General features: G+C 67.6%; 49 protein-coding genes and 1 tRNA gene (2 of these 50 cut by a window edge). 21 read left to right on the top strand and 29 right to left on the bottom strand.

The window, feature by feature from the left end; genetic code table 11:
• The 10 genes from AC1DEL_RS19395 to AC1DEL_RS19350 all read right to left on the bottom strand — a co-directional run.
• Positions 1-321: the 5' portion of a TadE family protein gene (locus AC1DEL_RS19395; RefSeq protein WP_092298258.1), read on the bottom strand. It extends 147 nt beyond the left edge of the window; only the first 321 of its 468 coding nucleotides appear in the window; it begins with the start codon at positions 319-321; its stop codon lies beyond the left edge, outside the window.
• Positions 322-338: 17 nt separating this feature from the next.
• Entirely contained in the window at positions 339-1283 is a 945-nt protein-coding gene (locus AC1DEL_RS19390; RefSeq protein WP_477126136.1) for a type II secretion system F family protein, read from the bottom strand.
• 52 nt (positions 1284-1335) lie between these two features.
• Positions 1336-2313 carry a type II secretion system F family protein gene (locus AC1DEL_RS19385; protein WP_477126135.1) on the bottom strand — a complete coding sequence of 326 codons (978 nt, stop codon included), beginning with the start codon at positions 2311-2313 and terminating at the stop codon, positions 1336-1338.
• A 9-nt stretch (positions 2314-2322) separates the two neighbouring features.
• Positions 2323-3738, bottom strand: a complete 1416-nt coding sequence (locus tag AC1DEL_RS19380; protein ID WP_477126134.1) for a CpaF family protein — start codon at positions 3736-3738, stop codon at positions 2323-2325.
• Positions 3739-3771: 33 nt separating this feature from the next.
• Positions 3772-4965, bottom strand: coding sequence for a CpaE/TadZ family protein (locus AC1DEL_RS19375; RefSeq protein ID WP_441591857.1), 1194 nt, complete (start codon positions 4963-4965; stop codon positions 3772-3774).
• 39 nt (positions 4966-5004) lie between these two features.
• The gene (locus AC1DEL_RS19370) at positions 5005-5316 is read right to left on the bottom strand and encodes a hypothetical protein (protein ID WP_092298273.1); all 312 of its coding nucleotides are present in this window, start codon (positions 5314-5316) and stop codon (positions 5005-5007) included.
• 26 nt (positions 5317-5342) lie between these two features.
• Positions 5343-7076 carry a type II and III secretion system protein family protein gene (locus AC1DEL_RS19365; RefSeq protein ID WP_092298276.1) on the bottom strand — a complete coding sequence of 578 codons (1734 nt, stop codon included), beginning with the start codon at positions 7074-7076 and terminating at the stop codon, positions 5343-5345.
• A gap of 81 nt (positions 7077-7157) precedes the next feature.
• Positions 7158-8003, bottom strand: coding sequence for a Flp pilus assembly protein CpaB (gene cpaB / locus AC1DEL_RS19360; protein ID WP_477126133.1), 846 nt, complete (start codon positions 8001-8003; stop codon positions 7158-7160).
• A 332-nt stretch (positions 8004-8335) separates the two neighbouring features.
• Entirely contained in the window at positions 8336-8842 is a 507-nt protein-coding gene (locus tag AC1DEL_RS19355; protein ID WP_441591861.1) for an A24 family peptidase, read from the bottom strand.
• A gap of 64 nt (positions 8843-8906) precedes the next feature.
• Entirely contained in the window at positions 8907-9086 is a 180-nt protein-coding gene (locus tag AC1DEL_RS19350) for a Flp family type IVb pilin (RefSeq protein WP_369823509.1), read from the bottom strand.
• A 1175-nt stretch (positions 9087-10261) separates the two neighbouring features.
• On the opposite strand from AC1DEL_RS19350, the gene AC1DEL_RS19345 reads away from it, so the two are divergent.
• The gene (locus AC1DEL_RS19345; protein ID WP_092298460.1) at positions 10262-11530 is read left to right on the top strand and encodes an MFS transporter; all 1269 of its coding nucleotides are present in this window, start codon (positions 10262-10264) and stop codon (positions 11528-11530) included.
• A gap of 44 nt (positions 11531-11574) precedes the next feature.
• On the opposite strand, the gene AC1DEL_RS19340 is transcribed toward AC1DEL_RS19345, so the two are convergent.
• The 4 genes from AC1DEL_RS19340 to hemL all read right to left on the bottom strand — a co-directional run bounded on the left by AC1DEL_RS19340 (position 11575) and on the right by hemL (position 15025).
• Entirely contained in the window at positions 11575-12093 is a 519-nt protein-coding gene (locus AC1DEL_RS19340; RefSeq protein WP_441591864.1) for a TPM domain-containing protein, read from the bottom strand.
• A 15-nt stretch (positions 12094-12108) separates the two neighbouring features.
• Positions 12109-12951 (bottom strand): TPM domain-containing protein, encoded by an 843-nt coding sequence (locus tag AC1DEL_RS19335; protein ID WP_477105974.1) that lies wholly within the window; start codon positions 12949-12951, stop codon positions 12109-12111.
• Positions 12952-12968: 17 nt separating this feature from the next.
• On the bottom strand, positions 12969-13595 hold the full coding sequence (locus tag AC1DEL_RS19330; RefSeq protein ID WP_092298288.1) for a LemA family protein: 627 nt from the start codon (positions 13593-13595) through the stop codon (positions 12969-12971).
• 137 nt (positions 13596-13732) lie between these two features.
• On the bottom strand, positions 13733-15025 hold the full coding sequence (gene hemL / locus AC1DEL_RS19325; RefSeq protein ID WP_477113796.1) for a glutamate-1-semialdehyde 2,1-aminomutase: 1293 nt from the start codon (positions 15023-15025) through the stop codon (positions 13733-13735).
• 249 nt (positions 15026-15274) lie between these two features.
• Here hemL and AC1DEL_RS19320 point away from each other — a divergent pair, with 249 nt between their 5' ends.
• From AC1DEL_RS19320 to AC1DEL_RS19295, 6 genes are all read left to right on the top strand, one after another.
• A complete protein-coding gene (locus tag AC1DEL_RS19320; protein ID WP_092298462.1) occupies positions 15275-15445 on the top strand; it encodes a rubredoxin in 171 nt (56 codons plus the stop codon).
• Positions 15446-15768: 323 nt separating this feature from the next.
• Entirely contained in the window at positions 15769-16254 is a 486-nt protein-coding gene (locus AC1DEL_RS19315; protein WP_092298294.1) for a response regulator, read from the top strand.
• A gap of 41 nt (positions 16255-16295) precedes the next feature.
• A complete protein-coding gene (locus AC1DEL_RS19310; RefSeq protein WP_092298297.1) occupies positions 16296-16664 on the top strand; it encodes a response regulator in 369 nt (122 codons plus the stop codon).
• A gap of 130 nt (positions 16665-16794) precedes the next feature.
• Positions 16795-17358, top strand: coding sequence for a chemotaxis protein CheW (locus AC1DEL_RS19305; RefSeq protein ID WP_477159153.1), 564 nt, complete (start codon positions 16795-16797; stop codon positions 17356-17358).
• A 92-nt stretch (positions 17359-17450) separates the two neighbouring features.
• Positions 17451-19652 (top strand): methyl-accepting chemotaxis protein, encoded by a 2202-nt coding sequence (locus AC1DEL_RS19300; RefSeq protein ID WP_092298300.1) that lies wholly within the window; start codon positions 17451-17453, stop codon positions 19650-19652.
• Between the two features lie 51 nt (positions 19653-19703).
• Complete coding sequence (locus AC1DEL_RS19295; RefSeq protein ID WP_477159152.1) at positions 19704-25715, top strand: hybrid sensor histidine kinase/response regulator; 6012 nt, start codon at positions 19704-19706, stop codon at positions 25713-25715.
• Between the two features lie 152 nt (positions 25716-25867).
• Here the strand turns inward: AC1DEL_RS19295 and AC1DEL_RS19290 are convergent, their stop codons facing one another.
• From AC1DEL_RS19290 to AC1DEL_RS19275, 4 genes are all read right to left on the bottom strand, one after another.
• On the bottom strand, positions 25868-27178 hold the full coding sequence (locus AC1DEL_RS19290; protein WP_092298306.1) for an MFS transporter: 1311 nt from the start codon (positions 27176-27178) through the stop codon (positions 25868-25870).
• A 59-nt stretch (positions 27179-27237) separates the two neighbouring features.
• A complete protein-coding gene (locus AC1DEL_RS19285) occupies positions 27238-28011 on the bottom strand; it encodes an SDR family oxidoreductase (RefSeq protein WP_477126131.1) in 774 nt (257 codons plus the stop codon).
• 68 nt (positions 28012-28079) lie between these two features.
• Positions 28080-28322, bottom strand: coding sequence for a hypothetical protein (locus tag AC1DEL_RS19280; RefSeq protein ID WP_092298312.1), 243 nt, complete (start codon positions 28320-28322; stop codon positions 28080-28082).
• Positions 28315-29751: an aldehyde dehydrogenase family protein gene (locus AC1DEL_RS19275; RefSeq protein ID WP_092298315.1), complete on the bottom strand. Its 1437-nt coding sequence runs from the start codon at positions 29749-29751 to the stop codon at positions 28315-28317. Before AC1DEL_RS19275 ends, AC1DEL_RS19280 begins: the two co-directional genes overlap by 8 nt.
• A gap of 188 nt (positions 29752-29939) precedes the next feature.
• On the opposite strand from AC1DEL_RS19275, the gene ppa reads away from it, so the two are divergent.
• Positions 29940-30467, top strand: a complete 528-nt coding sequence (ppa, locus tag AC1DEL_RS19270; protein WP_092298318.1) for an inorganic diphosphatase — start codon at positions 29940-29942, stop codon at positions 30465-30467.
• 55 nt (positions 30468-30522) lie between these two features.
• On the opposite strand, the gene AC1DEL_RS19265 is transcribed toward ppa, so the two are convergent.
• On the bottom strand, positions 30523-31758 hold the full coding sequence (locus AC1DEL_RS19265; RefSeq protein WP_477126129.1) for a GNAT family N-acetyltransferase: 1236 nt from the start codon (positions 31756-31758) through the stop codon (positions 30523-30525).
• 208 nt (positions 31759-31966) lie between these two features.
• Here AC1DEL_RS19265 and AC1DEL_RS19260 point away from each other — a divergent pair, with 208 nt between their 5' ends.
• Both AC1DEL_RS19260 and glnK read left to right on the top strand, forming a co-directional pair.
• Positions 31967-34033 carry an NAD(+) synthase gene (locus AC1DEL_RS19260; protein ID WP_454756865.1) on the top strand — a complete coding sequence of 689 codons (2067 nt, stop codon included), beginning with the start codon at positions 31967-31969 and terminating at the stop codon, positions 34031-34033.
• Between the two features lie 103 nt (positions 34034-34136).
• Positions 34137-34475 carry a P-II family nitrogen regulator gene (gene glnK, locus AC1DEL_RS19255; RefSeq protein WP_061957551.1) on the top strand — a complete coding sequence of 113 codons (339 nt, stop codon included), beginning with the start codon at positions 34137-34139 and terminating at the stop codon, positions 34473-34475.
• A 69-nt stretch (positions 34476-34544) separates the two neighbouring features.
• On the opposite strand, the gene AC1DEL_RS19250 is transcribed toward glnK, so the two are convergent.
• The 3 genes from AC1DEL_RS19250 to trxB form a co-directional block, all read right to left on the bottom strand.
• On the bottom strand, positions 34545-35186 hold the full coding sequence (locus tag AC1DEL_RS19250) for a trimeric intracellular cation channel family protein (RefSeq protein ID WP_177219978.1): 642 nt from the start codon (positions 35184-35186) through the stop codon (positions 34545-34547).
• A gap of 5 nt (positions 35187-35191) precedes the next feature.
• Complete coding sequence (locus AC1DEL_RS19245) at positions 35192-35857, bottom strand: Smr/MutS family protein (protein ID WP_477126128.1); 666 nt, start codon at positions 35855-35857, stop codon at positions 35192-35194.
• Positions 35858-35955: 98 nt separating this feature from the next.
• Positions 35956-36909, bottom strand: coding sequence for a thioredoxin-disulfide reductase (gene trxB, locus AC1DEL_RS19240; protein ID WP_092298334.1), 954 nt, complete (start codon positions 36907-36909; stop codon positions 35956-35958).
• A 187-nt stretch (positions 36910-37096) separates the two neighbouring features.
• Here trxB and AC1DEL_RS19235 point away from each other — a divergent pair, with 187 nt between their 5' ends.
• From AC1DEL_RS19235 to AC1DEL_RS19225, 3 genes are all read left to right on the top strand, one after another.
• The gene (locus AC1DEL_RS19235; protein ID WP_477159151.1) at positions 37097-39445 is read left to right on the top strand and encodes a DNA translocase FtsK; all 2349 of its coding nucleotides are present in this window, start codon (positions 37097-37099) and stop codon (positions 39443-39445) included.
• A gap of 141 nt (positions 39446-39586) precedes the next feature.
• Positions 39587-40225 (top strand): outer membrane lipoprotein chaperone LolA, encoded by a 639-nt coding sequence (lolA, locus tag AC1DEL_RS19230; protein WP_092298337.1) that lies wholly within the window; start codon positions 39587-39589, stop codon positions 40223-40225.
• Between the two features lie 8 nt (positions 40226-40233).
• Positions 40234-40641 (top strand): hypothetical protein, encoded by a 408-nt coding sequence (locus tag AC1DEL_RS19225; RefSeq protein WP_441644527.1) that lies wholly within the window; start codon positions 40234-40236, stop codon positions 40639-40641.
• 11 nt (positions 40642-40652) lie between these two features.
• On the opposite strand, the gene AC1DEL_RS19220 is transcribed toward AC1DEL_RS19225, so the two are convergent.
• Entirely contained in the window at positions 40653-40820 is a 168-nt protein-coding gene (locus tag AC1DEL_RS19220) for a hypothetical protein (RefSeq protein WP_176860900.1), read from the bottom strand.
• Between the two features lie 104 nt (positions 40821-40924).
• Positions 40925-41608, bottom strand: coding sequence for a hypothetical protein (locus tag AC1DEL_RS19215; RefSeq protein WP_092298340.1), 684 nt, complete (start codon positions 41606-41608; stop codon positions 40925-40927).
• 178 nt (positions 41609-41786) lie between these two features.
• Between AC1DEL_RS19215 and AC1DEL_RS19210 the strand changes: the two genes are divergently transcribed.
• The 3 genes from AC1DEL_RS19210 to AC1DEL_RS19200 all read left to right on the top strand — a co-directional run bounded on the left by AC1DEL_RS19210 (position 41787) and on the right by AC1DEL_RS19200 (position 44739).
• A complete protein-coding gene (locus AC1DEL_RS19210; RefSeq protein ID WP_092298343.1) occupies positions 41787-43130 on the top strand; it encodes a replication-associated recombination protein A in 1344 nt (447 codons plus the stop codon).
• 130 nt (positions 43131-43260) lie between these two features.
• The gene (gene serS / locus AC1DEL_RS19205) at positions 43261-44568 is read left to right on the top strand and encodes a serine--tRNA ligase (RefSeq protein ID WP_092298474.1); all 1308 of its coding nucleotides are present in this window, start codon (positions 43261-43263) and stop codon (positions 44566-44568) included.
• Positions 44569-44649: 81 nt separating this feature from the next.
• A tRNA-Ser gene (locus tag AC1DEL_RS19200) sits at positions 44650-44739 on the top strand.
• A gap of 116 nt (positions 44740-44855) precedes the next feature.
• On the opposite strand, the gene AC1DEL_RS19195 is transcribed toward AC1DEL_RS19200, so the two are convergent.
• Positions 44856-45755 carry a LysR family transcriptional regulator gene (locus tag AC1DEL_RS19195; RefSeq protein ID WP_092298347.1) on the bottom strand — a complete coding sequence of 300 codons (900 nt, stop codon included), beginning with the start codon at positions 45753-45755 and terminating at the stop codon, positions 44856-44858.
• Between the two features lie 156 nt (positions 45756-45911).
• On the opposite strand from AC1DEL_RS19195, the gene AC1DEL_RS19190 reads away from it, so the two are divergent.
• Positions 45912-46676 carry an SDR family oxidoreductase gene (locus tag AC1DEL_RS19190; protein ID WP_092298350.1) on the top strand — a complete coding sequence of 255 codons (765 nt, stop codon included), beginning with the start codon at positions 45912-45914 and terminating at the stop codon, positions 46674-46676.
• 12 nt (positions 46677-46688) lie between these two features.
• On the opposite strand, the gene paeA is transcribed toward AC1DEL_RS19190, so the two are convergent.
• Together paeA and AC1DEL_RS19180 are read right to left on the bottom strand one after the other, a co-directional pair.
• On the bottom strand, positions 46689-48011 hold the full coding sequence (gene paeA, locus AC1DEL_RS19185; protein ID WP_477126126.1) for a polyamine export protein PaeA: 1323 nt from the start codon (positions 48009-48011) through the stop codon (positions 46689-46691).
• Positions 48012-48098: 87 nt separating this feature from the next.
• Positions 48099-49052 (bottom strand): LysR family transcriptional regulator, encoded by a 954-nt coding sequence (locus tag AC1DEL_RS19180; protein ID WP_092298356.1) that lies wholly within the window; start codon positions 49050-49052, stop codon positions 48099-48101.
• Between the two features lie 193 nt (positions 49053-49245).
• Here AC1DEL_RS19180 and AC1DEL_RS19175 point away from each other — a divergent pair, with 193 nt between their 5' ends.
• From AC1DEL_RS19175 to AC1DEL_RS19160, 4 genes are all read left to right on the top strand, one after another.
• Entirely contained in the window at positions 49246-50523 is a 1278-nt protein-coding gene (locus AC1DEL_RS19175; RefSeq protein WP_477126125.1) for a D-amino acid dehydrogenase, read from the top strand.
• A gap of 88 nt (positions 50524-50611) precedes the next feature.
• Positions 50612-51532: a glutamate/aspartate ABC transporter substrate-binding protein gene (locus AC1DEL_RS19170; RefSeq protein ID WP_092298359.1), complete on the top strand. Its 921-nt coding sequence runs from the start codon at positions 50612-50614 to the stop codon at positions 51530-51532.
• 203 nt (positions 51533-51735) lie between these two features.
• Complete coding sequence (locus AC1DEL_RS19165) at positions 51736-52548, top strand: transporter substrate-binding domain-containing protein (RefSeq protein WP_092298362.1); 813 nt, start codon at positions 51736-51738, stop codon at positions 52546-52548.
• 140 nt (positions 52549-52688) lie between these two features.
• On the top strand, positions 52689-53348 hold the full coding sequence (locus AC1DEL_RS19160; protein WP_477105979.1) for an amino acid ABC transporter permease: 660 nt from the start codon (positions 52689-52691) through the stop codon (positions 53346-53348).
• A 10-nt stretch (positions 53349-53358) separates the two neighbouring features.
• Here AC1DEL_RS19160 and AC1DEL_RS19155 read toward each other — a convergent pair whose 3' ends face one another.
• A complete protein-coding gene (locus AC1DEL_RS19155) occupies positions 53359-53838 on the bottom strand; it encodes an SRPBCC family protein (protein ID WP_092298368.1) in 480 nt (159 codons plus the stop codon).
• 158 nt (positions 53839-53996) lie between these two features.
• Positions 53997-56156, bottom strand: partial view of a cyanophycin synthetase gene (gene cphA, locus AC1DEL_RS19150; RefSeq protein ID WP_092298371.1) — the 3' portion only. Its footprint extends 411 nt past the window's final position; only the last 2160 of its 2571 coding nucleotides appear in the window; its start codon lies off the right edge, out of view; its stop codon occupies positions 53997-53999.

Here is a 56156-nt window from a genome sequence, read left to right as displayed (position 1 = left end):
CGGGAAGGTGCAGGTGGCGGCGGCGCCATAGGTGACCAGCTTGTTGGTGCAGTAGTTGAGCGCCACCTGCTTGATCTGGGTGTTGGTCATCGCCGGGGACTTCAGCACCACGCCGGCGCGGGCCGCCTCGCGGCTGGCGTTGGTGACCACGGACTTGTCATAAAGCGCGGTGCCGAACTCGATCACGCCGAACACGATGAACAGCAGCAGCGGAAAGATCAGCGCGAATTCCACGGCGGCGGCGCCGGCGTGGCGCGGGCCGCCCGGCTGGCGGTGCCGGGGGGGAAGGGGGCGAGGGGGACGAAGGGCGGGTCGACGCATGGCGGGCTCCGGCGGGGTCAGTTGTTGGTCACGCTGCGCAGGGCGGTGACCACCTGGATGGCGGCCGGCCCGAGCAGCACCACAAACAGCGACGGGAAGATGCAGAAGATCAGCGGGAACAGGATCTTGGTGCCGATCTTGGCCGCGCGTTCCTCGGCCAGCGAGTGGCGCTTGGTGCGCAGCATGTCCGAATGCACGCGCAGCGAATCCGCCACGCTGGTGCCGAAGCGGTCCGCCTGGATCAGCATCGCCACCAGCATGCTCACATCCTCCACGCCGGTACGTGCCGACAGGTTGCGCAGCGCCTTGTCGCGCGGCAGGCCGGCGCGCAGCTCCAGCGTCAGCAATTCGTATTCCTCGGCCATGGCGGGGCGGGCGGTGCGCATCTCCGCCACCACGCGCAGGATCGCGGCATCCAGGCTCAGGCCGGCTTCCACGCAGACCATGATCAGGTCCAGGCTGTCCGGGAAGGCCTCGAAGATGTCGCGCTGGCGGCGGCCCACCTTCCAGCGCAGCGCGAAATTGGGCAGGTAGAAGCCCGCCACCGCCATCGCGAACAGTCCCGTCATGAATTCCTGCTGCCCCGCGGCTTCCACCTCGCCGACCAGCGCTACCCAGAGCGCCATCGGCAGGCCGAACGCGAGCACGGTCTTGATGCCGAAGTAGAGCGGAATCGCCTCGGCCGAGCGCCATCCGGCATGGATGAAGCGCGTGCGCAGCGCGGAGTTCTCCCAGCCCTCCTTCGGCAGCGAGAGCTGCGCCAGCGGCCGGGCCAGCCGCTCCATCCGGCGCATCCATTCGCGGCGGCCGTCGGGGATCGGCGCGCCGCCGGGCGCCTCGCGCTCGATCTGGCCGAGCCGGCGGGCCACGGGGTTCGGGCGCATCACGATCATCGCGACCCAGGCCGCGCCGAAGACGATGGCGAAGGTGACGCCCAACAGGAGGATCGTTGTGGTTGGCATGGTTGTCCGGGAATCTTCCCGCCTCGGTAATTGGGGTGCCTGAATGCCTGCCCTACACGTGGATCCGCACGATCTGGCGCATCCACAAGATGCCCACGCAGGTCATGGCGACGGCGTACCAGAGCATCTGGATGCCGGTCGGGTCGGTCCACAGCGTGGCCATCATCTCGGGATTGATCTGGAACACGATGCCGCCGACCACCACCGGCAGCAGCGTCAGGATCCAGCCGCCGAGCCGGCCTTCGGCCGACAGCACGCGCACCTTGTCCAGCAGTTGCAGCCGCTTGCGGATCAGGCTGGCCACGTTGTCGAGGATCTCGGCCAGGTTGCCGCCGGACTCGCGCTGGATCAGCACCGCGACGACCAGGTAGCGCAGGTCCTCGATCGGCACCCGGTCGGTCAGGCCGGCCAGCGCGTCGTGCAGTGGAATGCCGTAGTTGATCTCGCCGAACACCAGGCCCAGTTCCGTGCCGATGGGCGCCGGCAGCTCGTTGCCGGCCATGTCCAGCGCGCTGGGCAGCGAGTGGCCGGCGCGCAGCGCGCGGCTGATCAGGTCGGCGGCCTCGGGCAACTGCGCTTCCAGCGTCGCGAGCCGCTTGCCCCGCTTGTGCAGCACGAACAGCAGCGGCAGCGTGCTGGCCGCGCCGGCCATCAGCAGCACGGCATACCACGGCGCGTTCAGCGTCGTCAGCACCATGCCGGCGAGGCTGGGCGCGGCCAGCGTGAGGGCCAGGAAGCGTCCCACGGACATATTCATGCCCGATTGCAGCATGAGGTGATCCAGCGCCTGCATGCGCGGCAGGCGCCGCAGCAGCCGGGCCAGGGCCGGCGACTGGCTCATCACGCGCTGCTTGAGGATGCCGGCGTCCTGCCCGTGGCCGGCGCTGTTGAGCAGCGCCGCCTCCACGCGATGGCTGAAGCGCCGCGCGTGCTGGCTGTGATAGGTGTTCCACCACAGGTAGGCGCCGACCCCGCCCAGCACGATGGCCAGGAACACCGACAGCGCGAAGGCGATCATCATCGGATTCATGGCGCGCTCCTAGACTTCGTGCTGCACGGCGGGGTCGAACAGCGACTCCGGCAGATGGATGCCGAAGGCCTGGAGCCGCTCGCAGAACTTTGGCCGCACGCCCGTGGCGCAGAAGTGCCCGCGGATGCGGCCGTCGCGCTCCACTCCCTGGCGGCGGAAGGTGAAGATCTCCTGCATGTTGACGACCTCGCCCTCCATGCCGGTGATCTCCTGCACGCTGACGAGCTTGCGGCGCCCGTCGGTGAGGCGCGAGACCTGCACCACCACCGACAGCGCCGAGGTGACCTGCTGGCGCATGGTGCGCGTGGGCAGCGCCAGGCCGGCCATGCTGATCATGTTCTCGAGCCGCGTCAGTGCATCGCGCGGCGTGTTGGCGTGGATGGTGGCCAGCGAGCCCTCGTGGCCGGTGTTCATCGCGTGGAGCATGTCCAGCGCCTCGGCGCCGCGCACTTCGCCCAGGATGATCCGGTCCGGCCGCATCCGCAGCGCGTTCTTGACCAGCGCACGCTGGGTGATCTCGCCCCGGCCCTCGATATTGGCCGGACGCGTCTCCAGGCGCAGCACATGCTGCTGGCGCAGCTGCAGTTCCGCCGCGTCCTCGATCGTCACGACGCGCTCGTCGGCCGGAATGAAGCCCGAGAGGATGTTCAGCAGCGTGGTCTTGCCGCTGCCGGTGCCGCCCGAGATCAGGATGTTGAGCTTGGCGCGCACCATGGCGTCGAGCAGCTGGGCCATCTCGTCGGTCAGCGTGCTCAGGCCGATCAGGTCCTTGATCTGCAACGGGTTCACAGAGAACCGGCGAATCGAGAGCAGGGGGCCGTCGATGGCCGAGGGCGGGATGATGGCGTTGATGCGCGAGCCGTCCGGCAGGCGCGCGTCGACCATCGGGCTCGATTCGTCGATGCGGCGACCCATGCGCGACACCATCTTGTCGATCACGCGCAGCAGGTGGGCGTCGTCGAGGAAGGTCACGTCGGTCAGCTCGAGCTTGCCGCGCCGCTCCACGTAGACGTGGCGCGCGGTGTTGACGAGGATGTCGGAGATGGTGGGGTCGGCCAGCAGCGGCTCAAGCGGCCCGTAGCCGAGCATCTCGTCCTGGACGTCCGAGACCAGGCGGCGCCGCTCCGACTCGTTCACCGGATGGTTGCCTTCCTCGATGATCCGCTCCACCAGCTGCGCCAGCTCGCGCCGGACCTGTTCGGGCGGCATGTGCTGGAGGCGGCTGAGTTCCACACGATCGACCAATGTCTGGTGGATCTCCAGTGCCAGTTGCTGGTAGGCGGGCGTCACCGCGCCCGAGCCGGCCGTGCCGCTGGGGGCGTGGCTACTGCCGTTGACACCATGGACGGCGGCGCCGTTGGCGCGCGCCACGCGCTCGGGCAGGGCTTGGCCGGCCTGGCGGAAGAGTTGTTCTCGCAGTGACATCTCGGACTCCTGGTGTCGCCGTGGCGGTGCCGGTCAGGCGCGCGCCGGGGCATGGACCTGATTGTTCTGGCCGAACAGCTTGCGCAACAGGTTGTCGCGGCGCGGCTGGGTGTCGGGGTAGAGCTGCCGGGCCATGTCGGCCAGCGCGCGGGCGATGGCGCTGTTCGGTGCCAGTTGCGTCACCGGCACGCCCTGCTCGCTCGCGTCCCGGACCGGGCTGGCATCGTGCGGCAGCACATGGCTCACGCGCACGCCGAAGGCGTCTTCCAGCGTGCGCTGGGCGATGCTGGCGTGCCGGTCGTCGCCGTTGAGCACCAGGCGCACGCGGTCGGTGTGGTAGCTCAGCGACTGGCAGAGGTCGAACAACCGGCGGCCCGCACGCAGGTGGGCCAGGCTGCGGCGCATCACCGCGTAGATCAGGTTGCTGTGGTCCAGCACCACGAGGGTGGCGGGGTTGATGTCCTGGCCGATGTCGAAGACCACCGCGTCGTACTGCTGGCGCGCCACGGCCATGATGCGTTCCAGGTGCGCGGCCTTGATCTCGCCTGCCTTGATCGGGTCGCCGGCGGCGGGCACCACGTCGAAGCCGGGGCAGACGTGGGTCACGCAGGCTTCCAGCAGCGCGGCGTCGAGCCGGTCCACCTGGCGGCAGACGTCGGACAGCGTGGCGGGCGGGGTCTGGTCGGTCATCAGGAAGGCGGCGTCGCCGTACTGCTGGCTCAGGTCCACCAGCAGCACGCGCTTCTTGTGCCGGGTAGCCACCACGTGGGCGAAGTTGGCCGCCACGAAGGTGGTGCCGCTGCCGCCCTTGCAGGCCGCGAACGCCAGCACCTGGCCTTCGGCCCGACCGTTGCTGAGCGCGTGGCTGGTGCAGCGCTGGAGCTCGTCGCGGAACTCCTGGGCCTCGGGTGGCCACGGCAGCACGCCCTGCACGCCTGCGCGCATGGCTCGCATCAACAGGTCGGCGGACGGGTGCGCCGTCAACAGCATGCACAGTGTTTCCGGATGCTCGGTGGTGATGCGGCGCAGCTGGACGATGTCGTCCGCGCCGACCTCGGGCGCGTCCACGATCAGCAGGTCGGTGCCGAGCGTGAGCGCGGGGTCGGCCAGCGCGGCGGCCGGCGTGGCCCGCACACGCTGTACCACGTGGTTGGCGCTCTGGGCGATCAGGCCCGCCACGTAGTGCAGGTGCGCATCGTCGGCGGATACAACGGCGATCTTTGCCATGGCTTCTCTCCTGGAGACAGCGTGCGGCGGCCGCGTGGCCTACCGTCCCATATTGTTGAGACCGCCGGAGGCGCCCACGCCGATCGTGAAGGCGTTGGCGTCGGACTGCGGCGTGCGGAACTGGGTGCCGTAGCGGTCCATCGCCGCCGTGGCGGCGCGGCCGTCGATGCCCGTCACGGGGTCGGTGTTGTTCGAGGCATCGGGGTTCAGGATCTGCATCGCCCGCAGCGTGCGCACCGAATCGCCGAATTGCTTGTCATACATCGGCGTGGTGGCCATGCAGCCCGAGAGACCCGCGACGGTGCCGAGCAGGGCGGCGAGCGCGGCGGGGCGGAGGAAGTTGGTCGTCATGATGTGCTCCTGGTTCGGGTCTGCGCTTATTCGCCGGCGGCGCCTGCGGCGGTGGGGGCGGGCACGCTGGTGGTGGGCGCGGCGGAAGGGGCCGTCATCGGGGCCGCAGCAGGGGCCGCAGCCGGGGCGGGCATCGCGGCCGGGGCCGGGCGGGCGGGGTGGCCTTCCATGTTGCCGTTCAGGTAGACCTCGCCCGGGGTGGTCGGCCCGAAGGTGTCGGTCGGCAGCGGGTAGTTGGCCGGCAGCGGCTTCACCAGGCGCGGCGTGACCACGAACACCAGCTCGGTGCGGTCCTGCTGGAAGTTGGTGCTGCGCATCAGCGTGCCCACCACCGGCAGTTCACCCACGCCCGGCAGCGCCTTGAGGCTGCCCGTGATGTTGTTCTTGATCAGTCCGCCGATGGCGAAGCTCTGACCGTCGTAGACCTGCAGCGTGGTGGAGGCCCGCCGCGTGTTGATCAGCGGCAGGATCGACGTGCCCGACACGTTCGGCGCGGTCAGCGCTACCCCGGTCGGCGAGAGTTCGGACACTTCGGGCGCCACCTTGAGGTTGATGCGGCCGTTCTCCATCACCGTCGGCGTGAACTTCAGCCCGACACCGAAGGTTTCCTCCTGCAGGATGATGGTGGTGCCCGTGCCGCCAAAGCTCTGCGGCACCGGGATGAACACCTTGCCGCCGGCCAGGAAGCTCGCCTCCTGCCCGCTGATCGCCATCAGGTTCGGCTCGGCCAGGATCTTGACCAGCCCGTCACCCTTCTGCGCATCGAGCGCGAACTTGAGCGGCAGGTTGTTGGCCTTGCTGAAGGAGAGCAGGTCCGGGGCCCCGGAGAGGAAGTTGGCCAGCAGCCCGAAGCTCCAGCTGCCGAACGCGGCGTTCAGGTTCGCGGCGGAGCCCATCTGGTCGATCAGGCTCTTGGAGACCTCGGCCACCTTCACTTCGAGCATGACCTGCTGGGGCGCTTCCACCACCAGCATGTTGATGATGCGCGGGCTGCGCATCGGCATGCCGGTGTTGGCGGGATTGTTGGACATGGTCCCGTTCTGCTGCTGGCCCTGGGCCGCGCCCTGCGGATTCTGCGCCGGGCCGCGCGTCTGGCGCATGACGAAGGCGTTGGCGATGTCCAGCACTTTCTGCGCCTGCACCGAGTCCAGAACCGTGCCGCTCAGCACGAGGCTGTCTGCGGCGGACGAGACCCGCACGCGGCGTGCGTCGGGCATCAGGTCGCGCAGCGTGGCCTGCAGCCCGCCGGGATCGGCGCCGACCACCAGGTCGATCACGCTGCACGAGCCGCTGCGGCCCTGCACGATCATATTGGTGGTGCCCACTTCCTGGCCCAGCACGTAGAGCGTCTGCGGGGAGACCAGCATGGCCTGCGCCACGTTGGGGTTGCCGAGGGAGCGGGCCTTGACCGCCTCCGGCATCTCGATCATCGTCGATTTGCCGACCGGCACCTGTACCTCGCGCCGTTCGCGCATGGCGCCGACGCAGTTCGGTCCGCGTGCCGGCGCGGCGTCGCGGGGCGCGGCCGCCTCGGCGGCGACCCCGCCCTGGACGTTGCCCTGCATATTGCCAACCGCCGCGAGGCGAACCGGCCGGGTGGGGCCGGCGGCGTTGGCCGTGGCCATCGCCGCCTCCATGCCAGCCTGCCCCCGGGCAGGCGTACCCCAAAGCATGCCCAGAGCCGTCAACGCGAGCACGGTGGCCTGCAGTTGCGGTGCGATACGGCGCGCTGCGCCTTGATGCGTGGTGATGCGATCCATGATGTTCCCCCGGTGGGTTCGCGCAGTCATTGCGGGCAGTTACCGCGTGGGCCTGCCTTTCTCAGACGCGTGAGCCGTGGTTCAAAAGCATTCCTGATTGCGCTGGTTGCCGCTGATGACGCCGATGCAGGTGCCGGAGAAGGCTTTCTCCGCCACGTGCCGCACCACCTGTACTGTCCTGGTCACGGGGGCGGCCGCCGCGATCACGGGTTCCTTGAGGAGGGAATTCTTGGTGGCGCCGGCGGTCTCGGCCGGGCGCGGGTCCATCTGGTTGCGCAGCACCAGCGAGAGCGAGCCCACGCTGCGTGCCAGGTCGAGTTTCTCGGCCTCGTCGGGCGACACTTCCAGCGTGACCGCGTTGACCACCTTCGGCTTGGTCTCGTCGCGGTTCACCTCCTGGGCCACGGCCAGCACCAGGATCTTCTCGAGCACGATCTTCGAGATCGACTGGTCGGTGCGTTCGGCGCTGGCCTTGCTGTCCTGCTTGTCTTTCTGGGTGTTGACGATGATGTCGACGAAGCTGCCGGGCAGGGCGAAGCCGGCCACGCCGACCACGTCGTTCACGCGCACGGTGATGGCGCGCTTGCCGTCGGCGATGACCGCCGAGAGGCCGCCCTTGGTGCCCATCGGCGTCAGCTTGGACTCCCGCACCGGCTCGCCGCGCGAGAGGCTGGCCTTGGTGACGCGGCCGGCGAGCGAGGTGGCGTCCTGGACCACGCCGGGCGGCAGGCTGGCCGCGGGCCAGTCCACCAGCTTCACGGCCTCGGGGGTGATCTGCTGGCCCAGGCTGATGTCGGCGGCGGCCACGGCCACCTTGGTGATGCCGTTGCTGCCTTGCTGCAGCAGCCAGCGGGACGCGAGCATGACGGCGCTGAGCCCCGCGATGGTGGCGATCAGCAGCATGAACAGGATGCGCAGGTTCTTCATTTTCGGCTCCCTTGCTCAGAAGAAGATGGTGCGATGTGCCAGGGTGCGCGGGCACGTGGCGGGAATGGCGGGGCGCCCGGCGTGCCTGGTGGCGCGTTGGCGTCCGGTCCGGCGGGCCGGGTCCTGGCCGCTGGCGGCTGTCATGTGGTGGTCTGGGCGCGACCCGGAGCCGTGGCGGTGTGCCGAGGCGCAGGGCCTGGCGTCTCTGTGTGGCGCATGCATGCGGCTGCTGTGGTGCATGGCGATTCCCCCGTTCCTGGTCCCTGTTGTCACAGCATCGGGACCTTCTCGTTAGTGGCGCGCAAGCCGGAGGCGCGCCGTCTCCGTGTTGTTCAGAACAGCTCCCACTTCACCAGCAGCGTGGCCGTGGCGATGGCCACGCCGTACGGCAGCCGGACGGGCTTGCGTGCGGCGATCCGGCGTGCCGCGGCGATGCGGCGCAGCAGCAGGGCGGCGATGGCCAGCGCACCGCCGGCCAGGAAGCCGACCACGGCCACATGCGCGGCGCCCGCCACGCCCATAAAGGCCCCCACGGCCCCCATCAGCTTCACGTCGCCGGCGCCCATGCCGCCCATCAGGTAGACCGCGAGCAGCATGACCGCGCCGGTGGCGGCCCCGCCGACCCAGACCACGGCGCCGTCCGCCGGGCCGTGGGTGGCAACCTGCGCCACCAGGGCCAGCGTCAGTCCGGCGGCCACGAGCCAGTTCGGGATGCGGCGCGAGCGGGCATCGCTCACGGCAGCGACGATCACCATGGCGACGAGGCTCAGATTGGCGGCTGCGGCAACGGAGAACATGGCGGCCTTCCCGTGGATCGGTGCGATCGATGCGATCGGCATGTCAGGAATCTGGCCGGACCGGGGCCCATGGCGCGGAGCCCGGTCCGGGGGTGCCGGAAGTCGTTCAGGCCGCGGCGAGCGCGGTGGCGATCGAATTCCAGATGGTGCCGACGGCGGTCTTCACGGTGGTGCCATAGGTCACCATCACGAGGGCCACGAAGGCCAGCAGCAGGGCGTACTCCACACCGGCTGCGCCGTCTTCTTCACGAACGAAACGCTTGATGCCATCGAACATGGTGGACATGTCTTTCTCCTTCACTTCACGGTTGGTGGGGAAAAAAGCGCCCGCTGGAGATCGGGCACAAGGTTTCGGCCGAACTTCCGACCGAGGCCAAACCGAAAGAGCCGCACTGTCGTGACATCTTTCCGATTCCACCTGGCTCAGGCTCGCGCACGCCCGGCAAGGCCGGTCTAGCGCTTGTCACCCGATGCATGGCCACTCCCTGCGGCATGCATCCTGGGCGGGTGCCGCGTACCGGTCCGAACCTCTCCAGGGACCGAAACGCGCCTGAAAGTGCTGCAAGACTGCGAGGCTTCGCGGCGTGCCGCTGGGCCGGACCGACCATGCAGCTGGCCGGTCGCTTTTTCCTCCCTGGGCGCTGACTCGCGTCACCGCCTTCCCCGTTCCCACTTGTTCTCTGGATCCGCCTGGCGCCTGTCTTTGCAGGTTGGCCTGGCATTCCGTGGTTGCGGTACATTCGCGACGAACGTGCCACGGACGCTAAGACGTTGATTTGTATAGGGGTGGGGGTTGGACCATGCGTCGTTTGCGAGACGATGTAACCAAATGTTTCTAGATGGTTACGAGTCGGCTCATGCACCCGGTTGCGGGTTTTCGCTGGAAATAGGCAGTGCAATTCCTATATGAGCGGGCAAATGTGCAGACAACCCGGCGTCCACGCGTTTTTTCCCCGGGGAAAGACGTAGAGGCCAAAATGGCCAAAAACGTTACATCCATGGAGCGCCGATTACTGCATAGACGACGGGACTCATCCGTATGGACTGGCGGTGTGGGGGACACACCTAACTGAAACGCGGTACACCGGAACCGCCGGTGATGCGTTTGGACCGCCCCGGAGCGGGCGATAGCAAGGGCCTGCGGATCGGTCGTTTGGGCGAGGCCAATTGCAGAAGAATTGTCTCCGCCACGTGGCCTCATCCTCGTGACCTAAGGGTGGACCGAAATTCGCCAAAAATGGCCTGCGGGCCAGAACGTTTCAAAGTTGAAACTGGACCCTCAAATCAACGATTCTCGTTTCGATCTTGGGGTAATGCAGAGGACACATCGTATTGCGGTGGGCCTGGCACTGTTACAGCTTGGAAACAGACACCGTCAATGATTTGCAAGCGTTACACGGCCTGCTGGCTTGCTGGGGGCGTGGTATCTTTCGCAGGTTTTGCACCACGATGGTGAAGATCATGCCAGGCGCCTCCCCGACAACCCCCTCCGATTCCCTCGCTTCCCAACCGAACCAGGCCGCCAACCCGCGCTGGCGCGTGCTCGCGGTGTTTTCGCTTGGGTTTCTGGTCTCATATATCTTCCGGGGCGTGAATCTCGGCTTCGCGCCGTTCCTGACGCGCGAGCTAGGCCTGTCGGCGGCCGATCTGGGGCTGCTCACCAGTTTCTATTTCCTCGGCTTTGCCTGCGCGCAACTGCCGGCCGGCATCCTGCTCGACCGCTACGGCCCGCGCCGTACCGAGGCCGCCTTGCTGCTGCTCGCCGTCGCCGGGTCGCTGGTGTTCGCCTTCGCCCCGGGCATGGCCGGCCTGGCCGCCGGGCGGGCGATGATCGGCGTGGGGGTGTCGGTCTGCCTCGGCGCGGCCATCCAGGCGCTCTCGATGTGGTTCCCGCTGTCACGCATGCCGTTGCTGAACGGGCTGGTGATGGCGATCGGCGGGCTGGGCGCGGTGGTGGTCGGCAGCCCGCTGTCCTGGCTGCTGGCCTGGACGGACTGGCGCACCATTAGCGTCGGGCTGGCGGCGCTGTCGTTCGCCATGGCCGTGCTGCTCTGGTTCGGCGTGCCGGACGCCCGGCGCCCGGGCAAGGAAACCTTCGCCGAGCAACTGCGCGGCACGCGGCTGATCCTGGTCAGCGAGAAGTTCTGGCGGGTGGTGCCGCTGACGCTGCTGAACCAGGGCATCTTCCTGGCCGTGCAGACGCTCTGGGTCAGCGCGTTCATGCGCGATGTGCAGGGGCTGGCGCCGTCCGAGGGCGCGCGGCTGGTGTCGGTGATCGGCTTCGCCATGATGGCCGGCTGCGTCGGCGCGGGCTGGGCGGCCCGGCACCTGGAGCGGCGAGGGGTTAGCCTCTACGCGTTCGCCGGCTTCGGGATGATCGGCTTCATTGTCGTGCAACTGCTGCTGATGGCGCGGCTGCCGTTCGTGCCGCTCGCCGTGCTGTGGGCGGCCTACGGGGTGTTCGGCTCCAGCGGGATCCTGACCTACGCACTGCTGGCGCGACGTTTTCCCGACGCGCTGATCGGGCGGGCGACGACAGCCATGACGTTGACTGTTTTCCTCGCGACCTTTGTGTTTCAGGTGGGGATTGGGTTTGTGCTCGATTTCTGGCCGTCATCCGGGGGGCGTTATCCGGTTGTGGCGCATTGGGTGGTTTGGGGTGGGTTGGTGGGGCTGCAGGTTGTGGCGGCGGGGTGGTATTTGATGGAGAAGCGGGGAGGGAAGGTTTGAGGGGCGGTGTTGGGTTTTGAGCCCAAAAGCCAACACCCCAAACCTCAGAGCACCATCGGCCGATCGTCCAACTCATTCCGATTAAACCCATCCCCCGAAGGAAAATGCTCCATCAGCAGCGCATGGATCTCCCCCACCGCATCCAGCACTGGCCGTACCGACAGCGACTCCCGTAGCCCCACCGTCAGCCCGGCGCAAACCTTCTCCCACACCCGCGCGCTAACGCACGCGTCAATCCCCCGGTCCGCGAGGATTTCCACCGCATGATCGGCGAGGTTGATATAGAGCAGCACGCCCGTGTGGTCCTCGGTGTTCCACACCTCCAGTGCGCCGAACAGCGCCCGGGCGCGTTCGCGTGGCGTGGTGCCGCGCCAGGCCAGTTCCCACGGCATGCTGGCCTCGATGACCACGCGGACTTCCCCGCGATGATGCTGTTCGCCGGCGTGCACGGCCACCTGCAACTGGTGCTGGGCCTCGGCGGGGAACGCCTTGCGCGCCGCCGATGATGTCGAGCCGAGGTGCCGTAGCGCCCGCTTGAGAGACTTCTCCCTGATTGCTTTCATCAGCCAGCCTCCCGATTACCAGTTACCCGAGGCGCCGCCGCCGTCGAAGCCGCCGCCGCCTCCGCCGCTGAATCCACCGCCCCCACCGCCGCCTCCGCCGAAGCCGCCACCACCTCCGCCCCAGCGGCGCCCGACCTCATACCCGCCCAGCCCGCCCAATCCACCAGCCGTGGTGGTCGGCCAGCCGCGCCGGCCAGTCACGATCTGCGGGCCGCGTCCGCGCCGCAGGATCGCTGAAAGAAAGAAAAATACGACGATGGCGAGCGGGAACAGCACGGGCAGCCAGTCGTTGAGGGCAGAGGTCGCTGCATTGCCGGCTTTCCGCTCGGGCCCAGGTAACGCCTCCTTGTCGATGGCGGACTGGATGGCCGAGATGCCCGCCGCGAGGCCGCCGTAGAAATCGTTCTGGCGGAAATGCGGGGCCATCACGTCGCGCAGGATGCGCGAGGACACCGCGTCGGTCAGCGACCCCTGCACGCCGCGCCCGGTCTCGATGCGCATCTTGCGCAAGCCGGGCGGGTTGTCTTTGGCGATCAGCAGGATCACCCCGTCGTCGATGCTCTGGCGCCCCGCCTTCCACGCGTCCGCCACGCGGATGCTGTACTGGTCGATGGTCTCGGGCTCGGTCGTCGGCACCATCAGCACGAAGATCTGGCTGCCGCGCTGTTGCTCGTACTCGGCCAGCACGTTTTCCAGCGCGGCGCGCTGTTGCGGGGCCAGCGTGCCGGTCAGGTCGGTCACGCGCTGGGTGAGCGGCGGCACCGCGACAAAGCCGTCTGCCGCCCGGGCGGGATGGGCGGCGAATATCGCCGCAAGGCATAGCCAGATGCCGAAAAAGCGGAGCAGGGCGGCGCGCATGATGGCGATGCGCCGCGTCAGAACTTGACGGCCGGCGGCGTGGAGATGGCCTTCTCGTTCTCCACCGTGAACGACGGCTTGACCGGGTAGCCGAACACCTTGGCCGTGAGATTGGTCGGGAAGCTGCGCGCCAGCACGTTGTACGACTGCACCGCCGCGATATAGCGCTGCCGCGCCACGGTGATGCGGTTTTCGGTGCCTTCGAGCTGCGATTGCAGGTCGCGGAACGCGGCGTCGGCCTTCAGTTGGGGATAGTTCTCGGAGATCGCCAGCAGGCGCGACAGCGCGCTGGTCAGCTGCCCCTGTGCCTGCTGGAAGCGGGCGAAGGCCTCGGGATCGTTGAGTGTCTCCGGCGTCACCTGAATGCTGGTGGCCTGGGCGCGGGCCTTGGTCACGGCCTCGAGCGTCTCGCGCTCATGGCTGGCGTAGCCCTTGACCGTGGCGACCAGGTTCGGGATCAGGTCCGCGCGGCGCTGGTACTGGTTGACGACTTCGCCCCATGCCGCCTTGACGGCCTCGTCCTTCGACTGGAAATCGTTGTAGCCGCAGGCGCTGAGCAGGCTGGCCAGCAGGGCCATGGCGAGCCAGCGGCCAAGGGCGGCGGGCGAGGGCAGGACGAACAGGGATGGGAGGGCAGCGCGCATCGATGACTCCTGGAATGGCCGGGATCGGCAAAATCCAAGTGTAGCGCACGGCATTGGGGCGCCGCCCTGAGTGTGAAGGAAGAGTAAGGGGAGAGCGAGGCGCGCCGGGCGCGCCTCTTGGGTCACTCGACAGCCGCTTAGCCGGCCTGGAAGGCGCGGGCGGCCGCTTCCACGGTAGTGGCGATGATCGCGTCGTCGTGCTTGGCCGAGACAAAGCCGGCTTCGAACGCCGATGGCGCCAGGTACACGCCCTCGTTCAGCATGGCGTGGAAGAAGCGGTTGAAGCGCCCGACGTCGGCCTTGGTTACCTCGGCGAAGCTGGTCGGCACCGTCTGGGTGAAATAGAGGCCGAACATGCCGCCGATGGCGTCCGCGGCGAACGGCACGTTGGCGGCACGGGCAGCGGCGGTCAGGCCATCAGTCAGCTTGCGCGTCTGCGCGGCCAGCTGGTCGTGGAAGCCCGGCGCCTGGATCAGCTTCAGCGTGGTCAGGCCGGCGGCCACGGCCAGCGGGTTGCCGGACAGCGTGCCGGCCTGATAGACACCGCCCAGCGGCGCCAGCTTGGCCATGATGTCGCGCCGGCCGCCGAACGCTGCCGCCGGCATGCCGCCGCCAATCACCTTGCCCAGGCAGGTCATGTCCGGTTTGATGCCGTAATGGGCCTGCGCGCCGCCCAGCGCCACGCGGAAGCCGGTCATCACTTCGTCGAAGATCAGCACGGCGCCGTGCTCGCTGCACAGGTTGCGCATGGACTGGAGGAAAGCGGCCGTGGCGCGCACCAGGTTCATGTTGCCGGCCACCGGCTCCACGATCACGGCGGCGATCTCGCCCTTGTGGCGCGCGAAGGCTTCTTCCAGCTGGGTGACGTTGTTGTACTCGAGCACCATGGTGTGGCGCGTCACGTCGGCGGGCACGCCGGCCGAGGACGGCGCGTTCTGGGTGGTGTCCGCGAAGGTCAGCAGGCCCGAGCCGGCCTTGACCAGCAGGCTGTCCGCGTGGCCGTGGTAGCAGCCCTCGAACTTGATGATCAGGTCGCGCCCGGTGAAGCCGCGCGCCAGCCGCAGCGCGCTCATGGTGGCCTCCGTGCCGGACGACACCAGCCGCACCTGCTCGATCGACGGCACCAGCTTGCAGATTTCCTCGGCCATCTCGATCTCGCCCTCGGTGGGCGCGCCGAAGGAGAAGCTTCCGGCGGCGGTGTCCTGCACGGCCTTGACCACGGCCGGATGGGCATGGCCGAGGATCATCGGCCCCCAGGAGCCGATGTAGTCGATATAGCGCTGGCCGTCCGCATCCCACATATAGGCGCCCTCGGCGCGGGTGATGAAGCGCGGCGTGCCGCCCACGGAGCGGAAAGCGCGCACGGGCGAGTTCACGCCACCGGGAATGGTCTGCTGGGCGCGGTCGAAAAGCTGCTGGTTACGGGACATGGCAGGAGTTGTAATCCGATACAGGATGAAAATGGGCTTGCCGGGGGCCGGAGCCGGGCGGCTAGCGGTCAGATGCCGGAAAAGCAGGCAATCTGGGCGAAATACGCGCCGTTTGAACGGCATCTGCACGCTAACATGCGCGAACGCGACGATATTGGCAGGATTGCGCCGCCCCATGGGTGGCGCCGGCGGCGCGGTTTATGTACCATCTGCGCTGGAATTTTAATGGAGAGTGGCAAGAGCCTGCATATGGAATACAAGACTTGGATGTGCCTGATCTGCGGTTGGATCTACGACGAGGCCACCGGTTCGCCGGAAGACGGCATCGCGCCGGGCACCAAATGGGAAGACGTGCCGATCAACTGGACCTGTCCGGAGTGCGGCGCGCGCAAGGAAGACTTCGAGATGGTGGCGATCTGACGCCTGGCCGTCATCCACCCCGAAAACCCCGACGCGTCGCGCCAAAGCGACAGATCGGCGGGCCGCGCCGGACGAACCGGATTGACGGCCCCACCGCGAGTCGTCACACTTTGCGGCAAAACTAGCACTATCAGAGCAATAACACAGCAATACGTCGGGCGGACGCACGGGTCGCGCCGCCGGCGCCGGTCGGATTGACCGGGCTTTTTTTGATTGGGAATTTGGAAATCGGGGGCCGCCGGCGCGCCAAGCGTTGCCGTGCGGGTGTTCTCAAGTGAATACCGGCGCCTGCATTCGTGCGGGCAGCTGGTCGCGGGAACAGTATGCGGGTCGCTCAAACAGAAGAAAACACGTCCGTCGATGGGGTCAACACCGGCGACGCCGGTGCCGTCAAGGCAGCCGCGGCATTGCGCCGCAAGATCCTTGTGATCGACGATTCCAGCACCATCCGCCGGACGGCGGAGATCTTCCTGTCGCAGGCAGGCTATCAGGTCATGCTCGCCGAGGATGGCTTCGAGGCGCTCGCCAAGGTCGGAGACATGCACCCGGACGTCATCTTCTGCGACATCCTGATGCCCCGGCTGGACGGCTACCAAACCTGTTCCCTGATCAAGAAAAGCCCGAGGTTCCACGCGATCCCGGTGATCATGCTGTCGTCCCGCGACGGCGTGTTCGACCGTTCGCGCGGCAAGCTCGTCGGCGCGCACGACCATCTCGCCAAGCCCTTTTCCCGTGAAGCCCTGATGCAGGCCGTAGAGACCTGCCTTGGCGGCTGTGCGCAGGAAGAGGGTGCGGTCGTGGCGGCCTGACCCTGAACGCCGCCACGCAAAAGCATCCAGGAAACACACCAATGACCATCAGCAAAATCCTTATCGTCGACGATTCCCCCACCGAAGCGCTGTTCATGTCCGACTTGCTCGGCAAGAAGGGTTTCAAGGTCTCGGTGGCCGGCAACAGCGACCAGGCCATGGCCCGGCTCGAGGCGGAAGCCTTCGACCTGATCCTGATGGATGTGGTCATGCCCGGCCAGAACGGCTACCAGACCACCCGCGCCATCAAGCGCGACGACCGCTTCAAGGACATTCCCGTGATCATGTGCACCAGCAAGGGCCTCGACACGGACCGCATCTGGGGGATGCGCCAGGGCGCATCGGACTACATCGTCAAGCCGGTGGACAGCGACGAGCTGCTGTCGAAGATCGCCGCGCTGGCGCACTGAGCCGCACCGAACTGCCTGCCGGGCCTTGGAGGCCCGGGGTTTGCCGTCACGCCGCCCGCCGCGATGCGGGCAGGGGTGACGCTGTGTCCGCCATCTGCCAGGCGGTCTCTTATCCACCGGTATGCCGACCATGAACGCGCCGCGCCAAGACATCCGTGCCCGCCAGACCCGCTTGCAGGACTATCAGGCCATGCTGGCCCGTCGCCTGCGCGACGCGCGCAACCTGCCCGCCGTGGACAGCTACCTCGGCGTGCTGGTGGGCCAGCGCCACTGGCTGCTGCCGCTGCCCGATACCGGCGAGGTGCTGGAGATGCGCCAGCCGGCCGGCGTGCCGCTGACCCAGCCGTGGTACCGCGGACTGGTCAACGCGCGGGGCAACCTGCTCGGGGTGATCGATTTCGGCCTGTTCTGCGGCGAGGGGCACACGCCCGTGCAGCCGGGCAGCAAGATCGTGGTGCTGTCGCGCCACGTGGAGCGCGCGTGCGGGATCATCGCCACGCGGGTGGTGGGGCTGCGCCATRCCGGCGACCTCTCGCTGCCGCACGGCGACGCCCCGGCGGGGCACGCGGATCTCGCCGCCGAATGGCACGGCCCGCGCTTCGCGGACCGCGACGGGCGCGACTGGCAGGTGCTGGACATCCGCCAGCTGCTGGACGCCCCGGCGTTCCTCCAGGTGGGCCGCGTGGTGGCCTGAGCCGATGGTCGAAAGCCGATAGCTGACAGTCGATAGCGGAACATCAAGACGCAGTACCAACGAATCAAAAAACAAACGGACAGAGGGTTGCTATGGGTATCAAGAAGATGAGCCTGGGACGCCGGACGGCTGCCGCGGGAGCCGCCGCCGAAGCCGTGGCGCCGCGCCGGTCGGTGTTCGCCAAGGGCAGCGCTGGCGCTGACAAGGGCGGCCTGGGCCGTACCCCGGTGGAGCAACTGTCCGGCTGGCTGTCGCGCATGCCGTTCGCGTCGCAGCAGCGTACGCTGACGGTGGGCGTGGTGGTGTCGCTGGTGGCACTGCTGGCCTCGGTGTATCTCGATAACCGCCAGGCCACCAACGGCGCGGCGCAGATCGAAATCGCCGGTAACATGCTGATGCACTCGCAGCGTCTGGGTAAGGCGGTGCCGGTGGCACTGCTGGGCAACGCACAGGCCTTCACGCAGCTGCGCCAGTCCAAGGAACAGCTCACGGCCGACCTGCTGGCGCTCCAGAACGGCAGCGACGAGAAGCACGTCAGCGCCACCACGGGCACGGCGATTCCGCTGCTCGAGACCGCCATGAACTCGTGGAAGCGCTCCGAGAAGAGCGCCGGCGACGTGCTGGCCCAGCAGCCGATTCTGACCACCATCGGCCAGACGCTCCAGATCTTCAACGCCTCGAACCCCGAACTGCTCGAGGCCGCCGAACAGGTGGCCGCGATCAAGCTCCAGGCCGGCTCCAACGCCCGCGAGGTGGCCGCCTCCGCGCAGCTCGTGATGCTGACCCAGCGCCTGGGTAAGAACCTGAACGAGTTCCTCTCCGGCGAAGGCGTCAACCCCGAGACCGCGTTCCTGCTCGGCAAGGACACCAACACCTTCCGCGAAACGCTGGACGGCCTGATGAACGGCTCGGACGCCCTGCGCCTGACCGCCGCCACCGACGCCGAGACGCGCAGCTACCTCCAGCAGCTCTCGCAGCGCTTCGAGGCCGTGCAGAAGACCACGCAGACGATTCTCCAGAACCTGCCGGGCCTGATTGCCGCCAAGCGCGCCCAGCAGCAGATCTTCAACGACAACGAGGCCCTGCGCGGCGAGCTGTCCACGCTCCAGACCGCCTACTCGGACGGCGCCCGCTACCGCCCCTGGACCCTCGGCGCAACCATCGTGTCCGCGCTGTCCACGCTGATCTTCCTGGCCGGGCTGGCCGCGCTCTACCTGCGCGACTCGCGCGTCCGGGCGCTGGAAGCCGAGGCGCGCGAACGCGAGGCCGAAGCCCGCCGCCTCGACGAAAAGCGTAACAACGACGCCACCCAGAAGGCCATTCTGCAGCTGATGAACGAGCTGCAGGACATCGCTGACGGTGACTTGACGCGTCAGGCCACCGTGACCGAGGACATCACCGGCGCCATCGCCGACTCGGTGAACTACACCGTGGAAGAACTGAAGGAACTGGTCGGCCGGGTGCAGCAGACCGCCGTGGACGTGCAGCAGGCCTCGAGCCAGGTGCAGGAAACCTCGGTGCAGCTGGCTGCCACGACCGAAGAGCAATCGCGCCAGATCCGCCAGACCGGCGAGTCGGTGGTGGAGATGGCAGACCGCATCACGCAGGTGTCGCGCGGCGCGGCGGAGTCCGCCAACGTGGCCCGCGCCTCGCTGGCCGCTGCGGAGCAGGGCCAGCAGGCTGTGGAAAACGCGATTACCGGCATGAACGGCATCCGCGACCAGATTCAGGAAACGTCGAAGCGGATCAAGCGGCTGGGCGAGTCGTCGCAGGAGATTGGCGAAATCGTCGAACTGATCTCGGACATTACCGAACAGACCAACGTGCTGGCACTGAACGCCGCCATCCAGGCGGCTTCGGCCGGCGAGGCAGGCCGCGGCTTCTCGGTGGTGGCGGAAGAAGTGCAGCGTCTGGCCGAACGTTCCGGCGAGGCCACCAAGCAGATCGGCGCGCTGATCCGCACGATTCAGACCGATACCCAGGACGCCGTGCACGCCATGGAGCGCAGCACGCAGGGCGTGGTGGAAGGGGCGCGGCTGTCCGATAACGCCGGTGCCGCACTGGTCGAGATTGGCCGCGTGTCGCGCCAGCTGGCCGAGCTGATCGAGCAGATCTCGCAGACCACCTCGCACGAGGCCGGGCTGGCCACCAACGTGGCGCGCCACATCGACGGCATTCTCCAGGTGACCGCCCAGACCACGTCCGGTACGCGCCAGACCGCCACCTCGGTGCGCCAGCTGACGGCACTGACCGAAGAACTGCGTAACTCGGTGTCGCGGTTCAAGATCGCCTGACTTGCATAAAACCTGCATCGAGGCCCGCGCGCGGGCGCAACGGATTGTGTCATGTCATTGAATTTTTCCGTATCGAGCGACGTGGCTGACCCGGCCGCGCCGCAACCGCCGGTGCAGGGCGAGGCGGCCACGCCGGCCGCCGTGCCGCAGCGCGACCTGTCGGTGCTGGCCTGGCTCGCGCCGAGCCTGCGTACCGCGCTGGACGATGCCGCCGCCGAGCTTGGCCACTATGTGGACGAGATCCAGCAGGCCCCCGAGGCGCTGGGCGCGCGCGACACCACGTCGCTGCGCCTGGCCGGCCAGCAGCTGCACCAGGCTGCCGGGGCGGTACACATCGTCGGCCTGCGTGGCGTGGATGCGCACTGCCAGGCCATGCGCCGCCTGCTGGAAGCCATCGACGCCGGTACCGTCGCCGCCAGCCCGGAGACGCTCGGCGTGTTCCGGCGCGGCGTGCAGGCCCTGGCCGAGTATGTCGATGACCTGATGGCCGGCGATCCCGAGGATCCGCTGCGCCTGTTCCAGCCCTACGCCGACGCCCTTGTCCTGATGAAGGAGGAGCGCGTCCATCCGGCCGACCTGTGGCTGGAGGAATTGCAGATGCTGCCCGGCATCGTGCTGCCCACGCGCTCCACGTCGTCGGTCACGCGCGCGCGCCAGCGCTTCGAGGCCGCGCTGCTCAAGGCGCTGCGCCTGCCCACGCCCTGCACGGACGGCGCGCTGCTGCGCGAAGCCTACCTGCCGCTGCAAACGGCGCTGGACGATGTTCGGAACCACGAACAGAACGCGCGCCGCACCACCGATACCCCGGACCGGGGCATCTGGCTGACGCTGTCGATGGTGTTCCGCGCGCTGGCGCACGGGCTGCTGCCGTCCGACCTGCTCGCCAAGCGCTTCGCCGCGCGCGCCCACCTGCTGCTGCGCCAGTACCTGCAAGGGCAGGTGCGCGTGCCGCAGGCGCTGCTCAACGATGCCGTGTTCCTGCTGGTCAGCACCGGCCTGACGCCCGATGGCCCTGAGGACACCACGCCGCCGGCGGTACAGGCCGCCGTGCAGGTGCTGCGCGCCGACATCGCGCGCGGCCTGCAGGCTTTCCGCGTCGATCCGGCCCACGCCGTGGCGCGTGCCGACTATCGCCGGCGCTACTACGGCTGGCTCGATCCGATCGACACGCGCAACCTCCAGAACGCCGCGGCCGCGATCGAGCGCGCGGCTGCCGACGATCAGGCCGGATGGGAACTCGCGCTGGCTTCGCTGGCCGAGGCCGCGCAGCCGCTGGCCCAGCCCGCGCTCCAGCACTGCCTGAGCGCCGCTGTTGCCCATTCCGCTGCCCATGCCGGGCAGCGCAACGTGCCCGGCGAGACCGGCGCCGCCCTGGGGCCAACCGGCGTGGCGCTGTTCCTCGCGCGCGCGCTGGCCATGCCGTGGCGCGTGCATGGCCAGTCCGGCCATGCGTCCGCCGCCGAATTCGCCGCCCGCTGCGACCAGCTCGCCGCCTGCCTGGCCGACCCCGCCGCCACCGCGCCTGACTGGCTCGCCACGATGGTCGAGACCGCCAACGCCCAGGCGCTGCGCGCCGAGGCCGTGACCCGGCTGCGCGCCCAGCTCGACAGCGGCGAGTCCTGGCTCGATACCTTCGACCGCAACGCGGCCAAGCCCGATGCCGTCAACACGCTCGGCGATGCCGCGCAGGCGTTTGGCGGGCTGCTGGCCACGCTGGAGCGTTTGATCGGTAGCGCCGCGATGCCGGAAGGCATCGACGAAGCCGCCACCGCCGCACTGGCCGCCACGCGCGCCGTGCTGGCGCGGCTGGACGTGCTGCGTGGCATCGACACCCAGCCGGCCCGCGTGGCCCAGTTGGCCGAGATTGCCGCCGAACTCGGCGCGGTGYATGCCTTTGCCGACATCCTCGAATTCGGCCGCCGTCAGGCCGATGCCACCGACGACGGCGCCCTCGCGCCGCGCCGGAACGACGAGGTGCCCGCCACCGCGCTGGCCGCCGCGCGCCACGCTGCGATGGACGCCATCCGCGTAGCCGCCGGCGCCGATTCGCCCGAGATCCAGCGCCTGCGCGCCGCCTTGCAGGCTGTGAGCGACCAGGCCGCCATCGACGACGATGCCGCGCTGCGCCGCCAGGTCACCGACGCCACCACGCAGCTGCACGCGTGGCTGGCCGGCAGCGACTCCGCCGCCGAACGCATGATCGTGGCGCTGGCCGACCCGATGCCCGCCGCCGGGCTGGCCTCGTCCGCCGCGCCGTCCGCCCCGATGCCCAGCGACGCCGCCGGGGTCGACGCCGAACTGCTCGAGATCTTCCTGTCCGAAGCCGAGGAAGTGCTCGGCAACATCGCCGCCGACTTGCCCGGCGGGCTCGACGCGCTGCGCGACGCCGACGTGCTGAGCCGCACACGCCGCGCCTTCCACACGCTCAAGGGTTCCAGCCGCATGGTCGGCCTGAACCGCTACGGCGAGGCCGCGTGGGCTATCGAACAGGTGATGAACCTGTGGATTGCCGAGGCACGCGAGCCGATGCCCGCGCTGCTGGCGCTGCTGCACCACGCGCACGATCTGCTGCGCGAATGGGCCGTCGCCCTGCAGGCCGACGCCGGCACCCAGCGCGACATCGCCGCGCTTGTGGCGGAAGCCCAGGCCGTGCGCGAGCCCGGTCAGGCCGATCTGTCTGCCGATGCGCCCGCCGCGGCGCCGGAAGATGCCATTGATTCGCTCGATGCCCTGCTGGCCCACGCCCAGGCCAACGCGCCCGGGCAGGCCGCCCCGGCGCAGCCGGTCGCCCCTGAGCAGCCGGCGGCCGAGGCCGAGGACAGCAATGTGCTGCCGTTCCGCCTCTCGGGCGGGCTGGCCAGCGACGACGACCACTACAAGGTGATTGGCCCGGTGCGCATCGGGCTGGCGCTCTACAACGTCTACCTGCAGGAGGCCGACGATCTGGTGCGCCAGTTCGCCACCGACCTGTCCGAGTGGAAGCACGAGAACCATCCGTGCCCGAGCGAGCTGGCGTTGCGCGTGGCGCATACGCTGCAGGGCAGTGCCTCCACGGTGGGGCTGGAGCCGGTGCGCGACATCGCCGAGGCCCTCGAACAACTGCTGTTGCTGCTGGGCCGCCACCCCGTGGTGATGCATCCGGGCGACTTCCGCCTGCTCGAGCAGGCCGTGGAGCGGCTGCGCGCGATGCTGCACCAGTTCGCCGCCGGGGTCTGGCCCGATGCCGACCCGGCGCTGTGCCGTGACCTGAACGATTTCGGCGAACGCGCGCTGATGCGCCCGCGCGCCACCGTGACGGGCGAGCAGGCGCAGGCGGACCAGGAAGGCTCGGTCGCGCAGCTATTCGGCAATACCCAGATCCTGCAGGCCACGCCGCTGTCGCCGCTGCCGCCCGTTACCGAACCGGCCGCGCCGACCCCGGCACTGCCGGCCGTGACCGATGCGCCGGCCAAGCTGACGCCGATCACCTCGCTGCCGCCGGTGGCCCCGCCGACGCTAACGCCCATCAGCCCGGTCACTCCGGTGCACGACGCCGTGGTCATCGCCATGCCGACGGCGCCGCGTCATGAGCAGGTGGCTGTCGCCCATGTCTCCGCGCAGTCGCCGGAGGTGCCGCAGTCGGACGAATCGCTCGACGCGTCGTCGCTGGACGCCGATCTGGTCGACATCTTCCTGGAAGAAGCCCACGGCAGCCTGCCGGAACTCGGCAAGCTGGTGCGCACCTGGGAAGCCACGCCCGAGGAGACGCAGCAGGGCGGGCTGGTGCTGCGCGCGCTGCACACGCTCAAGGGCAGCGCCCGCATGGCCGGCGCGATGGCGCTGGGGCAGGCCGCGCATGAAATGGAAACGCTGCTGGAAGCCTCCGTGCGCGGCCAGCGCGTGACGCCGGACCTGTTCGGCAAGCTCTACGCCTGGTACGACCGGATCCTCGCGCACGTGGACGCGCTCCAGAACGGCCGCCTGCTGCCGGTGGACGATGCCGATGTGGTGAACGGGCTGGTCGAGCCGGACGCAGTGCCCGCTGCCTCGGCCGATGCGCCGGCTGCCATCACGGCATCGATCGACACCCCGGGCACCGCACTGGCCACGGCCGCTCCGCAACTGCCGGCCACTGCTACCAAGGCCCCGGAGGCCGACCGCCAGCGCGCGCTGGTGCGCGTGCAGGCCCGGGCGCTGGACACGCTGATCAACGACGCCGGCGAAGTCGGCGCCACGCGCGCCCGGCTGGACAGCGAGCTGGAAGCGCTGCGCGCCTACCTCGGCGAACTGAACGACAACGTGGGGCGTCTGCGCACCCAGTTGCGCGAGATCGAAATCCAGGCCGAGACGCAGATGGCGTCGCGGATTGCCGATACGCAGCAGAGCCCGGACTTCGATCCGCTCGAGTTCGACCGCTTCACGCGGTTCCAGGAACTGACCCGGATGATGGCCGAGTCCGTGAACGACGTGGCCACGGTGGAGCAGAACCTGCAGCGCGGCTTCGACCGCGCCTCGGGTGACCTCGCCGCACAGGCCCGGCTCACGCGCGGCCTGCAACGCGGGCTGATGCAGGCCCGCATGGTGCAGTTCGATGCACTGGCCGAGCGCCTGTACCGCGTGGCGCGCCAGTCGGCCACCGAAACCGGCAAGGAAGTGCGCCTGCTGATCAAGGGCGGCACGGTGGAGATCGACCGCTCGGTGCTGGACCGCATGGCCGGCCCGATCGAGCACTTGATCCGCAATGCCGTGGTGCACGGCATCGAGCCGGCGGACGCACGCCGCGCAGTGGGCAAGTCCACCACGGGCGCGCTGACGCTGGAAGTGCAGCAGGAAGGCAACGAGGTGGTGCTGACCTTCTTCGACGACGGTGGCGGGCTGGACCTCGGGCGTATCCGCGAGCGGGCCATCAGCCGCCAGTTGCTGACGCACGAGGAAGACGCCAGCGACGCGCGCCTGACCGAGATGATTTTCACGCCGGGCTTCTCGACGGCGGACGAGGTGTCCGAGCTGGCCGGGCGCGGCGTGGGCATGGACGTAGTCCGGGCCGAAACCGTGGCGCTGGGCGGCCGGATCACGCTCTCCACCGAGGCGGGTCGGGGCACCAGCTTCACGGTGCACCTGCCGCTGACCACGGCCATCACGCAGGTGCTGCTGGTCTCGCTGGGCGGCCGCCTGTATGCGATGCCGAGCGGCATGATCGACCAGGTCCACCAGCTGCGCGAAAAGCCGCTGCTGGAAGCCTACAACGCCGGCCGCTTCGGCGCGACGACGGGTCCGGGCGCCGGCGTGGAAGCGCCGTTCTACTATTTCGGCACGCTGCTCGAAGAGAGCGCGGCGATTGCCTCGGGCCGGAAGTATTCGCCCGTGGTGGTGGTGCGCTCGGGCGCGGACCGCGTGGCGGTGCACGTGGACGAGGTGATCGGCAACCGCGAAGTGGTGGTGAAGCATATCGGTCCCCACCTCGCGCGTCTGGAGGGCATTGCCGGCGCCACCACGCTCGGCGATGGCGAGATCGTGCTGATCTACAACCCGGTGGTGCTGGCGCAGCGGTTCGTGCGCGAGCGCGGCGAGGTGACGCCGACGGCGCTTCTGGCATCGACCGACAACACCGGCGCGGTGGCCGAGTTCGTCGGGGCAGGGGATGCCCGGCCGGTCTCGGGCCTGATGACGCTGCCTACCGTGATGGTGGTCGACGATTCGCTCACGGTGCGCAAGGCCAGCCAGCGGCTGCTGACGCGCGCGGGCTACCAGGTGGTGCTGGCGCGCGATGGCGTGGATGCGCTGCGGCAGTTGCAGGAGGTGATGCCGGACGCGATGCTCGTGGATATCGAGATGCCGAACATGGACGGCTTCGACCTCACGCGCAACGTCCGCGCCGATAGCCGCACCACGCACATGCCGGTGGTGATGATTACGTCACGTACGGCCGAGAAGCACCGCCGCTACGCGGCCGAGATCGGCGTGAACGTCTATCTGGGCAAGCCGTTCAATGAGGATGAACTGCTGCGTACGCTGCGCCAGCTGATCGGCGAGAAGGCCGGCAACGCTGCCGGCTCGGTGGCTCAGATGCTGGGCGACGCCTGAGGGCTTGACGCGCCGGCCCGCTCCCCCGACCCCTCTCCCGCAAGCGGGAGAGGGGAGACAACAGTTGGCGTTTCAGATGCTCCCGGTGTTCTCCCCTCTCCCTCCGGGAGAGGGGCGGGGGAGAGGGACGGCGTTGGCCGAAGCCAATAGCGTCAAGCCTTGCGATTCACCATCGTCGCCGGCACCGACAGCGTCAGCGCCGCGCCCGCCACCAGGCAGATCGCCAGCAGATACATGCCCGAGTCGGTGCTCTGGGTCAGGTCCTTGAGCCAGCCCACCGCGTAGGGGCTGATAAAGCCGGCCAGGTTGCCGAGCGAGTTGATCAGCGCGATACCAGCCGCTGCGCCCGTGCCGGCCAGGAAGGCCGTGGGCAGGCTCCAGAACAGCGGCAGCGTGGTCAGGATGCCGATGGTGGCCAGCGTCAGCGCCACCATGGCCAGCGTGGTGTCGCCATGCCACTGCACCGACAGCACCAGCCCCACCGCCCCGGCCAGCGCCGGCAGCGCGATATGCCAGCGCCGCTCGCCCCGCTTGTCGGCGCTATACGCCACCAGGATCATGCCGATCACCGCGCAGCCGTAGGGAATCGCCGTCAGCAGGCCGATGTCCAGCGCGCCCTTCACGCCGGTCTGCTTGATGATCGTCGGCAGCCAGAAACTCACGCCGTAGAGGCCCATCACGAAGCAGAAGTAGATCGCGCTCATCAGCCAGACGCGCGGGCTGGACAGCACCTTGCGGATCGGCGGGTCTTCCTTGTGCTGCTCCTCGTTGGCGATATTGCGCTCGAGCAGCGCCTTCTCGTCCTCGGTCAGCCACTTGGCGTGGCGGATGCGGTCATCGAGGTAGGCGAGCACCCACAGGCCGACCAGGATCGACGGAATGCCTTCGAGCAGGAACATCCACTGCCAGCCGGACCAGCCGTTGTGGCCATCGAACGCCTGCATGACCCAGCCGGACAGCGGCCCGCCGATCACGCCCGAGAGCGCGATAGCCGTCATGAAGAACGTGGTGGTGCGCCCGCGCCGCTCCGCCGGGTACCAGTAGGTCAGGTACAGGATGATGCCGGGGAAGAATCCCGCTTCGGCCACGCCAAGCAGGAAACGCAGCACGTAGAACATCGTCGGCGTGGTCACGAACATCATCGACGCCGAGATCAAGCCCCAGGTGATCATGATCCGGGCGATCCAGATGCGCGCGCCCACGCGATGCAGGATCACGTTGCTGGGGACCTCGAACAGGAAGTAGCCGATGAAGAAGATGCCGGCACCCAGCCCGTAGATGGTCTCGCTGAACTTGAGGTCGTTGAGCATCTGGAGCTTGGCGAAGCCCACGTTCACGCGGTCCAGGTAGGCCACCACGTAGCACAGCAACAGAAAGGGCACGAGGCGCCAGCTCACCTTGCGGTAGGTGGCGTCTTCGAAACCGGCGTCGCGCACGCCGGGGTTCACTGCGGTCGTTGTCATGAATGTCTCCTCATTGGGTTCTTATAAGACGTTGCCGCGGGTTGTGAAGGGGGCGGGCGCTACACGCAGCGCCCGCCGTCCACTTCGATACAGGTGCCGGTGATGAACGCCGCCTCGTCCGAGGCGAGGTAGAGGCAGGCATTGGCCACGTCCTGCGGGGTGGACATGCGCCCCATGGGGATCGTGGCGAGGAATTTGGCGCGGTTCTCGGGGGTGTCCGGCAGGCCCATGAACTGTTCGAGCAGGCCGGTGGCTCCGATCACCGGGTTGACGCAGTTCACGCGGATGTTGTCCGGGCCGAGTTCGGCCGCCATGGCCTTGCTGGCCGTGATGACGGCGCCCTTGCTGCCGTTGTACCAGACCAGCCCTGGGCGGGGCCGGATGCCGGCGGTGGAAGCCACGTTGACGAAGTTGCCGCCGCCGCGCTGGCGGAAGTGGGGGATGAAGTGCCGGGCCGACCAGTAGATGCTCTTGACGTTGACCGCGTAGACGCGGTCGAACTCGTCTTCGGTGATTTCCAGGATCGGCTTGTTGCGATGGGTGGTGCCGGCGTTGTTGACCACGATGTGCACGTCGCCGAAGGCGGCCAGCGTGGCGTCGCGCATGGCGGCCACGTCGTCGCCCTGGGCTACGTCGGCCCGGACGGCGCGGGCGTTGCCACCGGTCTCGCCATATTGTTCGCGGATCGCGGCGGCGACGCGCTCGGCCGCCTCCAGGTTGAGGTCAGCCACCATCACGGCGGCGCCTTCGCGCGCGAACGTATGGGCGATGCCTTCGCCGAAACCCGAGCCACCGCCCGTGACCACGGCTACCTTGCCAGTCAGTCTTGCCATGTTGCTGTCTCCTATATCGATAGGCCCGTCGCGGTCTTGGCGCCGCTGGCGGACATGCTGCTAGTTAACTAGTGCGAGAACGGCCCCCGTCCGCGCAGGGCGTTGGCCACCATCATCACGGCCAGCAGGAAGGGCAGGGCCACGTAGAGGCACCAGTGGACGCGGTCGCCCACGGTGTCGCCCCATTTGCGCTTGAACACCTGCAGGCGGGGCATGCCGGACGGGTTGGTGGCACGCTTGTTCCGGACATGCCAGGCCATCCAGAAAAAGAAGATGGCGAACGCGATCGACAGAAAATTGATGTTACCCATGTTGAATGGCGATGGTTTTCAGAGTGGTGAATCCGTACAGGGCCTCGAAGCCCTTCTCGCGGCCGTAGCCCGACTGGCCGGTGCCGCCGAACGGCAGCTCCACGCCGCCGCCGGCGCCGTAGTTGTTGATGAAGACCTGGCCGGCGCGCAGCTTGCGGGCCAGCCGCAGCTGGCGGGCGCCGTCGCGCGTCCACAGGCCGGCCACCAGCCCGTAGGCGGTGCCGTTGGCGAGGCGCAGCGCTTCTTCCTCGCTATCGAAGGGCATCGCCGCCAGCAGCGGGCCGAAGACTTCCTCCTGGGCCAGCCGGTGCGTGGGCGGCACGTCGCGGAACAGCATCGGCACCTGGTAGTAGCCAGACTCCGGGGCCTCGCCGACGATCTGGCCCTGCGCCATCACCGCAATACCGGCGTGCTGGGCATCGGAAACGAAGTCCCAGACGCGTTGCTGCTGCTTGCGGCTGATCAGCGGGCCGCATTCGAGGTCGAGTTGGGACGGCCCCACGCGCAGCGACTCGAACACGCCCGAGAGCCGGTCCAGCAGGGTCTCGTAGACAGAGCGCTCCACCAGCAGCCGGCTGCCGGCCGAGCAGGTCTGGCCGGCGTTCTGGACGATGCCGTTGACGATGACGGGCAGCAGCACGTCCAGGTCGGCATCGGCAAACACGATCTGCGGGGACTTGCCGCCCAGTTCCAGCGTCACCGGCACATGGTTTTCGGCCGCCAGCTGGGCGACGATCTTGCCGGTCTCGGGCGAGCCCGTGAAGGAGATATGGTTGATGCCCGGATGGCGGGCCAGCGCGGCGCCGGCCTCGTGGCCATAGCCAGTGACGATATTGAGCGCGCCTTCCGGCAGGCCGGCCTCGGCAGCCAGTTCGGCCACGCGCAGCAGGGACAGGCAGGCATCCTCCGCAGGCTTGACCACGCAGGCGTTGCCGGTGGCCAGGGCCGCGCCGACGCTGCGGCCGAAGATCTGGAGCGGGTAGTTCCAGGGGATGATGTGGCCCGTCACGCCGTGCGGCTCGCGCACGGTCAGCACCGTGTAGCCGGGCTGGTAGGGGATGGTCTGGCCGTGCAGCTTGTCCGCCGCGCCGGCGTAGAACTCGAAATAGCGGGCCACGGCGCGGGCGTCCGCGCGGGCCTGGCGCAGCGGCTTGCCGGTGTCGCGGGCCTCCAGCGCGGCCAGTTCGTCCTCGTGGTCCATCAGCTTGACGGCCACGCGGTTCAACAGGCGGACACGCTCTGCAGGTGCCATGGCACCCCAGGCGCCCTCGGCGGCCTGGCGGGCGGCCAGCACGGCCACGCTGATGTCCGTGCTGTTGCCACGGGCAATCTCGGCGAACGGCTCGCCGTTGGAGGGATCGAAAACCTTGATGCGCAGGCCGGAATCGGGGGCGATCAGGCGGTTGGCGACGAAGTGCTGGGCGTGCATGCTTATCTCCGTGCTCGGGTATGGAGCGACTGCTGAATCGGGAATGCCGCATTATCGCGCACCGTGCGCGCCGCGCAAGGCACTTGGTACTTCGGGCGCGGCACGGCTGCAGTGCTTGTCAGCGTGGGGTCAGGAGCGAACCGCTATAATGCCCGCCATCCCACAACACTGGCATTCGGAGAACTCGCATGAGCTTCAACCTCGTCTCCCCGGGCAAGGACCTTCCCAACGATTTCAACGTCATCATCGAGATTTCGGCTCAGAGCGATCCGGTGAAGTACGAGGCCGACAAGGAAACCGGCCTGCTGTTCGTCGACCGTTTCATCGGCACGGGCATGCGCTACCCGGCCAACTACGGCTTCATTCCGAAAACGCTGTCCGGTGACGGCGACCCGGTGGACGTGCTGGTGCTGACGCCGTTCCCGATCCTGGCCGGCGCGGTGGTGCGCTGCCGTGCGCTCGGCATGCTGAAGATGACCGACGAGTCCGGCGTGGACGCCAAGCTGGTGGCCGTGCCCGTGGACAAGCTGAGCCCGGCTACCGCCTTCATGAAGGGCCTGTCCGACGTGCCGCAAAACACGCTCGACCAGATCAAGCACTTCTTTGAGCACTACAAGGCACTTGAGGCCGGCAAGTGGGTCAAGGTGGACGGCTGGGCCGGCATCGAAGAAGCCCACAAGGAAATCACCGACGGCGTGGCGAACTTCAAGAAGTAAGCTGGTTCGCACCAGATCGATGATCGATAAAAAACCCGCCAGTTGGCGGGTTTTTTTATTCGCCCCGGGCAAAGGGGCTGTGATCGTTCAACTCGTCGAGATAGGCGTCGATGCCCTGGCGCTCGCGGGCCAGGAAGCGCTCCACTGCATCGGCGAAGGACGGGTGCGCCAGCCAGTGCGCGGATCGCGTGGCCACCGGCAGGAAGCCGCGCGCCATCTTGTGCTCGCCCTGCGCGCCGCCTTCGAAGGTGCGCAGGCCCTCGGCGATACAGAATTCGAGCGGCTGGTAGTACGCAGTCTCGAAGTGGAGGCACGGGTGGTGCTCCAGCGCGCCCCAGTAGCGGCCATAGAGCGTGCTGACGCGTGGATCGGTATCGAACACGACCAGCGAACTGGCGATGTCGCGGCCGTCACGGGTGGCTACCACCAGCAGCAGGTTCTCGGGCATGGTCTCGCCGATGCGCCGGAAAAAGTCCAGATTCAGGTAGGGCGACGAATGGTGCTCGCGGTAGGTCTGGCGATAGCAGCGGTTGAAGAACTTCCACGCCTCATCGTCGATCTCCGCCCCGCGCAGCTGCCGGAAGGTGATGCCTGCCTCCGCCACGCGCCGGCGCTCCGCGCGGATATTCTTGCGCTTCTTCTGCGAAAGCGTGGCCAAAAAGGCGTCAAAGTCGGCGTAGCCGGGGTTGGTCCAGTGGAACTGCACGCCATGCCGCATCATCATGCCGGCTTCGTCCATCAAATCGGCCTCATGGTCGGACGGAAACAGCACGTGCAGCGAGGACATGCCCGATTCCTCGGCCAACGCCAGCGCAAAGCGCAGCAGCAGGCGGCGGGCGATGTCGTCCTCGGCCAGCAGCCGGGCGCCGCGCACCGGCGTGAACGGAATGGCGGACAGCCACTTGGGGTAGTAGGGCACGTCGTGCTGGCGATAGGCGTCGGCCCAGGCCCAGTCGAACACATACTCGCCGTAGGAATGCGATTTCGCGTAGAGCGGCATCGCAGCGGCCAGCCGGTCGCGGCCCGTGCCGTGGCCGGCTTGCACCCCGTCTTGTACCCAGAGCGTCAGGAAGCGCGGCGACCAGCCGGTGTCGTCGGTGGCGCTGCCGCTGGTGTGCATCGCGTGCAGGAAGGCGTGGCGCAGGAAGGGCGTGGCGTCGGGCTGGGCGGCCACGAGGGCGTCCCAGTCGGCGGCTGGCACCTCGGCCAGGTCCAGGACGATCTCCGTCCGGTAGTTAGCCACCGGGGTGTCCGGCTGTGCACTCACCGGCTGACACGATTCCGACTGCATTCCGCCCGATCCCACTCAAGAATTGAAGATTATTTGATCCGTCTGACGTCCGTCAGGTGCCGGACGAGTCTACCGGAAGACGTGCGGCGGCGCAGCCATGGGCCGCCAGGTGGCGTGCACGACGGTTGCGCGGTGCGCATCGTAGAATGACAGGCATCACGCCGATTGCCGCGCCGGCATGCGGGCGTCCCGAATCCGAAGGCCAGACATGACTCATCCGTTCTTCAACCTGTATTCCCACGGCTTTGCGCGCGTGGCCGTGGGCGTGCCCGAGTGCCGCGTGGCGGATCCGGCCTATAACGCCGACCAGACCCTGGAGCTGGCCCGCCAGGCCGTGCAAGGCGGCGCGGCGCTGGTCGCGTTCCCGGAACTGGGCCTGTCGGCCTACACCTGCGACGACCTGTTCCATCAGCGCGCGCTGCTGCGCGAGTGCGAACTGGCGCTCCAGCGCATCGTGGAAGCCTCGGTGTCGCTGCCGGCCGCGCTGGTGGTCGGGATGCCGCTGGTGGTGGAACATCAGCTATTCAACTGCGCCGTGGTGGTGGCCAACGGCGCCATCCAGGGCGTGGTGCCAAAGAGTTACCTGCCGAACTATTGGGAATTCTACGAGGCGCGCCAGTTCAGCGCGGCGGACTGCGCCCCCACCGAGGGCCGTATCTCGCTGCTCGGTGCCACGGTGCCGTTCGGCGCTGGGCTGCTGTTCGAGATCGAGAACATCCCGTTCTTCCGTTTCCACGTGGAAATCTGCGAGGATGTCTGGGTGCCGGTGCCGCCGTCGTCGTTCGCCGCGCTGGCCGGGGCCACGGTGCTGGTGAACCTGTCGGCGTCGAATATCGTCATCGGCAAGTCCGGCTACCGGCACCAGCTGGTGTCGCAGCAGTCGGCACGCTGCCTGGCGGCCTACCTGTACACCTCGGCGGGCAAGGGGGAGTCCTCCACCGACCTGGCCTGGGACGGCCAGGCGCTGATCTACGAGAACGGGGAACTTCTGGGCGAATCGGAGCGGTTTTCGGACCGTTCCCACCTGTTGACGGCCGATGTGGACCTGGAGCGGCTCTCGCGCGAGCGCATGCACCAGACCACCTTCGGCCATTCGGTGCGCCGTCATCGCGAGGAAGTCGAGAAATTCGAGATCGTCTCCTTCCGCGTGGACGTGCCCACGACGCAGAACCTGCCGCTCGCGCGCAAGGTAGAGCGCTTCCCCTATGTGCCGGCCGATCCGCGCCGCCGCGACGAGCGCTGCATGGAGGTCTACAACATCCAGGTGCAGGCGCTGGTGCAGCGGCTGTCGTCGAGCAAGATTTCGAAGGTGGTTATCGGCGTCTCGGGTGGGCTGGATTCCACCCATGCCCTGCTGGTCTGCGCCGCCGCGATGGACCGCCTGGGCCTGCCGCGCGCCAATATCCTCGGCTACACCATGCCGGGCTTCGCCACCAGCGACCGCACGCTCGATCAGGCGCGGCAACTGATGACCTGGATTGGCTGCACGGCGCGCGAGATCGATATTCGTCCCAGTTGCATGGCGATGCTGAAAGATCTCGACCATCCGTACGCGAAAGGCGAGCCGGTTTACGACGTGACCTTCGAGAACGTGCAGGCCGGCGAGCGCACCAACCACCTGTTCCGGCTGGCCAACCACAATCACGCCATCGTGATTGGCACCGGCGACCTCAGCGAACTGGCGCTGGGCTGGTGTACCTACGGGGTGGGTGACCATATGTCCCACTACAACGTCAACGCCAGCGTGCCGAAGACGCTGATCAGCCATCTGGTGCGCTGGGTGGCCGAAACGGGCCAGGTGGCGGAGGGCGGGGAAGCGGTGCTGACGGCCGTGCTCGACACCGATATCAGCCCCGAACTGGTGCCCGGCGGCACAGCTGCGGACGGCCAGGACAAGGCGCCGGGCCAGAAGACCGAGCAGGTCATCGGGCCGTATGAATTGCAGGATTTCAACCTCTACTACACGCTGCGCTTCGGGTTTTCGCCCAGCAAGGTGGCCTTCCTGGCGCTCAGCGCCTGGGGCGACGTGGCGCGCGGCGAATGGCCGAACGGGCCGCATGTTGCGCGTAACGCCTACGAACTTGCCGAGATCAAGCGCGTTCTGGGGATTTTCGTCGACCGATTCTTCCGCACCAGCCAGTTCAAGCGGTCCTGCGTGCCGAATGCCCCGAAAGTGGGCTCGGGCGGGTCGCTTTCGCCGCGTGGCGACTGGCGCGCCCCGAGCGACGGGGAATCGGCGGTCTGGGTGCGTGATCTGGCCCGGATTCCGGACTGATCGAACCGGGGCGAAGGGGCCAAGTGTGCCCATACCCGCAATCCCGAGGCGGGTTTCGGGCTAGAATCTGTCATCTTCCGACAAACACAAATAGAGGCCAGCCATGAAGCAGATTACCGCCATCATCAAACCGTTCAAGCTCGACGAAGTGCGCGAGGCGCTGGCGGATGTGGGCGTGACCGGCCTCACCGTGACTGAGGTAAAGGGCTTCGGCCGCCAGAAGGGCCACACCGAGCTGTATCGTGGCGCCGAGTACGTGGTCGATTTCCTGCCGAAGATCAAGATCGAAGTGGTCGTGGCCGAGAACCAGCTCGACACCGTGCTCGATTCGATCGTGAAGGCTGCCCACACGGGCAAGATCGGTGACGGCAAGATCTTTGTGACCGAGATCGAGCGCGTGATCCGTATCCGCACCGGTGAGCAGGACGAAGCCGCAGTCTGATTGGGACTCATCGTCCAGACGCAAAAAAGCCGGCCCAGCGCCGGCTTTTTTTCGTTTCTGAGGGTTCTGCTAGCTTGGCAGTTTCCAGCCAAGCTGTACGGACAGCAGGCGCATGGCGATCGTGACAAGCGCCCCGGTCAGCAGCGCCGCCTCCTGGTCGGCGCGTAGCCAAGTCAGGCCGACATAGACCCAGCAGCCCACAAACGAGCAGGTGGCGTAGGGCGAGCGGTCGCGCAGGATCATCGGCACTTCATTGCAGAGCACGTCGCGGACCACGCCGCCGAACACTGCCGAGATGATGCCCATCATCACCGCCACGGTCGGCGTCATCTGCGCCACCAGCGCCAGCGAGGTGCCCGTGACGGAGAACAGCCCCAGGCCGATGGCATCGGCGACCAGCATCGCCCGGTTCGAGGCCACCGTGCTCACCACGCGAAATACGATGGCCGCGCCGATCGACATCGCGAAGATCAGCAGCACGTAGTACTCGTGCTCGACCCAGTAGAACGGGCGCCGGTCCAGCAGGACGTCGCGCACGGTGCCGCCGCCGAACGCGGTGGCGAACGCGACGATGAACGTGCCGACGGCATCGAGCCGCTGCTTGCGCGCATCCACCACGCCCGAAATCGCAAACGCGAGCACGCCGACCACCTCCATCGCATGGAGGATCAGCGGCAGCCGCCCCATCAACAGATCGAACGGCAGGTGCATCGACATCAGGCGCGGGGCTGACGCAGCAAGACCATTAGGGCGCCGGCCCCGCCCAGCGACTCGCGGGCCTGGACGAAGGCGATGACTTCCTCCTTCTGCACCAGCCAGCTGCGCACCTTGCCCTTGAGGACCGGCAGCTTGTCCGGGGAGCCGATGCCCTTGCCGTGGATCACGCGCACGCAACGCACGCCGTTGCGCACCGAGCGGCGCAGGAATTCGGCCAGTGCCTCGCGCGCCTCGTCGCTGCGCAGGCCGTGCAGGTCCACTTTGTCTTGCGGTACCCACTCGCCACGGCGGAGCTTGCGGACCACGTCGATGCCGATACCGGGGCGCCGGAACGACATGGTTTCGTCGATATCGAGCAGATTCTCGACATCGAATTCGTCGGACAACGAGGCTTCCAGCACGGCTTTGTCGTTAAGCTGGGTCTGGACGGCGACGGGCGGGGGACGCTTGGGCGGATGCGCCACGTGGTTACGGTCACGCAGGGCGCTGACCTGGCCGACATTGCTGCGGAAGACGTTGGCTTCCTCGTCGGCGCGGCGGGCGGCGGCTTCGGCGGCCACGCGCTCGGCCTCGCGGCGTTCGGCGTCAGCCTTGAGATTGTCACGCACCGCGGCCAGATCGTGCAGGCCGAAGCGCTTGGAAGGGGATTTTGCGCCGTGCGACATGGAAAGATTCTCCGGGGGCTCGGCGTCGATTATAAGGGGATTGCGAGGGGGAGCGGCCTCCGCGCCGTCCACGTCGGAGGGGGTGGAGGCCGTGGCGCTTACTGCAGTGCCTCTACGAAGCGCTGGGCGTCCAGCGCGGCCATGCAGCCCGTGCCGGCGCTGGTGATGGCCTGGCGGTAGATGTGGTCCTGCACGTCGCCGGCGGCGAACACGCCCGGGATGTTGGTGGCCGTGGCATCGCCGGACAGGCCGCTCTTGGTCACGATGTAGCCGTTCTTCATGTCCAACTGGCCCACGAAGAGGTCGGTGTTCGGCTTGTGGCCAATCGCCACGAACACGCCGGCCAGCTTCAGGTCCTCGGTCTTGGCGGTGTCCTTGGTGCTGCGGATGCGCAGGCCGGTCACGCCCGACTCATCGCCCAGCACTTCATCGAGCGTATGGTCGTAGCGCAGTTCCACGCGGCCTTCCTTGACGCGCTGGAGCAGGCGGTCCACCAGGATCGGTTCGGCCTTGAACTTGTCGCGGCGGTGGATCAGGGTGACCTTGCTGGCGATATGCGACAGGTACAGCGCCTCTTCCACGGCCGTGTTGCCGCCGCCGACCACGGCGACTTCCTGGTTCTTGTAGAAGAAACCGTCGCAGGTGGCGCAGGCGGACACGCCGCGGCCCATGAACGACTCTTCCGACGGCAGGCCCAGGTACTGCGCCGAGGCGCCCGTGGCGATGATCAGCGCGTCGCAGGTGTACTCGCCCGAGTCCCCGATCAGGCGGATCGGCTTCTCGGTCAGCTTGGCCGTGTGGATGTGATCGAAGATGATTTCGGTGTTGAAGCGCTCGGCATGGGCCAGGAAACGCTGCATCAGGTCCGGGCCCTGCACGCCATTGGCGTCGGCGGGCCAGTTTTCCACGTCGGTGGTGGTCATCAGCTGGCCGCCCTGGGCCAGGCCGGTAATCAGCACGGGCTGGAGGTTGGCGCGGGCGGCGTAGACGGCGGCGGTGTAGCCGGCCGGACCCGACCCGAGAATCAGCACTTTTGCGTGTTTTGCGGACATGTTGCGTTCCTGTGGCCGGCGTACGCGCGTGTTGCGTTCGCGCCGGTGTAACTCGAAACCGCCATTATAAGTGGGCTGGCGTTTGCCGACTGTTGCAAATTCCAATGGGGCCGATAGCGCGCGCAAGGTTAAAATGGCCGCCATCGTCCACCCCGAGCGATCTGAAGCGATCATCCGAACCCAAGGCATGGCCCGCGCTACCACCACTACCCGGACCGACCCGTCGGCACTCCCCTCGCGAATCGCCAAGCTGCTGGGCGAGGTGCGCTGGTTCCTGCTGCTGGCCGTTACGCTCGGCTTCGTGTGCGTGCTGGCCAGCTACAGCAAGGCGGACCCCGGCTGGTCTCACGCCAGCCAGGTGGCCGATATCCACAATCTGGGCGGCCGCGTGGGCGCCTGGGTGGCGGACGTGCTGTTCTTCATCTTCGGCTTCTCCGCCTACTGGTGGAGCGTGCTGCTGATGCGCCGCTGCTGGCGCGGCTGGCGCACCCTGACCGCCGAACTCCCCGAGCGCGTGCCGGATCCGCAGCACAGCGTGGCGATCAGCTGGATCGGCTTTGGCCTGACGCTGGTATCGAGCATGGGCCTCGAGGCCATCCGCATGTACCCGCTGCGCGCCGCGCTGCCGCGCGCCCCGGGTGGCGTGCTGGGCGACCTGCTCGGCGGCTGGCTGCAACTGGCGCTGGGCTTTTCCGGCGCCACGCTGCTGTTGCTGCTGATGTTCGCCATCGGGCTGTCGCTGTTCTTCCATTTCTCCTGGCTCTCCGTGGCCGAACACGTCGGCGGCTTCGTCGAAACGCTGTTCCTCGGCTTCAAGGCSCGCCGCGAGARSAAGCAGGACCGCATCATCGGYGMSGCGGCCAAGGTSGWRCGSACCGARACCGTGGAAGTGCAGCGCGTGCGCCAGGAGGAAGCCACCCCGGTGCAGATCGTGCGCCCGCAGGCCGTGCCCAAGCACGAACGGGTGGAGCGCGAGAAGCAGCAGCCGCTGTTCGCCGATATCCAGGACTCCGACCTGCCGCCGCTGTCGCTGCTCGACGCCGTGCCGGCCCATCAGGAGACGGTGAGCGCCGAAACGCTCGAATTCACGTCGCGGCTGATCGAGAAGAAGCTCAAGGACTTCGGCGTCGAAGTCAAGGTCGTGGCCGCCTACCCGGGGCCGGTCATCACCCGCTATGAGATCGAGCCGGCTACCGGCGTCAAGGGCAGTCAGATCGTCAATCTGGCGCGCGACCTGGCGCGTTCGCTGTCGCTGGTGTCGATCCGCGTGGTGGAAACCATCCCGGGCAAGAACTACATGGGGCTGGAGCTGCCGAACCCCAAGCGCCAGACCGTTCGCCTGACTGAAATTCTCGGTTCCCACGTCTACAACGAAAGCGCGTCCAGCCTGACCATGGCGCTGGGCAAGGACATCGCCGGCAAGCCGATGGTGGCSGACCTSGCCAAGATGCCGCACTGCATGGTGGCCGGCACSACYGGCTCSGGCAAGTCGGTGGGCATCAACGCGATGATCCTGTCGCTGCTCTACAAGGCCAAGCCCGAGGCCGTGCGCCTGATCCTGATCGACCCGAAGATGCTGGAAATGAGCGTCTACGAGGGCATTCCGCACCTGCTCTGCCCGGTGGTCACGGACATGCGCCAGGCCGGCAACGCGCTGAACTGGGCCGTGGGCGAGATGGAGCGGCGCTACAAGCTCATGAGCAAGCTGGGCGTGCGCAACCTGGCCGGCTACAACAAGAAGATCGATGAGGCGGCGGCGCGCGAGGAAAAGGTGCCGAATCCGTTCAGCCTGACGCCGGACGCCCCCGAGCCGCTCGAGAAGCTGCCGACCATCGTCATCGTCATCGACGAACTGGCCGACCTGATGATGGTGGTGGGCAAGAAGGTCGAGGAACTGATCGCCCGTATCGCCCAGAAGGCCCGCGCGGCCGGCCTGCATTTGGTGCTGGCCACCCAGCGGCCGTCCGTGGATGTGATTACCGGCCTGATCAAGGCCAATGTGCCGACGCGGATCGCGTTCCAGGTCAGCAGCAAGATCGACTCGCGCACCATCCTCGACCAGCAGGGCGCCGAGGCGCTGCTGGGCATGGGCGACATGCTCTACCTCGCGCCGGGCACCGGGTTTCCGGTGCGCGTTCACGGCGCCTTCGTCTCCGATGAGGAAGTGCACCGCGTGGTGGAGCAGCTCAAGGCGTCCGGCGAGGCCAACTATATCGAGGGCATTCTCGAAGGCGGGCTGGTCGATGGCGACGGCGCGGGCGACAGCCTGGGCGGCGGCGCTGGCATTGGCGGCGGGGGCGGCGAGGCCGATCCGCTGTACGATCAGGCCGTCGAGGTGGTGGTCAAGAATCGCCGGGCGTCGATCTCGCTGGTGCAGCGCCACCTGCGCATCGGCTACAACCGCGCCGCGCGGCTGCTCGAGGATATGGAGAAGGCCGGACTGGTCTCGGCCATGTCGGGCAACGGCAACCGCGACATCCTGGTGCCCGCCGGCGCCGGCGCCGGCGCCGGGGCGGGCGCGCGCGACGACGACTGAACGCGTCCGGGGCGGCAAAGGGCGGCGAAGGGTGGCCGGCGTCAAATGTGACGCGTAACATACCGTTACCCCGGTCACAGGAATCCGGCGCCCCGCGCCCGGCTCTAACCGGGCATCCACTACTCAGGAAAGGCTGACTCCATGCGACATCGCATTCTTGCGTCCACCTGCGCCGCGCTTGTGCTGCTGACGGCTGCCGCATCGGCCGCCCAGGCCGCCGCGACAGACCAGCTGCAGAGTTTTGTGACCAGCGTGAAGACCGCGCGTGGCGAATTCACCCAGAAACAGCTCAAGGGGCAGGGCGGCGAAGGCAAGGCCGGCGGCACGTCCAGCGGCACTTTCGCGTTCTCGCGCCCCGGCAAGTTCACGTGGCGCTACACCAAGCCCTACGAGCAACTGCTCCAGGCCGATGGCCAGACGCTGTTCATCTACGATAAAGACCTGAACCAGGTGACCGAGCGCAAGCTGGACAACGCGCTGGGCTCGAGCCCGGCCGCCATCCTGTTCGGGAGCAACGACCTGAGCAAGAATTTCGATGTGAAGAACGGCGCCACGCGCGACGGCGTGGAATGGCTGGAGCTGACGCCAAAGTCGAAAGACACCCAGTTCGAGAAGATCCAGATCGGCTTCAAGGCCGGCAACCTGGAGGCGATGGAGTTGCGCGATGCCTTCGGCAATACCACGCTGCTGACCTTCTCGGCGATGCAGAAGAATCCGTCGCTGCCGGCGGACACGTTCCGCTTCACGGTGCCGAAGGGCGCCGACGTGATGAAGCAATGAGGCCCACCATGCCCGCCGATTTTTCGCCGTCCGTTCTGAAGCCCCGCCTGCTGGCCGGGGCCGCCGTCCTGCTGCTGGCCGCCTGCGCCCAGGCGCCGGCCAATCGGTTCGACGTGGATGCCTTCCTGCGTGCATCGGATACGGCCATGCCCGAAGTGCTCGGCAATCCGGACTTCCTCAAGGCCACGCGCGTGCCGCACTCGCAGTGCGCCACGCTGCTCCAATCGGCGCACAGCGGGGTGCTGGAAGACCTGCCGGCCAGCAATGCGGCGCGTGGGCCGGCATGGCTGCTCCATCCGGCCGATGCGCCGGACAAGGTATGGCTGGTGGTGGGAGTGGCCGGCGGCGAGCGGACCTGCCATGGCCCGCTGCCTGCGGACGCCATGAAGACGCTGGCCGACCGGGCCAAGGGCTGACGCCCGCGGCGCTACGCCTGCGCTTCGCGCGCGTAGCGCTGGCGCGGCACCGGCAGCTTCTGCAGTTTCTCGCGCCGGATCCTGATCGCTTCCTCGTCGCCGCGCTTGATCGCGGCGCGCAACTTCAACACGGCTTTCCGATATTGCTTCTTCTTGCGGATGCGGGTCGTGATGGCCATGGCAGTGGCTTCCTCCTGGCGAGCCGGCCGTCGGGCCGGCGGGGTTGGAAAAGCTGGGCAAGCCTGGGTAGACCTAGGTAAGCGTCAAGGCGAGCCCCATGGTATCAGAGGAGGAAGCGGCGGTTGTCGTTGGGCGGATACTGGCTTTCCACCTTCTTGAACCGCAGCTTGGTGCTGCTGTTGAGCTTGCGCCCTGCCATCTTGCGCTGCAACTGCCGGTGCACGGCGCGGATATGGCCGACCGAGCCCTGGGCATAGGGCTGGCCATCGGTGGCGCCGGGCAGGCCGCCGCCGGCAGCAAGTGCAGCATTGTGCGCTTCCGCCGATTTCTTGATCAGCACGTCCAGCGCCTGGCGCGCGCGCACGGCCGCGTGCAGCGGACCATCGGCCGGATTGGCCTTGGCCCGCACCGCGTCCTGCGGCAGCCGCACGTTGCCGGCCACGCGGCGCAGCGCCGCGCGCAGTTCGGCGCCATCGAACTGGCCTTCCTGGACGATCCACACCGCGTCATGGCGCAGCCAGCCTTCCACATCGGCCAGCCGGCGCAGCAGCGCGGGCATCAGCATCCGACCGCCGAAGCGGCGCGAGCGCCGGATCGCGGACAGTCCGATGCGGCGTACCTGCGGGTTCTCATGGTCGACCAGATCCTCGATCAGGCGGTCGGCCTCCTCCTGCGATCCGATCATTTCGGAAAACTGCCCTGCCAACGAGATTTCTTCCACGCCGCTGAGCTTGTTCTTGCTCGCGAGGCGGGACATCTTGAACAACAGCATGCGGTAACGCAGCATAGGGATCCTCGAACTTGTAACCGATGAATCTGCCACGCCCGGTCGGGTGATACGCGGGCCATTGGATGTTATCGGCAAGGTTGAAGGGATTCTTTAGGCCATCGGGCGATGGTCTACACTGTCACGTTCCGCGCCGCGGCCAGCCCGCGCGCGCCCAGATCCAAGAGGTAGAACCATCGTGGCGGATTCGCTGTTTTCCGACCCCCCTGAACGTTCCCGGCAGCCGCTGGCGGAACGCCTGCGCCCGCGCACCATCGACGAAGTCATCGGCCAGCAGCATCTGCTGGGGGCCGGCAAGCCGCTGCGCGTGGCGTTCGCGTCCGGCGAGCCGCATTCGATGATCCTGTGGGGTCCGCCCGGCGTGGGCAAGACCACGCTGGCGCGGCTGATGGCCAGCGCGTTCGATGCCGAGTTCATCGCGCTGTCGGCCGTGCTGTCGGGCGTCAAGGACATCCGCGAGGCGGTGGAGCGCGCCGAGCAGTACCGCGCCCACGGCCGCCGCACGCTGGTGTTTGTCGACGAAGTGCACCGCTTCAACAAGAGCCAGCAGGATGCCTTTCTGCCGCACGTGGAAAGCGGCCTGTTCACGTTCATCGGCGCCACCACGGAAAACCCATCGTTCGAGGTCAACGGCGCGCTGCTGTCCCGGGCGGCCGTCTACGTGCTCAAGAGTCTGGACGACGCCGAACTGAAGCAGCTCGTGCTGCGCGCCAGCGAGGAACTGGGCGGGCTGACCTGGGAGGACGAGGCGCTCCAGCTGATCGTCGGCTCGGCCGACGGCGACGGGCGCAAGCTGCTGAACAATATCGAGATCGTCGCGCGCGCGGCCCGCAACGCGGGGCAGGACCGCATCGACACGCCGCTGCTGGGCAGCGCGCTGGCCGAGAACCTGCGCCGCTTCGACAAGGGCGGTGATGCGTTCTACGACCAGATCAGCGCGCTCCACAAGTCCGTGCGCGGGTCCGATCCGGACGGCACGCTGTACTGGTTCTGCCGCATGCTCGATGGCGGCGCCGATCCGCGCTACCTCGCGCGGCGCATCGTGCGGATGGCCTGGGAGGACATCGGGCTGGCCGATCCACGTGCTGCGCGCATCACATTAGATGCGGCTGAGACCTACGAGCGGCTCGGCTCGCCCGAGGGCGAACTGGCGCTGGCCCAGGCGCTGCTGTACCTCGCCGTCGCCCCGAAATCGAATGCCGGCTACAACGCCTACAACGCCGCGCGGGCCTTCGTGGCCAAGGACAAGTCGCGCCAGGTGCCGGTGCACCTGCGCAACGCGCCGACCAAGCTGATGAAGGAACTCGGTTACGGCCACGCCTACCGCTACGCGCACGACGAGCCCGAGGCCTACGCCGCCGGCGAGCACTACCTGCCCGACGACCTCCGCCGCCAGGACTGGTACCAGCCCACACCACGTGGCCTGGAAGGCAAGATCAGCGACAAACTGCGCCATCTGCGCGACCTCGACGCGGCCTGGCATCGCGAACATCGGCCGGACAAGGGCGGTGAGAAAGAGTGAGACGACTCTGAAAATGCCGAACAAGGCTGGAAAAGGGCGCTGACTCCGTCGCGGCAGGGGGTGCCGGTGCAGTAAAATGGCGCCCATCGCCGGCATGTCGCCGGCACTGCACATCCATCGCTCCCGCAACATGCTCGACATCCAGCTGCTCCGCAAAGACATCGACGCCGTGGCCCAACGGCTGGCCACGCGCGGTTTTCAACTCGACGTGGCGACGTTCCAGGCCCTCGAGGCCGAACGCAAGCAACTGCAAACGCAGACCGAAGACCTGCAGGCGCGCCGCAACAGCTTGTCGAAGCAGATCGGCATGCTCAAGGGCAAGGGCGAAGACGCCTCCGGCCCGATGGCCGAGGTCGCCGGCATTGGCGACACGCTGAAGGCGTCGGCCCAGCGCCTGGCCGAGATCCAGGAACAGATCCACGACGCGATCATGTCGGTCCCGAACCTGCCGGACGCGAGCGTGCCGGTGGGCAGCGACGAGACCGGCAATGTCGAGGTACGCCGCGTCGGCACGCCGCGCACGTTCGACTTCGAGGTCAAGGACCACGTGGACGTGGGCGCGAAGCTCGGCCTCGACTTCGAGACCGCCACGCGCGTGACCGGCTCGCGCTTCTCCTTCCTGCGTGGCGGCCTGGCGCGCATGCACCGCGCGCTGGTGCAGCTGATGGTGGACACCCACACGCTCGAGCACGGCTACACCGAGATGTACGTGCCGTACATCGTCAATGCCGCGTCGATGCGTGGCACGGGCCAACTGCCCAAGTTCGAGGACGACCTGTTCAAGGTGCCGCGCAAGGTCGGCGGCGAGGATGGCCAGGACACCATCGAGAACTTCTACCTGATCCCGACCGCCGAAGTGCCGCTGACCAATATGGTCCGCGACGCCATCGTGGCCGGCGACAAGCTGCCGCTGCGCTACGTCGCCCACACGCCGTGCTTCCGCTCGGAAGCAGGCTCGTACGGCAAGGACACGCGCGGCATGATCCGCCAGCATCAGTTCGACAAGGTGGAGATGGTGCAGGTGGTGCCGCCCGAGCAGTCGATGGACGCGCTCGAGCAGATGACCGGCCATGCCGAGGCCATCCTCAAGAAGCTGGAACTGCCGTTCCGCACCGTGGTGCTCTGCACGGGCGACATGGGCTTCGGCAGCACCAAGACCTATGACATCGAGGTGTGGATTCCGGCGCAGAACACCTACCGCGAGATCAGCTCGTGCTCGAGCATGGGCGACTTCCAGGCGCGCCGCATGCAGGCCCGCTTCCGCGCGGGGCAGGGCAAGCCGGAACTCGTGCACACGCTGAACGGCTCGGGCCTGGCCGTGGGCCGCACGCTGGTGGCGATTCTCGAGAACTACCAGAATGCCGACGGTTCGCTGACCGTGCCGAAGGCGCTGCAGCCGTATATGGGCGGCATCACAACGCTGCAACCGGAGGCGTAAAAATTATTGCGCAAGCCGCTTGCAAAGGCGGGCGCAACATCGCTATAATCTTGGTTTCGCCGCAAGGTCGACCAAGTTACCGGAGAGGTGGCAGAGTGGTCGAATGTACCTGACTCGAAATCAGGCGTACCGGCGACGGTACCGTGGGTTCGAATCCCACCCTCTCCGCCAAATAAGAAGCTGCCCGGTTCGCTGGGTAAGCAACAAATAGCAGTAACACTCAGACCGACGCACTGTGCAAGCAGGCGTCGGTTTTGTTTTTCTACACGTCCCCTCCCGCGTTCCCTCTACACATCCCAATACGGCGGACTGCCGATCGCTTCGCGCAGGTGCTCCACCAGCGCACGCAGCTTGGCGGACGCGCGTCGGCCTCCCGCGTGGGCGACGTAGATCGATTCGGCTGCCGTCTGCACGCCGATGTCCACGCTCCGCAACGCGCCCGATTTCAATGCAGCGCCGGCCAGGAAGGTCGGCAATAGCGCGATGCCGAGGCCGGCCAGCGCCGCGTCCAGCATCATGTCGCCGTTGTTGACCCGCAGGCGGGCGCGGGCGCGTAGCGAAGTCATTTCGCCGTCCTGCAGGAACGACCAGTCCGCGATGCCCCGATTCGTATAGAAGATGCCGTGATGGCGCTGCAAGGCCTCGGGCGAGTCTGGCGCGCCGCATTGGTCGAGGTAGGCCGGCGATGCCACGAGCAGCCGGCGGCTCGGCGCCAGGGGCCACGCCACCAGCCGCGAATCGCCGACGGCGCCGTGGCGGATCACCGCGTCGTAGCCTTCCGATGACGCATCCACGCGACGGTCGTCCAGATCTAGTGAGAGATCGATGTCGGGATGCCGGGCCAGGAAGGGGTAGAGCGCCGGCCCCAGGTGCAGGCGTCCGAACGTGACTGGCGCGGCGATCCGCAGCGGGCCGGACAGCGTGCCGCGCCGCTCGGTCATCTCCGCTGCGGCGTCCTCCACTTCCCGCAGGATCCGGGTGGCGCGTTCCAGGAACGCGGCGCCGTCTTCGGTCAGGCTCACCCGCCGCGTGGTGCGGTGAAGCAGGCGCGCGCCCAGCACCTGCTCCATCTCCGCCAGCCGCTCGCTGACTACCGATTTCGACAGGTGCAGCCGGCGCGCCGCCTCTGTGATCGACCCAGACTCGGCCACCGCCACGAAACTCGCCACCCCTTCCAGTTTGAACATTGTTCGGTTTTTCCGAAAAGCAGAATCGTGATTAGCAATATACCGCTATCTAATCCCAGCGCCCATACTGGGTTCAGACGCGGCGCACCTGGGTGTGCCGAACCGAAATCGATAGATCAAATCAACGAATCAACTCAACGGAAACCGGAGCACATCATGGAACGACTGAACGGCAAGGTGGCGATCATCACGGGTGCAAGCAGCGGCATTGGCCTGGCCACGGCGGAGTTGTTTGCGAAGGAGGGCGCGAAGCTCGTGGTTGGCGCGCGGCGGCAGGCGGAACTGGACGCCCTCGTGGCCCGCATCCGCGCCGCCGGTGGCGAGGCGGTTGCACTGGCGGGCGACGTCCGGGACGAAAACTATGCCCGCGCCCTGGTGGATCTGGCGGTCGAGCAGTACGGCAAGTTGGACATCGCCTTCAACAACGCGGGCACGTTGGGCGAAGGCGGCCCGAGCACCGGGGTGTCGGAAGCCGGCTGGAACGACACGCTGGCGATCAACCTGACCGGCGCGTTCCTCGGCGCCAAGCACCAGATCGCGCAGATGGCGAAGCAGGGCGGGGGATCGGTGATCTTCACGTCGACGTTCGTCGGCTACTCGTTCGCGTTCCCGGGCGTGGCCGCCTATGCCGCGAGCAAGGCCGGCCTGATCGGCCTGACGCAGGCGCTGGCGTCCGAGTACGGGCCGCAAGGCGTGCGGGTCAACGCCATCCTGCCGGGCGCGGTGGACACCGAAATGTATCGTGACATGAACAATACGACCGAATCGCAGGCGTTCATCACCGGACTCCACGCTCTCAAGCGCGTGGCCAAGCCGGAAGAACTGGCGCGGTCGGTGCTGTACCTGGCGTCTGACGACGCGGCGTTCGTGACCGGCACGGCGTCCCTGGTGGACGGCGGCGCCTCCATCACGCGCACGTGACTCAGACCTGAGTCAGTGGTCCCCGGCTGAAGCGGCGGTCGGCGCCACCGCGCCCGGCAGCCGCGACACCAGCAGCTGGTCGATCTTGTGATGATCGATATCCAGCACCTCGAAGCGGTAGCCCGCCACGGTGATCGACTCGGATTTCTTCGGAATCCGCTTCAGCGAGTAGATCACCAGGCCGGCCGCCGTATCGACGTAGTCCTCGCCGGGCAGCGAATCGAGCTCGAGCGCCTTCTTGAGGTCCACCAGCGGCGTCACGCCGTCCACCAGCCATGACGTCTCGTCGCGCCGCACGATCTGCTCGTCCTCGGCCGAATACAGGATGTCCCCCATCAGCGCGCCGACGATGTCGTCGAGCGTGACGATGCCCACCACGAGCCCGTACTCGTTCATCACCACCGCAAAGCTCTCGTGCATCTCGCGGAACCGCGTCAGGGACTCGGACAGCGTCAGCGTGTCCGGAATCACCAGCACGTTCTTGTCGTGATGCCGGCCGATGTTGCCGAGCACCGTGGCGCTCTCGTCGGCCAGCAGCCGTTGCAGGATGTCCTTCGAGTCGATATAGCCCAGCACGTCGTCCAGGTCGTGACCGCAGACCGGGTATTGCGCGTGCGGCTGGCTGACCAGCTTGCGGCGCACGCTGTCGGCGGTCTCGTCCAGCGTCAGGAAGATCACGTCGTCACGCGGGGTCATGATCGCCGTAATGCCCTTCGAGTCGAGTTCGAACACGTTTTCGATCAGGTGCAGCTCGTGCTTGTGGAGCACGCCGGCCTCGGCGCCGGCATCGACCATCGCGGCGATGTCCTCGGTGGTGATCTGGTCCACCGGCTTGGTCGGGATGCCGAGCAGCTTCAGCATCGCGTCCGCCGCCGCGTTGAAGATCCACACCACCGGCTTCAGCACGCGCAGCAGCGTGAGAATCGGCTCAATGACCACCACCGCGCAGCGCTCGGGGAAGGTCATGGCGATGCGCTTCGGAATCAGGTCCGCGAACTGGATGAACAGCAGCGTCACCACCAGGAAGGAGCCGATATTGGCCACGCGCAGCGCGTGGGTGGCGCTCATATAGGGGGTCAGCGCGGCGAAGACGAGGTCGGAGACGTGTTTCTCGCCCAGGATACCGGCGAGGATGGCCACGCTGTTCACGCCGATCTGCACGATGGTGAAGAAGTTGCCGGGCTCTTCCTTGAGCCGCAGCACCTTGGTGGCGCGGCGGTCGCCGCGCTCGGCCAGGACCTGGAGCTTGGTGCGCCGGGCGGCCGTCAGCGCGATCTCCGAAATCGAGAAGAACGCGCTTATCAGGACGAGGAGAATCAGGGTCAGGACGAACATGGGGGTTTCACGCGCCTGTCGGGGCGGGTTGATGATGGTGTACGCCGCGCAGGTCTGTCAATGCGGCGTTTCTGAGGGCGGCGCGGCTCATTTCTCGGGCGCGTCGAACTGCACGCGCGGGGCTTCGAGCCGGTGGGGCAGGGTGGCCGCCAGCTCGGCGGCGGCGGCCGTGAACTGGGTGCGCATGTCGTCCACGAGGCTGGAGGCGCCCCGGTGGCTCGCGCGCAGCAGCTGGATCTCGAAAGGCAGCATCGGCTCGATATCGTGCAGTGCCACATTGTCCGGATTGGCGCTCAGGGCCGTGTACTGGTCGAGCACGGTCAGGCCGAGCCCCGCATCGACGAGTGCCAGCGCCAGCGAGTAGGTCTGCACCTCCAGCGTGGAATGCGGCTCCAGGGCGTGGCGCGCCAGCGTCTGCCGCACCAGCAGGCCCAGCGAGGTGTCGTCGTCGTAGCCGACGAAGGGGCGGTCCATCAGCTTGTGCATCGACACCGCCCCGCGCCGCCCCCCGGCCGGCAGCGGCAGCGTGCGCGGCACAGCCAGCAGCATCCGGCCGGCGGCTACCGGCTCCGAGGAGATGGCCTCGTGCCGGGGCGGCGAAAAGGCGAAACCCACGTCGATCTGGTTGGCCAGCAGCGCGTCCACGATCTCGTTGGTATGGTGCGTCAGCACCTGGACCTGCGTTTCCGGATGCCGCGCGCAGAAGCGCCGCACGGCCGGCACCAGCAGCGGGTTGGCCAGGCTCGGCGTGGCGGCCACGCGCAGCCGGCCGGCGCCCTTGTGGCGCAGGCTCTCCGACACGCGCCGCACGCGCTCGATCTCCCCATATAGCCTTTCGACATCCCCATAGAGCGCGGTCGCCTCGGGCGTGGGCTGCAGCCGGCCGCGCACGCGCTCGAACAAACGAAAGCCCAGCGAGGCCTCGGCGTGCTGCAACACTCGCGTCACCACGGGCTGGGAGACGTGGAGCAGGCGCGCGGCCTCGCTGACGGTGCCGGTCAGCATGACGGCGCGGAAGACTTCGATCTGGCGCAGGCGCATCGTTGTGGTGCTGGATATTGTCCGGAAAGGTGCGGCGGAAACCGGCCAGGACGGCCGTGCACTACGGGTAAGCCCGGGTGGCCGGCATCCATAGCCTGGGGACATATTCTGGCACGTATTGGCATTGGGCAAGCCGCGCGCGGTGGACTACGCTCTGGCCCATCGTTTCGATATGGATGGCAAGGCAGGTTCGATGCGCATAGCGATTGTGGGAGCAGGGGTGGTCGGCATGACCACCGCATGGCGGCTGGCCCAGGACGGCCACGAGGTCACCGTACTGGAGCGCCACGAGGGGCCGGGCGAGGAGACGAGCTTCGCCAACGGCGGGCAGCTGAGCTACAGCTATGTGGCGCCGCTGGCCGGGCCGGGCGTGCTGTCGAAGGTGCCGGGCTGGCTGCTGGACCGCGATTCGCCGATGCGCTTCCGTCCGACCGCCGATCCCGCCCAGTGGCGCTGGCTGCTGGCCTTCGTGCAGGCGTGCAACGCCGCCACCAGCGAGGCGACCACGCGCAAGCTGCTGCGGCTGGCCTTTTATTCGCGGGACCTGATGCAGGCCTTCGTGGAAGGCCCGGAGGCACGCGGCGAGGGCGGCGGCTTCGATTTCGCGCGGCGCGGCAAGCTGGTGGTGCATCGCAACGAAGCCGCCTATGCATCGGCCTGCCGGCTGCTGGACTACCAGGCCAGCCTGGGCTGCGAGCAGCAGGCGCTGGACCGCGACGCCACGGTGGCGCTGGAGCCCGCGCTGGCCGGCATCCGGGGCGACATCGCCGGCGCCATCTACACGCCGAGCGAAGAAGTGGGCGATTGTCATCGCTTTTGCCTCTCGCTGGCCCATCTGTTGCAAGGGAAGGGCAATGTGTCGATGCGGTTTGGCACACGTGTCACTGGATTGATGACATCGGGCGTCCAGGTGGTGGGCGTGAGGACGACCGATGACGAGGTGCGCGCGGACGCGGTGATCGTCGCGGGCGGCATCGGCAGCGTGCCGCTGCTGCGTCCGCTCGGCGTACGGCCGATGCTGTGGCCGCTCAAGGGCTACAGCATCACGGTGCCGATCGCCGATGGCGCCCGGGCGCCGCATATCAGCGTGACGGACTTCGCCAACAAGATCGTCTACGCGCGCATCGGCAATACGCTGCGCGTGGCCGGCATGGCGGATCTGGTGCGCGGCGGGCCGACCATCGACCGCGAGCGCGCGCAGACACTGGTCGCCCAGACCCGCGCCGTGTTTGGCGGCGTGGCCAATGGCGCCGGCCTCGACGCCCTGCAGCCCTGGGCGGGCCTGCGCCCGGCCACGCCGGACGGCCTGCCGCTGGTCGGCCCGTCGCGCCTGCCGGGCCTGTGGCTGAACCTGGGCCATGGCGCGCTCGGGTTCACGCTGGCGATGGGCAGCGCGGGGATGCTGGCGGACCAGTTGGCCGGCCGCGCGCCGGCCAGCGGCGCAGAAGATTTCAGTGCGGCCCGGGCCTGACCGGCGCACAACGGGTGTTGAAGTTTGTAGTACGGAAGTGGGATTGCCTCGAGCTGATTAAACCAAGCCCCATCAAGGAGCGAAAACCATGAAGTCACTGCGTGTCCGTCTGACCCCTACCTGCCTGTCCACCCGCCTGCTGGCCGCCGCCGTGCTGGCCTGCGCTGCCGCCGGCGCGCACGCCGCCGATGGCGATACGCTCAAGAAGATCAAGGACACCGGCGTGATCTCGCTCGGCTACCGCGAGTCGTCGATTCCGTTCTCGTACACGGACGGCAAGGAGGTCATGGGCTACTCGCACGAGATCCTGTTGCAGATCGTCGACAAGATCAAGACGACGCTGAACATGCCGAACCTGCAGGTCAAGCTGACGCCGATCACCTCGCAGAACCGCATCCCACTGATGCAGAACGGTACGATCGACATCGAATGCGGCAGCACGACCAACAATCTCGAGCGCCAGAAGCAGGTGGCCTTCTCGAACAGCCTGTTCGTCTACGGTATCAAGATGCTGACCAAGAAGGACTCGGGCGTGACCGACTTCGCCCAGCTCAAGGGCCGCAACGTGGTCACCACGGCCGGCACCACGGGCGAGCGCCTGCTGGTCAAGATGAACGGCGAGCAGGGCATGAACATGAACCTGACCAGCGCCAAGGACCATGGCCAGGCGTTCCTGATCCTGGAGACGGGCCGTGCGGTAGCCTTCGTGATGGACGAGCCGCTGCTGTACGGCGAGCGCACCAAGGCCAAGAACGCGAGCGAATGGGTCGTGGCCGGCGAGCCGCTCCAGACCGAGAACTACGCGTGCATGTTCCGCAAGGACGACGCCTCGTTCAAGAAGCTGGCCGATGGCGTGGTGTCGGACCTGATGCTGAGCGGCCGTGCCGACAAGCTGTACACGAAGTGGTTCCAGTCGCCGATTCCGCCGCGCAACATCAATATGAACTACCCGCTGTCGCCGGACATGAAGGCGCTGTTCGCGGCGCCGAACGACAAGGCGTTCCAGTAAGCAGGGAGGGACTGGCGGCGCCGCGGTCCGCCCCGCCCGCCCCCTGGGTGGGGTGGCGGATCGGTTATATAGCCATAATGAATCGTTATTTCGCGTTTGATAGTGTTTGCGGTAGTGTGGAGCCCGTTATAGGCTCTTAGGAGCCTCCGGTTCGCCCCCAAAAGGGGCAGCCGGCCTGATCCGCCTCTCACACTGGAGAATTTATGCGCTCGATTCGTACTGGCTTGCTTAAATCCCTGTTGGCTTCCGCGCTGCTGGCTGGCGTTGCCGGTTTCACGGCCACGGCCGCCAGCGCCGCCGATCTGCTCGACACGGTCAAGCAAGCCGGCGTGCTCAAGATTGGCGTGGAAGGCACGTACCCGCCGTTCGGTTATCGCGGCGCGAAGAACGAACTCGAGGGCTTCGACGTGGACGTGGCGCGCGCCATCGCCGGCAAGCTCGGCGTGAAGCCGGAGTTCGTGACCACCGAATGGAGCGCGATCATCGCCGGCCTGCAGGCGGGCAAGTTCGACATCATCGTCAACCAGGTCGCGGTCACGCCGCAGCGCAAGCAGACCCTCGATTTCTCCACGCCCTACGTCTATTCGGCAGCCCAGTTGATCCAGCGCAAGGACGACAAGCGCGAGTTCAAGTCGCTGGACGACCTGAAGAGCCACAAGCTGGGCGTCAGCCTGGGCAGCAACTACAACGAACTGGCCAAATCGGTGGCCGGCATCGACGTGAAGACCTATCCCGGCGCGCCTGAGTACCTGCGCGACCTGGCCTCGCAGCGGATCGACGCGGCGCTCAATGACAGGCTGATGGTCAACTACCTGATCAAGAACGCCAACCTGCCGCTGCGCCCGGGCGCCGTGGTGCCCGGCGCCAATACCGAGGTCGCCATCCCGTTCCGCAAGGACAATCCGAAGTTCGCCCAGGCCATCGACAAGGCGCTGGAAGACCTGCGCAAGGACGGCACGCTGGTGAAGCTGTCGACCAAGTGGTTCGGCTCGGATGTGACCAAGGCGCCGAAGTAAGCGGACAGGGTTGCGCCCCCCGCCGGGCCAACCCGCTCCCAGCCCGTACCAGCAAGGCCGGCTCCCGAGAGTCGGCCTTTTTTTTCCGCGGCCGGATCACGTATGATCCCGGCATTCCGGATTCCTGACCTGCTCCTGCCATGTCCGCCCTCGCCCTCGTGATGGATTCGCTGCCCGTGCTGTTGCAGGGCGCCCTGCTCACGCTGAAGTTCGCCGTGCTGTCGATGGCGTTCGGCCTGGTGATTGGCATTGTGGTCGCGCTGATGGGCATTTGCCATGCGCCGATTCTCAAAATGGTGGCGCGCGTGTACGTCAGCATCATGCGCGGCACGCCGCTGCTGGTGCAGATCTTCGTGGTCTATTACGGGCTGCCGAGCGTGGGCATTGCGCTCGAGCCGACCCCGGCCGGCGTGCTGACCCTGAGCCTCAACGTGGGCGCCTATCTGTCGGAAAGCATGCGCGGCGCCATCCTCGGGATTGCGCGCGGGCAGTGGATGGCGGCCTACAGCCTGGGCCTGACGCCCATCCAGACGCTGCGCTACATCGTCGGGCCGCAGGCGCTGCGGCTGGCCGTGCCGAGCCTGTCCAACAGCCTGATCAGCCTGATCAAGGACACCTCGCTGGTGTCGGTGATCACCGTGACCGAGTTGCTGCGCACCGCGCAGGAAATTATCGCCGCCACCTACCAGCCGCTGCCGCTCTACCTGGCGGTGGCGGTCATCTACTGGATCCTGAGTACCGGGCTATCGGTGTTGCAGCGCGTGCTGGAGCGCCGGCTCTCGCTGCCGGGTCGGCACTGAAGGCGAGGGGCTAGGCGGCGGAGGAGGGCGCCGGTGGCGGCTTGGGGACCTCGACCTGGAGGGGCTGCCCCGTCTCCAGCAGCGTCTTGAGTCCGGCGAGGATCATCGGCCAGCCGTTGCGGCCACCTTGCAGGATCTGCTCGTCCACCGGCTCGCGATGGGTCTCGCTCACGGTCAGCCGCACCGCCTGCCCCAGCGCATCCACCTGCCAAGTGACCACCACCTCGGGTAACTCGCGGAAGGCCTCGAGCCACTCCACGCGCCACGTCACCGAGAGCCGGTAGGGCGGCTCGGCCAGCAGCACCACGCCCTGCGAGTCCACCCGCCCGTCGTCCATGCGCAGCACGAACGGGCTGCCCACCTGCCAGTCAGACTCCACGCGCCGCCCGAAGAAATACTGTTCGCTCTGCGCGGGCTCCGTCAGCGCGGACCAGACCTGCTCGGGTGTGGCGGCGATGTAGGTGACCACTACGGTCTGCGGCGATTGCATGGCAAGCCTCCTCTGGATGAGACCGGCGGGGCAGGGCGGTCATCGGAGCGATGGTGACAGTAATGTGGCACCTGCAACCGTTTCGATGCAAGTGGACGCACAAGAAAAAAGGCCGGCTCCTGGGAGCCGGCCTTCGCACGGACGCACAAAGGTGCGCGTTACTGTTCCGCGATGCGCTGGGCGATGTGCCCGAGTGCCTCTTCCACCTGATCCACCAGGATCAGGCACAGGTCGCCCGGCTTCAGGTGCCCCAGCGCGGTGTCGATCGCCAGGAACTCGCCCCGGATCTCCTCCACGTGCTGGGTGCGCTGTGCGCCTTCCAGCCCTTCGCGCAGCAGCGCCAGTACCTCGCCGTCCTCGCGGCCGCGCTGGCACTGGTCCTGATACAGCACCACCTCGTCGAACACGCCGCCCAGGATCTGGGTTTGCCGGCGGATGTCCACGTCGCGACGATCGCCCGCGCCGCTGATCACCACCACGCGGCGGTCGCCCTTCATGGATTCCACCGCATTGCACAATGCCTGGATGGCATCCGGATTGTGGCCGTAGTCGGCGATCAGGGTGGCGCCCCGGTAGTCGAACACGTTGAAGCGGCCCGGCGCCGTGGCGGCGTCGTTGACGAAGGTAGCCAGCCCGCGACGGATCACGGCCCAGTCCACGCCCAGCGCCCAGGCGGCGGCGATCGATGACATCGCGTTTTCCACCTGGAAGCCGATGCTGCCGTTGCGCGTCAGCGGGATGTCCGCCAGCGCGATGCGCACCTGGGTCTCGCCCTCGCACGCCACGATCTCGTCGCCCTCGACGAACACCACGCGCTTGCCCTGTGCGCGATGCAGCGCCATCGTCGGCAGCCCGGCATCCTGCGCGAAGAACGTCACCGTGCCGGGGCAGGCGTCGGCCATGCGCGTCACCATCGGATCCGCGGCGTTCAGCACGGCCATGCCATGCGGCGCCACGTTCTGGACGATCACGCTCTTGAGCACGGCCAGGTCTTCCACGGTGCTGATATAGGACAGCCCCAGGTGGTCGCCTTCGCCCACATTGGTCACCACGGCCACGTCGCAGCGGTCGAAGGCCAGGCCCTCGCGCAGCAGGCCGCCGCGCGCGGTCTCGAACACGGCGGCGTCGACGTCCGGATGCAGCAGCACGTTGCGCGCGCTGCGCGGACCGCTGCAGTCGCCGGTGTCGATGCGCTCGCCCCGGATATACACGCCATCGGTGCCTGTCATGCCCATGCGCAGGCCGCTCGTGGCCAGCAGGTGGGTGATCAGGCGCACGGTGGTGGTCTTGCCGTTGGTGCCGGACACCGCCACCACGGGAATACGGCCATCGTCGCCATCGGCGAACATGGTTGAGACGATGGCCTCGCCCACGGCGCGGCCCTTGCCGAACGACGGCTGCAGGTGCATGCGCAGGCCCGGCGCGGCGTTGACTTCGACGATGCCGCCGGCCTGTTCCTCGAACGGCTTGAGCATGGTCTCGCACACGGCGTCCACGCCGCAGATGTCGAGGCCCACCATCTGGGCTGCGGCCACGGCGCGCGCGGCGATGTCCGGGTGGACGTCGTCGGTCACGTCGGTGGCGCTGCCGCCCGTCGACAGATTGGCGTTATTGCGCAGCACCACGCGCGTGCCGTTGGCGGGCACCGAGTCGGCGGTCAGGTGCTGCTTGGCCAGCGTTGCCAGCGCGATATCGTCGAAGCGGATCTTGGTCAGTGACGTGGCATGGCCCTCGCCCCGGCGCGGGTCGCGGTTCACTTCCTCCACGAGCTGGCGCACGGTGTGCACGCCATCGCCAATCACCTGCGGCGGATCGCGGCGCGCGGCGGCCACCAGGTGCTTGCCCACCACCAGCAGGCGGAAATCGTGACCGGGGATGTAGCGTTCCACGAGCACGTCCGAGGAGATGTCGGCCGCCACTTCGTAGGCCGTCATCACTTCTTCGCGCGTGCGGATGCGCACCGCCACGCCCTTGCCCTGGTTGCCGTCGCGCGGCTTGACCACCACCGGCCCGTTGATGGCCTGCGCGGCGGCCCAGGCTTCCTCGGCGCTGCGCACCGAGCGGCCCAGCGGCACCGGCACGCCGGCGGCGTGCAGCAGGCTCTTGGTCAGGTCCTTGTCCTGCGCGATGGACTCCGCCACGGCGCTGGTCATGTCGGTCTCGGCGGCCTGGATGCGGCGCTGCTTGCTGCCCCAGCCGAACTGGACCATCGAGCCCTGCGTGAGGCGGCGATACGGAATGCCACGCGCCACGGCGGCGTAGACGATGGAGCCGGTGCTCGGCCCCAGCCGCACGTCCTCGTCCAATTCGCGCAGGCG

The sequence above is a fragment of the Cupriavidus sp. 10L43_2 genome, from assembly GCF_056395265.1.
The sequence above is the reverse complement of the archived record's forward strand: the minus strand, read 5'-3'. Positions and strand labels throughout refer to the sequence as shown.

What these genes read in the sequence shown, in the direction of transcription:
- AC1DEL_RS19390 (WP_477126136.1), bottom strand. Translation starts at nt 1,283, where the DNA reads ATGCCAACCACAACGATCCTCCTGTTGGGCGTCACCTTCGCCATCGTC.
- AC1DEL_RS19385 (WP_477126135.1), bottom strand. Translation starts at nt 2,313, where the DNA reads ATGAATCCGATGATGATCGCCTTCGCGCTGTCGGTGTTCCTGGCCATC.
- AC1DEL_RS19380 (WP_477126134.1), bottom strand. Translation starts at nt 3,738, where the DNA reads ATGTCACTGCGAGAACAACTCTTCCGCCAGGCCGGCCAAGCCCTGCCC.
- AC1DEL_RS19375 (WP_441591857.1), bottom strand. Translation starts at nt 4,965, where the DNA reads ATGGCAAAGATCGCCGTTGTATCCGCCGACGATGCGCACCTGCACTAC.
- AC1DEL_RS19370 (WP_092298273.1), bottom strand. Translation starts at nt 5,316, where the DNA reads ATGACGACCAACTTCCTCCGCCCCGCCGCGCTCGCCGCCCTGCTCGGC.
- AC1DEL_RS19365 (WP_092298276.1), bottom strand. Translation starts at nt 7,076, where the DNA reads ATGGATCGCATCACCACGCATCAAGGCGCAGCGCGCCGTATCGCACCG.
- cpaB (WP_477126133.1), bottom strand. Translation starts at nt 8,003, where the DNA reads ATGAAGAACCTGCGCATCCTGTTCATGCTGCTGATCGCCACCATCGCG.
- AC1DEL_RS19355 (WP_441591861.1), bottom strand. Translation starts at nt 8,842, where the DNA reads ATGCCGATCGCATCGATCGCACCGATCCACGGGAAGGCCGCCATGTTC.
- AC1DEL_RS19350 (WP_369823509.1), bottom strand. Translation starts at nt 9,086, where the DNA reads ATGTCCACCATGTTCGATGGCATCAAGCGTTTCGTTCGTGAAGAAGAC.
- AC1DEL_RS19345 (WP_092298460.1), top strand. Translation starts at nt 10,262, where the DNA reads ATGCCAGGCGCCTCCCCGACAACCCCCTCCGATTCCCTCGCTTCCCAA.
- AC1DEL_RS19340 (WP_441591864.1), bottom strand. Translation starts at nt 12,093, where the DNA reads ATGAAAGCAATCAGGGAGAAGTCTCTCAAGCGGGCGCTACGGCACCTC.
- AC1DEL_RS19335 (WP_477105974.1), bottom strand. Translation starts at nt 12,951, where the DNA reads ATGCGCGCCGCCCTGCTCCGCTTTTTCGGCATCTGGCTATGCCTTGCG.
- AC1DEL_RS19330 (WP_092298288.1), bottom strand. Translation starts at nt 13,595, where the DNA reads ATGCGCGCTGCCCTCCCATCCCTGTTCGTCCTGCCCTCGCCCGCCGCC.
- hemL (WP_477113796.1), bottom strand. Translation starts at nt 15,025, where the DNA reads ATGTCCCGTAACCAGCAGCTTTTCGACCGCGCCCAGCAGACCATTCCC.
- AC1DEL_RS19320 (WP_092298462.1), top strand. Translation starts at nt 15,275, where the DNA reads ATGGAATACAAGACTTGGATGTGCCTGATCTGCGGTTGGATCTACGAC.
- AC1DEL_RS19315 (WP_092298294.1), top strand. Translation starts at nt 15,769, where the DNA reads ATGCGGGTCGCTCAAACAGAAGAAAACACGTCCGTCGATGGGGTCAAC.
- AC1DEL_RS19310 (WP_092298297.1), top strand. Translation starts at nt 16,296, where the DNA reads ATGACCATCAGCAAAATCCTTATCGTCGACGATTCCCCCACCGAAGCG.
- AC1DEL_RS19300 (WP_092298300.1), top strand. Translation starts at nt 17,451, where the DNA reads ATGGGTATCAAGAAGATGAGCCTGGGACGCCGGACGGCTGCCGCGGGA.
- AC1DEL_RS19290 (WP_092298306.1), bottom strand. Translation starts at nt 27,178, where the DNA reads ATGACAACGACCGCAGTGAACCCCGGCGTGCGCGACGCCGGTTTCGAA.
- AC1DEL_RS19285 (WP_477126131.1), bottom strand. Translation starts at nt 28,011, where the DNA reads ATGGCAAGACTGACTGGCAAGGTAGCCGTGGTCACGGGCGGTGGCTCG.
- AC1DEL_RS19280 (WP_092298312.1), bottom strand. Translation starts at nt 28,322, where the DNA reads ATGGGTAACATCAATTTTCTGTCGATCGCGTTCGCCATCTTCTTTTTC.
- AC1DEL_RS19275 (WP_092298315.1), bottom strand. Translation starts at nt 29,751, where the DNA reads ATGCACGCCCAGCACTTCGTCGCCAACCGCCTGATCGCCCCCGATTCC.
- ppa (WP_092298318.1), top strand. Translation starts at nt 29,940, where the DNA reads ATGAGCTTCAACCTCGTCTCCCCGGGCAAGGACCTTCCCAACGATTTC.
- AC1DEL_RS19265 (WP_477126129.1), bottom strand. Translation starts at nt 31,758, where the DNA reads ATGCAGTCGGAATCGTGTCAGCCGGTGAGTGCACAGCCGGACACCCCG.
- AC1DEL_RS19260 (WP_454756865.1), top strand. Translation starts at nt 31,967, where the DNA reads ATGACTCATCCGTTCTTCAACCTGTATTCCCACGGCTTTGCGCGCGTG.
- glnK (WP_061957551.1), top strand. Translation starts at nt 34,137, where the DNA reads ATGAAGCAGATTACCGCCATCATCAAACCGTTCAAGCTCGACGAAGTG.
- AC1DEL_RS19250 (WP_177219978.1), bottom strand. Translation starts at nt 35,186, where the DNA reads ATGCACCTGCCGTTCGATCTGTTGATGGGGCGGCTGCCGCTGATCCTC.
- AC1DEL_RS19245 (WP_477126128.1), bottom strand. Translation starts at nt 35,857, where the DNA reads ATGTCGCACGGCGCAAAATCCCCTTCCAAGCGCTTCGGCCTGCACGAT.
- trxB (WP_092298334.1), bottom strand. Translation starts at nt 36,909, where the DNA reads ATGTCCGCAAAACACGCAAAAGTGCTGATTCTCGGGTCGGGTCCGGCC.
- lolA (WP_092298337.1), top strand. Translation starts at nt 39,587, where the DNA reads ATGCGACATCGCATTCTTGCGTCCACCTGCGCCGCGCTTGTGCTGCTG.
- AC1DEL_RS19225 (WP_441644527.1), top strand. Translation starts at nt 40,234, where the DNA reads ATGCCCGCCGATTTTTCGCCGTCCGTTCTGAAGCCCCGCCTGCTGGCC.
- AC1DEL_RS19220 (WP_176860900.1), bottom strand. Translation starts at nt 40,820, where the DNA reads ATGGCCATCACGACCCGCATCCGCAAGAAGAAGCAATATCGGAAAGCC.
- AC1DEL_RS19215 (WP_092298340.1), bottom strand. Translation starts at nt 41,608, where the DNA reads ATGCTGCGTTACCGCATGCTGTTGTTCAAGATGTCCCGCCTCGCGAGC.
- serS (WP_092298474.1), top strand. Translation starts at nt 43,261, where the DNA reads ATGCTCGACATCCAGCTGCTCCGCAAAGACATCGACGCCGTGGCCCAA.
- AC1DEL_RS19195 (WP_092298347.1), bottom strand. Translation starts at nt 45,755, where the DNA reads ATGTTCAAACTGGAAGGGGTGGCGAGTTTCGTGGCGGTGGCCGAGTCT.
- AC1DEL_RS19190 (WP_092298350.1), top strand. Translation starts at nt 45,912, where the DNA reads ATGGAACGACTGAACGGCAAGGTGGCGATCATCACGGGTGCAAGCAGC.
- paeA (WP_477126126.1), bottom strand. Translation starts at nt 48,011, where the DNA reads ATGTTCGTCCTGACCCTGATTCTCCTCGTCCTGATAAGCGCGTTCTTC.
- AC1DEL_RS19180 (WP_092298356.1), bottom strand. Translation starts at nt 49,052, where the DNA reads ATGCGCCTGCGCCAGATCGAAGTCTTCCGCGCCGTCATGCTGACCGGC.
- AC1DEL_RS19175 (WP_477126125.1), top strand. Translation starts at nt 49,246, where the DNA reads ATGCGCATAGCGATTGTGGGAGCAGGGGTGGTCGGCATGACCACCGCA.
- AC1DEL_RS19170 (WP_092298359.1), top strand. Translation starts at nt 50,612, where the DNA reads ATGAAGTCACTGCGTGTCCGTCTGACCCCTACCTGCCTGTCCACCCGC.
- AC1DEL_RS19165 (WP_092298362.1), top strand. Translation starts at nt 51,736, where the DNA reads ATGCGCTCGATTCGTACTGGCTTGCTTAAATCCCTGTTGGCTTCCGCG.
- AC1DEL_RS19160 (WP_477105979.1), top strand. Translation starts at nt 52,689, where the DNA reads ATGTCCGCCCTCGCCCTCGTGATGGATTCGCTGCCCGTGCTGTTGCAG.
- AC1DEL_RS19155 (WP_092298368.1), bottom strand. Translation starts at nt 53,838, where the DNA reads ATGCAATCGCCGCAGACCGTAGTGGTCACCTACATCGCCGCCACACCC.